Annotated in this window: 51 protein-coding genes and 2 pseudogenes (1 of these 53 running past the window's edge); 36 read left to right on the top strand and 17 right to left on the bottom strand. The window is 71.1% G+C overall.

From position 1 onward, the window contains the following. From BMX74_RS40040 to BMX74_RS40010, 6 genes are all read right to left on the bottom strand, one after another. On the bottom strand, positions 1-41 hold the beginning of the coding sequence (locus BMX74_RS40040) for an IS701 family transposase (RefSeq protein WP_420538162.1). Its footprint begins 1,216 nt before the window's first position; the window shows 41 of its 1,257 coding nt (coding positions 1-41); it begins with the start codon at positions 39-41; its stop codon lies off the left edge, out of view. A 161-nt stretch (positions 42-202) separates the two neighbouring features. Next, complete coding sequence (locus tag BMX74_RS40035; protein WP_055502014.1) at positions 203-643, bottom strand: hypothetical protein; 441 nt, start codon at positions 641-643, stop codon at positions 203-205. Between the two features lie 300 nt (positions 644-943). After that, positions 944-2,725 carry a DUF4132 domain-containing protein gene (locus BMX74_RS40030; protein WP_091105640.1) on the bottom strand — a complete coding sequence of 594 codons (1,782 nt, stop codon included), beginning with the start codon at positions 2,723-2,725 and terminating at the stop codon, positions 944-946. A gap of 268 nt (positions 2,726-2,993) precedes the next feature. Continuing rightward, the gene (locus BMX74_RS40025; protein WP_091105638.1) at positions 2,994-3,191 is read right to left on the bottom strand and encodes a hypothetical protein; all 198 of its coding nucleotides are present in this window, start codon (positions 3,189-3,191) and stop codon (positions 2,994-2,996) included. Positions 3,192-3,402: 211 nt separating this feature from the next. Beyond that, on the bottom strand, positions 3,403-4,143 hold the full coding sequence (locus tag BMX74_RS40020; protein WP_143078931.1) for an MFS transporter: 741 nt from the start codon (positions 4,141-4,143) through the stop codon (positions 3,403-3,405). A 464-nt stretch (positions 4,144-4,607) separates the two neighbouring features. Then, positions 4,608-5,201 (bottom strand): cation diffusion facilitator family transporter, encoded by a 594-nt coding sequence (locus BMX74_RS40010; protein ID WP_256257578.1) that lies wholly within the window; start codon positions 5,199-5,201, stop codon positions 4,608-4,610. Between the two features lie 111 nt (positions 5,202-5,312). On the opposite strand from BMX74_RS40010, the gene BMX74_RS40005 reads away from it, so the two are divergent. Further along, a complete protein-coding gene (locus BMX74_RS40005; protein WP_091105633.1) occupies positions 5,313-5,519 on the top strand; it encodes a hypothetical protein in 207 nt (68 codons plus the stop codon). A 29-nt stretch (positions 5,520-5,548) separates the two neighbouring features. Here BMX74_RS40005 and BMX74_RS40000 read toward each other — a convergent pair whose 3' ends face one another. Then, positions 5,549-6,160 carry a TetR/AcrR family transcriptional regulator gene (locus BMX74_RS40000; RefSeq protein WP_091105632.1) on the bottom strand — a complete coding sequence of 204 codons (612 nt, stop codon included), beginning with the start codon at positions 6,158-6,160 and terminating at the stop codon, positions 5,549-5,551. A 108-nt stretch (positions 6,161-6,268) separates the two neighbouring features. Here BMX74_RS40000 and BMX74_RS39995 point away from each other — a divergent pair, with 108 nt between their 5' ends. Beyond that, a complete protein-coding gene (locus BMX74_RS39995) occupies positions 6,269-7,009 on the top strand; it encodes a CPBP family glutamic-type intramembrane protease (RefSeq protein WP_177227694.1) in 741 nt (246 codons plus the stop codon). Between the two features lie 612 nt (positions 7,010-7,621). Here the strand turns inward: BMX74_RS39995 and BMX74_RS39990 are convergent. After that, positions 7,622-8,080 (bottom strand): DUF5990 family protein, encoded by a 459-nt coding sequence (locus BMX74_RS39990; protein ID WP_055502022.1) that lies wholly within the window; start codon positions 8,078-8,080, stop codon positions 7,622-7,624. A 53-nt stretch (positions 8,081-8,133) separates the two neighbouring features. Continuing rightward, on the bottom strand, positions 8,134-8,304 hold the full coding sequence (locus BMX74_RS44630) for a hypothetical protein (protein ID WP_177227693.1): 171 nt from the start codon (positions 8,302-8,304) through the stop codon (positions 8,134-8,136). A gap of 426 nt (positions 8,305-8,730) precedes the next feature. On the opposite strand from BMX74_RS44630, the pseudogene BMX74_RS43575 reads away from it, so the two are divergent. The 9 genes and pseudogenes from BMX74_RS43575 to BMX74_RS39945 form a co-directional block, all read left to right on the top strand. Next, a pseudogene (locus BMX74_RS43575) lies at positions 8,731-8,829 on the top strand (SDR family NAD(P)-dependent oxidoreductase); the annotation flags it as partial. A 28-nt stretch (positions 8,830-8,857) separates the two neighbouring features. Continuing rightward, the gene (locus tag BMX74_RS39980; protein WP_143078929.1) at positions 8,858-9,178 is read left to right on the top strand and encodes a hypothetical protein; all 321 of its coding nucleotides are present in this window, start codon (positions 8,858-8,860) and stop codon (positions 9,176-9,178) included. Positions 9,179-9,286: 108 nt separating this feature from the next. Further along, positions 9,287-10,372: an aminotransferase class V-fold PLP-dependent enzyme gene (locus BMX74_RS39975; RefSeq protein WP_256257577.1), complete on the top strand. Its 1,086-nt coding sequence runs from the start codon at positions 9,287-9,289 to the stop codon at positions 10,370-10,372. Continuing rightward, a complete protein-coding gene (locus BMX74_RS39970; RefSeq protein WP_091105625.1) occupies positions 10,369-11,676 on the top strand; it encodes an ABC transporter substrate-binding protein in 1,308 nt (435 codons plus the stop codon). Before BMX74_RS39975 ends, BMX74_RS39970 begins: the two co-directional genes overlap by 4 nt. Further along, a complete protein-coding gene (locus BMX74_RS39965; RefSeq protein WP_055502027.1) occupies positions 11,673-12,575 on the top strand; it encodes a carbohydrate ABC transporter permease in 903 nt (300 codons plus the stop codon). The genes BMX74_RS39970 and BMX74_RS39965 overlap by 4 nt, the downstream gene beginning before the upstream one ends. Continuing rightward, positions 12,572-13,381 carry a carbohydrate ABC transporter permease gene (locus BMX74_RS39960; protein ID WP_055502028.1) on the top strand — a complete coding sequence of 270 codons (810 nt, stop codon included), beginning with the start codon at positions 12,572-12,574 and terminating at the stop codon, positions 13,379-13,381. Before BMX74_RS39965 ends, BMX74_RS39960 begins: the two co-directional genes overlap by 4 nt. Positions 13,382-13,383: 2 nt before the next feature. Next, positions 13,384-15,093 (top strand): glycoside hydrolase family 36 protein, encoded by a 1,710-nt coding sequence (locus BMX74_RS39955; protein WP_091105624.1) that lies wholly within the window; start codon positions 13,384-13,386, stop codon positions 15,091-15,093. After that, entirely contained in the window at positions 15,094-16,122 is a 1,029-nt protein-coding gene (locus tag BMX74_RS39950; RefSeq protein ID WP_055502030.1) for a LacI family DNA-binding transcriptional regulator, read from the top strand. Beyond that, positions 16,123-17,418, top strand: a complete 1,296-nt coding sequence (locus BMX74_RS39945; protein ID WP_091105622.1) for a hypothetical protein — start codon at positions 16,123-16,125, stop codon at positions 17,416-17,418. 15 nt (positions 17,419-17,433) lie between these two features. On the opposite strand, the gene BMX74_RS39940 is transcribed toward BMX74_RS39945, so the two are convergent. Continuing rightward, positions 17,434-19,512 carry an alpha-galactosidase gene (locus BMX74_RS39940; RefSeq protein ID WP_091105621.1) on the bottom strand — a complete coding sequence of 693 codons (2,079 nt, stop codon included), beginning with the start codon at positions 19,510-19,512 and terminating at the stop codon, positions 17,434-17,436. 104 nt (positions 19,513-19,616) lie between these two features. On the opposite strand from BMX74_RS39940, the gene BMX74_RS39935 reads away from it, so the two are divergent. The 9 genes and pseudogenes from BMX74_RS39935 (at position 19,617) to BMX74_RS46150 (ending at position 31,012) form a co-directional block, all read left to right on the top strand. Next, positions 19,617-20,822, top strand: a complete 1,206-nt coding sequence (locus BMX74_RS39935) for an ROK family protein (protein WP_055502033.1) — start codon at positions 19,617-19,619, stop codon at positions 20,820-20,822. 105 nt (positions 20,823-20,927) lie between these two features. Continuing rightward, positions 20,928-22,196: an ABC transporter substrate-binding protein gene (locus BMX74_RS39930; protein ID WP_055502034.1), complete on the top strand. Its 1,269-nt coding sequence runs from the start codon at positions 20,928-20,930 to the stop codon at positions 22,194-22,196. Positions 22,197-22,198: 2 nt separating this feature from the next. Beyond that, entirely contained in the window at positions 22,199-23,167 is a 969-nt protein-coding gene (locus BMX74_RS39925; protein ID WP_091105619.1) for a carbohydrate ABC transporter permease, read from the top strand. Between the two features lie 2 nt (positions 23,168-23,169). Further along, positions 23,170-24,009 carry a carbohydrate ABC transporter permease gene (locus BMX74_RS39920; RefSeq protein ID WP_091105618.1) on the top strand — a complete coding sequence of 280 codons (840 nt, stop codon included), beginning with the start codon at positions 23,170-23,172 and terminating at the stop codon, positions 24,007-24,009. A 4-nt stretch (positions 24,010-24,013) separates the two neighbouring features. Continuing rightward, on the top strand, positions 24,014-26,014 hold the full coding sequence (locus BMX74_RS39915) for a beta-galactosidase (protein WP_091105616.1): 2,001 nt from the start codon (positions 24,014-24,016) through the stop codon (positions 26,012-26,014). Next, positions 26,014-27,885, top strand: a complete 1,872-nt coding sequence (locus BMX74_RS39910) for a glycoside hydrolase family 5 protein (RefSeq protein ID WP_091105615.1) — start codon at positions 26,014-26,016, stop codon at positions 27,883-27,885. Before BMX74_RS39915 ends, BMX74_RS39910 begins: the two co-directional genes overlap by 1 nt. A gap of 15 nt (positions 27,886-27,900) precedes the next feature. Beyond that, a complete protein-coding gene (locus BMX74_RS39905) occupies positions 27,901-29,916 on the top strand; it encodes a phosphocholine-specific phospholipase C (RefSeq protein WP_091105613.1) in 2,016 nt (671 codons plus the stop codon). Between the two features lie 272 nt (positions 29,917-30,188). After that, a pseudogene (locus BMX74_RS46815) lies at positions 30,189-30,278 on the top strand (hypothetical protein); the annotation flags it as partial. Positions 30,279-30,682: 404 nt separating this feature from the next. After that, the gene (locus tag BMX74_RS46150) at positions 30,683-31,012 is read left to right on the top strand and encodes a thioesterase II family protein (RefSeq protein ID WP_143078928.1); all 330 of its coding nucleotides are present in this window, start codon (positions 30,683-30,685) and stop codon (positions 31,010-31,012) included. A gap of 6 nt (positions 31,013-31,018) precedes the next feature. On the opposite strand, the gene BMX74_RS39895 is transcribed toward BMX74_RS46150, so the two are convergent. Next, positions 31,019-31,993, bottom strand: coding sequence for an Lrp/AsnC family transcriptional regulator (locus tag BMX74_RS39895; RefSeq protein ID WP_091105610.1), 975 nt, complete (start codon positions 31,991-31,993; stop codon positions 31,019-31,021). 17 nt (positions 31,994-32,010) lie between these two features. On the opposite strand from BMX74_RS39895, the gene BMX74_RS39890 reads away from it, so the two are divergent. Continuing rightward, positions 32,011-33,570 carry a DHA2 family efflux MFS transporter permease subunit gene (locus BMX74_RS39890; protein WP_091105609.1) on the top strand — a complete coding sequence of 520 codons (1,560 nt, stop codon included), beginning with the start codon at positions 32,011-32,013 and terminating at the stop codon, positions 33,568-33,570. A gap of 39 nt (positions 33,571-33,609) precedes the next feature. Here the strand turns inward: BMX74_RS39890 and BMX74_RS39885 are convergent, their stop codons facing one another. Next, complete coding sequence (locus tag BMX74_RS39885) at positions 33,610-33,816, bottom strand: hypothetical protein (RefSeq protein WP_055502043.1); 207 nt, start codon at positions 33,814-33,816, stop codon at positions 33,610-33,612. A 3-nt stretch (positions 33,817-33,819) separates the two neighbouring features. On the opposite strand from BMX74_RS39885, the gene BMX74_RS45240 reads away from it, so the two are divergent. The 3 genes from BMX74_RS45240 to BMX74_RS39875 all read left to right on the top strand — a co-directional run bounded on the left by BMX74_RS45240 (position 33,820) and on the right by BMX74_RS39875 (position 35,453). After that, positions 33,820-33,966, top strand: coding sequence for a hypothetical protein (locus BMX74_RS45240; protein ID WP_218154215.1), 147 nt, complete (start codon positions 33,820-33,822; stop codon positions 33,964-33,966). A gap of 135 nt (positions 33,967-34,101) precedes the next feature. Beyond that, entirely contained in the window at positions 34,102-34,575 is a 474-nt protein-coding gene (locus BMX74_RS39880; protein ID WP_091105607.1) for a MarR family winged helix-turn-helix transcriptional regulator, read from the top strand. Then, a complete protein-coding gene (locus BMX74_RS39875; protein WP_055502046.1) occupies positions 34,572-35,453 on the top strand; it encodes an SDR family NAD(P)-dependent oxidoreductase in 882 nt (293 codons plus the stop codon). Before BMX74_RS39880 ends, BMX74_RS39875 begins: the two co-directional genes overlap by 4 nt. 31 nt (positions 35,454-35,484) lie before the next feature. Here BMX74_RS39875 and BMX74_RS39870 read toward each other — a convergent pair whose 3' ends face one another. After that, positions 35,485-36,705: an ROK family protein gene (locus BMX74_RS39870; protein WP_091105606.1), complete on the bottom strand. Its 1,221-nt coding sequence runs from the start codon at positions 36,703-36,705 to the stop codon at positions 35,485-35,487. A 154-nt stretch (positions 36,706-36,859) separates the two neighbouring features. Here BMX74_RS39870 and BMX74_RS39865 point away from each other — a divergent pair, with 154 nt between their 5' ends. From BMX74_RS39865 to BMX74_RS39835, 7 genes are read left to right on the top strand one after another with little or no spacing between them, the layout of a single operon-like run. After that, positions 36,860-38,158 (top strand): ABC transporter substrate-binding protein, encoded by a 1,299-nt coding sequence (locus tag BMX74_RS39865; RefSeq protein ID WP_091105604.1) that lies wholly within the window; start codon positions 36,860-36,862, stop codon positions 38,156-38,158. Further along, positions 38,158-39,117 (top strand): carbohydrate ABC transporter permease, encoded by a 960-nt coding sequence (locus tag BMX74_RS39860; RefSeq protein ID WP_055502049.1) that lies wholly within the window; start codon positions 38,158-38,160, stop codon positions 39,115-39,117. The genes BMX74_RS39865 and BMX74_RS39860 overlap by 1 nt, the downstream gene beginning before the upstream one ends. After that, positions 39,114-40,001, top strand: a complete 888-nt coding sequence (locus BMX74_RS39855; RefSeq protein ID WP_055502050.1) for a carbohydrate ABC transporter permease — start codon at positions 39,114-39,116, stop codon at positions 39,999-40,001. The genes BMX74_RS39860 and BMX74_RS39855 overlap by 4 nt, the downstream gene beginning before the upstream one ends. A 32-nt stretch (positions 40,002-40,033) precedes the next feature. After that, positions 40,034-41,020 carry a Gfo/Idh/MocA family protein gene (locus tag BMX74_RS39850; RefSeq protein ID WP_177227692.1) on the top strand — a complete coding sequence of 329 codons (987 nt, stop codon included), beginning with the start codon at positions 40,034-40,036 and terminating at the stop codon, positions 41,018-41,020. Continuing rightward, complete coding sequence (locus BMX74_RS39845) at positions 41,017-42,045, top strand: Gfo/Idh/MocA family protein (RefSeq protein ID WP_091105600.1); 1,029 nt, start codon at positions 41,017-41,019, stop codon at positions 42,043-42,045. Before BMX74_RS39850 ends, BMX74_RS39845 begins: the two co-directional genes overlap by 4 nt. Further along, positions 42,042-45,785 carry a carbohydrate-binding protein gene (locus tag BMX74_RS39840; RefSeq protein WP_091105599.1) on the top strand — a complete coding sequence of 1,248 codons (3,744 nt, stop codon included), beginning with the start codon at positions 42,042-42,044 and terminating at the stop codon, positions 45,783-45,785. The genes BMX74_RS39845 and BMX74_RS39840 overlap by 4 nt, the downstream gene beginning before the upstream one ends. After that, complete coding sequence (locus BMX74_RS39835; protein ID WP_091105597.1) at positions 45,782-47,635, top strand: DUF5107 domain-containing protein; 1,854 nt, start codon at positions 45,782-45,784, stop codon at positions 47,633-47,635. Before BMX74_RS39840 ends, BMX74_RS39835 begins: the two co-directional genes overlap by 4 nt. 70 nt (positions 47,636-47,705) lie before the next feature. Here BMX74_RS39835 and BMX74_RS39830 read toward each other — a convergent pair whose 3' ends face one another. Beyond that, positions 47,706-48,284, bottom strand: a complete 579-nt coding sequence (locus BMX74_RS39830; protein WP_055502055.1) for a TetR family transcriptional regulator — start codon at positions 48,282-48,284, stop codon at positions 47,706-47,708. Positions 48,285-48,534: 250 nt separating this feature from the next. Between BMX74_RS39830 and BMX74_RS39825 the strand changes: the two genes are divergently transcribed. Then, positions 48,535-49,140, top strand: coding sequence for a VOC family protein (locus tag BMX74_RS39825; protein ID WP_091105596.1), 606 nt, complete (start codon positions 48,535-48,537; stop codon positions 49,138-49,140). Between the two features lie 105 nt (positions 49,141-49,245). Here the strand turns inward: BMX74_RS39825 and BMX74_RS39820 are convergent, their stop codons facing one another. Next, positions 49,246-50,208, bottom strand: a complete 963-nt coding sequence (locus BMX74_RS39820) for an RNA polymerase sigma-70 factor (protein WP_091105594.1) — start codon at positions 50,206-50,208, stop codon at positions 49,246-49,248. Positions 50,209-50,417: 209 nt separating this feature from the next. On the opposite strand from BMX74_RS39820, the gene BMX74_RS39815 reads away from it, so the two are divergent. The 4 genes from BMX74_RS39815 (at position 50,418) to BMX74_RS39800 (ending at position 53,507) form a co-directional block, all read left to right on the top strand. Continuing rightward, positions 50,418-50,915 carry a carboxymuconolactone decarboxylase family protein gene (locus BMX74_RS39815; RefSeq protein WP_091105592.1) on the top strand — a complete coding sequence of 166 codons (498 nt, stop codon included), beginning with the start codon at positions 50,418-50,420 and terminating at the stop codon, positions 50,913-50,915. Between the two features lie 15 nt (positions 50,916-50,930). Further along, entirely contained in the window at positions 50,931-51,689 is a 759-nt protein-coding gene (locus BMX74_RS39810) for an SDR family oxidoreductase (RefSeq protein WP_091105591.1), read from the top strand. 309 nt (positions 51,690-51,998) lie between these two features. Then, positions 51,999-52,685, top strand: coding sequence for a TetR/AcrR family transcriptional regulator (locus BMX74_RS39805; RefSeq protein ID WP_091105589.1), 687 nt, complete (start codon positions 51,999-52,001; stop codon positions 52,683-52,685). Beyond that, the gene (locus tag BMX74_RS39800) at positions 52,686-53,507 is read left to right on the top strand and encodes a class I SAM-dependent methyltransferase (protein ID WP_055502060.1); all 822 of its coding nucleotides are present in this window, start codon (positions 52,686-52,688) and stop codon (positions 53,505-53,507) included. A gap of 350 nt (positions 53,508-53,857) precedes the next feature. Here the strand turns inward: BMX74_RS39800 and BMX74_RS39795 are convergent, their stop codons facing one another. After that, positions 53,858-55,033 carry an MFS transporter gene (locus BMX74_RS39795; RefSeq protein WP_055502061.1) on the bottom strand — a complete coding sequence of 392 codons (1,176 nt, stop codon included), beginning with the start codon at positions 55,031-55,033 and terminating at the stop codon, positions 53,858-53,860. 315 nt (positions 55,034-55,348) lie between these two features. Further along, positions 55,349-56,905 (bottom strand): IS4 family transposase, encoded by a 1,557-nt coding sequence (locus BMX74_RS39790; RefSeq protein WP_177227506.1) that lies wholly within the window; start codon positions 56,903-56,905, stop codon positions 55,349-55,351. Positions 56,906-57,125: the final 220 nt, after the last annotated feature.

Below are 57,125 nucleotides of genomic sequence, written 5' to 3'. Positions count from 1 at the left end.
ACGAACCGGCCTGCAATGCGGCCCATCAGCTGGTCGAACATCGACCGCCACCGGGCAGGTACTACGCTGTGCCCCACGGCCACTGCCTGATCTTCGTTTGTCCACACAACACCCGATGGTCAACGGTGGCCGCGGCCTCAGCCTCCGATCGAGGGATGGCTACTGGGCACTGCGAGCGTCGGCCGACCGGGGAACAGCGCGGTTAGAGCACCATGTGGCAGTAGAGTCCGTGGTCGTGTGACCGAGCCCGCCGAGCCAGTGCCGCAAGCTCGTTGAGGAAGTCCGCAAGATCGCCGGGATCGGCACAGCCGTAGAACTCCTCCGCTTGCGACCACGGTATAGAGATCTCGGCCAGTCGCTCGCAGGGTGCGTCCGCCATGGCATCGCGCACCTCGTCGGGCAGAGTAACGATCCAGGTGCTCTCTGCCTCCGAGCTCGTCACCAGATGAACGAACCGGGGATGTCCGGTAACCCGTGACACAGGCTCACAAATCAGCAGCGCAACCGCCTGCCCGAGCAGGACAGCGGGGTCGATCGTCTTGACGCAGACCGTGTCGAAACCGGCGTCATCAGGTCCCTCCGCAAAGGCTGATGCCGCTGCTTGATCGTCGGGTGCGCTGAAGTAATCGTAGTAGATGCCCACGCCGAGAAGTCTGACAGTGCGCTCCGACAGTCGGCGAACGGTTCGGGCCCTCAGTGCAGGTCGATGGTGTGACCGCCAGCGACTCTGGTCGCCTCCACGCCGACCCCCAGCGGCAAGATCACGATCTACGGCTGGAGTACTAGTTGGCGGCTGGGGCCACCTCGGGGAGAAGGACGCCGTCGAGGAGTTCCGGCGACGGGGCGGCGACGTCGTCCCCAGACCACGCAACCCCGCCCGCGGCGACATCGACGGCGACGAGGCCGTCATCCTGGGCATCGTCGTGTCGGTGCTGCATAACTTCTAGTGCCAATATCCGTCGTAGTGGTCGACCAGGTGCTGGGCGTCTGGGCCGGCCGAAGCGGCGGCGACTGTGAGGTCGGCCTCTCTGAGGATCTCCGACCGCACCAGCGGCGGCACCGACGCCGCCGGCACCTCCTGGCCGTCGCGGTGGAAGGTCATCGGGTTGGTCGCGCACAGCGCGTCCAGGTCCCAGCCCTCGTCGGACATGCCCTCGACGACGCGCAGGAGCCAGCGGGCCTGCCAGCCCGCAAGGTCGCGCACCACCTCGCCCTGCCCCTCGTGACAGTCGTGCTCCCAGTAGCCGATCGACACGCCGGTCCAGCCGTGCCGGATCAGCTCCGTCCGGGCCAGGTCGTAGCGCACGACGTGACCGGCGACGCGGTCCGGCTCTTCCACGTACACCTCGCGGAGGACTTGTTCGAACGGCTGCGCCAGACCCCTCTCGCGCCACGCGCCCACCTCCTCGGCGCTTGCGTCGGCCGGGTGCCACAAGGCGACAGGGCCCTCGGGGCGGCGCCCGGCCAGTTCCCAGCCGTCGACGGTTCTGACTGGCAGGCCTGAGGGGCCGCCGGGGATCCGCCACACCAGGGTGCGTGCGTCAGGGCCAGTGACGGGGTGGTCGAGGAGGTGCTCGCCGACCTCACGCCAGGTCCATTCGCGCTGGTGGATGAGCGCCTGTTCCAGGCGGTAGCGCGCGGCCGTGCGCGCCTGCTCGACCTCTCTGGGCGTGGCGGCGGCGGGCAGAGTGCGGTCGAGGAACTGGTCGCGGGTCAGCGCGGCCGCGTCGGCGAGCGCATCGAGCGCGCGAGTGACATTCTCCTGTACGGACGCCGCCCGCACCCGCGCCTGAATGAGCGCCAGCGGGGCGACTGTCTCGGGTCCGCCCCGGCGGGCCAGCACGCCGACGGCCCCGTTGGCGACGGTCTCGCTGCGGCAGGTGGAGCCGGGGCCATCGTGGCCGGTGCCGCAGGTGACGGCGGCGTCGGCGAGCAGCGACGGGACCCAAGGTTCGTCGATGACCTCGCAGGTCCAGATCAGGCCGCGCACCACCGAGACGGTCCGGCCCTTCAGGAAGCGGTCCTCGCTCCAGCTGATGTCGGCGTGGTGGCAGACGAACGGGCCGCCCCGGTAGGCGGCCAGGCGGATGACCAGCTCGTGGACCAGGGCGATGGCCTCAGAAGTGAGCAGGTCGCAGACGACCGGCAACCAGCCGTCGCCTGGGGCCGGCGTGTCGGCGGTGGCCCAGTGACGCAGCAGCGGCAGCATTCCGGCCAGGCGGAGGCCGTACTCCTCGGCCAGCATCGTGGCGAAGGGGTCGGCCTCCCCGATCACGTTTCTGACCGCACCGGCTGGGCCCTCCTCGGTGAGCAGGCTCTCCAGGAGCGGCTGGAGCTCTCCGAGGTCCGTCAGGTGGCCGAACAGGTCGCGGCGCTGTTGCGGATGGAGCAGGTGGGCGGCCGACAGCGGAATCCGATAGAGCTCCTCGTGGCGGGTATGGCCCTGACGGGCCCAGTAGCCGGCGCGTTCGGCCAGGTTCCAGGCGTCGTCGGGCGTCCAGTCGATGGCGCGCCCGGCCACGGTGCGGACCAGGCGCAGGACGCGCTCGTCGTAGTCGTGGCCGCCCTGCGGGCCGAGCCAGAGCTTGGTGTGAGCGTAGGTGCCGTAGAGGCGCCAGTCGGTGCCAGGGCCGGGGTCGAGGCCCTGCTCCGTGAGGGCGTCGAAGCGCCGGTAGGCCTCCTTGGTAGCCGGTTCCAGATGATCCCAATTCCCCGCGAACGTCACCCGGTGATCGTAGTCGCATGATGTCCGAATGAAGATCGCCGTTCTGGACGACTACCAGCGGGTCACTCGAGACCTGGGTGTCCGGCGTCCTTCTCCCGGAGGTGGCCCCAGCCGCCAACTGGCGACATAGCCCTGTTCACAGAGGTGCCGAGCTGGGGTTTTGCCTCTCAGCTGCGCGTGTTCTCAAAAGTCGTGACCGTCTCCGCTCCCGAGAACACGATCTTCTCGGAAACCGGTTGACCTGCGCAGATCAGCTTAGTTGTGGGGGCTAGGGACACGCTCGGGAGGAGGAGGCCGAGGAGACGAAACGACCCGGCTCGGGATCGGGAAGGAACGAGGCGGGGATGCCCTGGCCGATCATGAAGTCGCGTTCCCGGTCGTAGGCCTCCCTTGTCCGGGAGAACCAGGTGAGGATGCCAAAGATCCGGCGCGCGGCGGCCTCGTCGATGCGCGCGCGTCGAACCATTCCTCCACCTCCCGCTGGGCGTCGGCCCACGACTGATGCATGGCCTCCCGTCCTGCCGTGCGCGCCCGCTCCGCCGTGCTGGGCCGGTCGCCCTCGTAGACAGGCTGGTACGGCTGGACGGTCAGCAGCGGGCCGAGGCTGCCGCGCGCGGCGATCTTCCCGGTCCGGATAGGGGCGAGACCCCGGAGCGCGCCGCCGGTCCTGATCGAGGTCAGGCAGCGATGCGGCGCAGCATGAAGGGCACCATCAGGAAAGCCACGCCGGCCGCCAGGAAGGCGCCCGCCCCCACGGCGCCGGCCGCGGTGCCGGCCAGCGCGGCCAGCGGCGGCACGGCCGGTTGCGCCACGCCCCATGAAGATCCTTGGAAGGCGAACCAGCGTGGTCGATCGGCTTCGGGCGCGGCGTCGGCCACGGCGGACTGCCAGCGGCCCAGCAGCACAGTGTTCAGTACCGTGCAGGCCAGGTAAGCGCCGATCGTCACGGCTGGACTGGCCGTGACCGCCATGATCAGCGCGAGCACCCCCAGCAGCACCGTGCCGACGCCGAGGATCACCGCATGCGAGCGCCCGGCCAGCAGCCGCCGGGACGGCCACAGGGCCACCGGCGCCAGCACGGCCGCGCCCGCGAGCGCCAGGCCCGGCAGCCACGCCGGCGCGCCCCGCTCCAGCAGCGCCAGCGGCAGGTACATCATCACGGCCAGGGAGCCGACCGCGAACGCGGTGCCCGCCACGGTCAGTCGCATCAGCGCCGCAGGTGGCCGCCACCGCCCACCTGCTCCCGCACGCTGTCTGCGGCCGCCGCCTCCGCCGAGCTCACGGGGCAGGAAGGTCACCGCGACGGCCGCCGCCACCAGGCAGGTGAGCGCGTCGGCGGCCACCAGCCAGCGCACTCCCAGCGGCAGCAGCACCGCCGCCAGCAGCCCCGCAGCCGCCCCGGCCGCCGACAGCGCCACTCCCATCACCGCGTACGCGTGATGCCGCCGGCTCTCCCGTACTCGCCCGGGCCAGCAACTCCTGCGACGCCGGCTCGTACACCTCGAAGGCCAGTCCCACCACCGCGATCGCCGCCAGCACCTGCACCTGGCCGTGCGCCAGCGCGAGCCCGGCCAGCGACAGGCCGGTCGCCACCAACCCGGCGGCCAGCACCGTGCGCGGCGAGAACCGATCGAGCAGGAACGCCCCCGCCCACCGCGAGATCAGCGCCGTGACCCCGAACAGAGCCAGCGCCACCGCGGCCAGTTCAGGCCCGGTCAGCACCGCCAGGAACGACAGGGCGTAGGCGCCGAGAGCGTTGAGGATGCGCACCCACACCAGCGTCCTGGCCGCCACGGGCAAAGATCTCAGCATGCGCCGTCCCCCTGAATCGCCGACGCGTCATCCTGGCACAAGCTACCGACAGAACAGCCCTTACCTGGCATTACCGGTGGGTGAGGAGAACGGCGTGATGATCGGTACCGGCCGGGCCGTCCGGGTCGGCGTGCACCGTCGCCGCACGAAGCCGCGGCAACTCGTGGATCAGCCGGTGCTCCGCCTCCACGGCGACGCCGTGCGCCTCGATGAGCGAGGCGTCATGACGTACGCCGATCTCGACCTCGGCCCGCAACGCGTGACCCACCCAGCGCAGCCGGACCGCCCCGACCCGCTCCACACCGGGCACCGCCGCCAGGGTCTCCTCCGCCTGGGCGATCAGCTCGGGGTCGACCGCGTCCATCAGCCGGTGGTAGATCTCGCGGGCGGCGTCGCGCAGAACGAAGCAGATGGCCACGGTGATCAGCAGGCCCACGATGGGGTCGGCCAGCGGGAACCCGAGCGCCGCCCCACCGGCTCCCAGCAGCACGGCCAGCGAGGTGAAGCCGTCGGTGCGGGCGTGCAGGCCGTCGGCCACCAGCGCCGCCGAGCCGATCTCCCTGCCCACCCTGATCCGGTAGCGGGCGACCCACTCGTTGCCGAGGAACCCGTCTACACCGGCGGAGCCGGTGTGGACGGAGTCGATGCGGAAGAGGTCTGCCAAGGCCCGGACAGGTGTCGGCTCCCGGCGTACCGTCGGGGCCTGGTGAGCCCGCTCGCTCCCCGCCGTCCCCTGACGAGCGCGACCTGGCCGACATCGCCGCCGACGCCTGGCATGCGCTTCGCCACGCATCTGGAACTGCTCACCCACCATCTCCAGGAAGCCGGCCTGAACCTGGCCGGCCGCGAGCGCCTGGCCGCGGCCCTGGAGCGGGCCGGGTGGTCGCTGACCGTCGCGGCCGCCGCCGTGGGGGGCGGCGCGGGATCACGGGGATGTCGCCACCACCCCGGAGGGGCGGAGGTGAGAAGGCGCCTGCGCTGACCTGGAGGAGCGGATCCCGTTCCCGGCCGTTACGGCGCTGCGGCAAGAGCTCGGTGCCAGAGACGGATCACGGCTTGCACGTGGCCGCTGGTGTCGCGGCCGTCTGGCTGATCGAGCAGGGCGCCGTGCAGTTGCGCCTCGATTCCTTGCACGGCCAGCAGCGCGCTCAATCCCGGATCGGGGCCACCGGCTCGAAGGCGGCGCAGTTCGCCGGCCAGGGCGCCGGCGATCTGCTGTTCGGCTTGCCGGAAGCGGGTGACCAGGCCAGGGGTGCGGGGGGCTTGGTCGAACAGCAGCCGGTGCAACTCCGGCCGATCGGTGTGCAGATCGGCCACGCATCCCACCAGGTCCGTGAGCAGATCGTGCAGGGACGGGCGATGCTCGGCGGCGCGGCTGAAGACCTGGGCGACCTGTTCGGCGCTCTGCGTGAGGTAGTGCTCGGCAAGCGCCACCAGCAGCGCGTCCTTGTTGGGGAAGTACTGATACAGCGATCCGATCGACACCCCCGCGCGTTCGGCGATCTTGTTGGTAGTGGTGCCGGCGTAGCCATGGCGCTGGAAAAGCTGAGCCGCCGCCTCCAGGATCACCGCGACCGTCTCGCGGGAGCGCTGCTGGCGGGGCTGTTTACGCGGCGTGAGCACGAGCCTCCAATGCGAGTACCGAAAACTGAGAATAGCTCGCATTATTGAACGGCGGGCCGATCGCCCGCCCCTCTCCTCGTCCCCTCGCCCTCGAACGGAGACGTCTTCGTGCTGCCCAGCCTCTTGGATTACAGCGCCTGGATCCTGCCCGGCCTGCTGCTGATCGGCGCGTCCTTCGCGCTGGCGCGCAACGAGCGGGACCCGCTGCTGCGCATCCTGATCCTCGTCTTCGGCTTCGTCCTGATCAGGGATGCGATGACGCCGCTCGGGTTCTGGCGGCTGGGCGCCGCGGGAGGGGTGCCATGGCTGCGCTTCACCGACCAGGCGGGCATCCTGCTGCTGTTCGGCCTCGGCACGGTGGCGCTGACCGCCGCCGTGCTGTGTGTGGACCGCGGGCTGCGCTCGCTGGTGCGCTGGGGCCGCTTCACCCCGGTCACCCTCGCCTTCGGCATTGGCGGCGGCGCGCTGGCCGCCGCCCCGGTGCTGCTGCTGTCGCTGCCGACGCCGCTGCCGGCGCGGGGCGGCTCGGTCGCCGTCACGCTGCTGCCGGTGCTGCTGGCATTCAGTCTGGCGGGCAACCTCGCCGAGGAAGTGCTCTTCCGCGGGTTCCTGCAGGGCCGGCTGGAGCAGCATGCCGGAGCCGTTCGCGCGGCGTTGCTGTCGGCCCTGCTGTTCGCCGCCTGCCACGCCTTCCTGGCCTCGACCGTGACCGACGTCGGCTGGCCGCTCCTGGCCTTCACCCTCTACGAAGGGCTGATCTGCGCCTTCCTGCGGCTGCGCTCCGGTGTCATCGCGGCCGCCCTCGCCCACGGAACCGCGATCTTTCTGCTGGCCGGCGCGCTGGTCTGAGCCGCTGACCGCGTCGTCCGGCAGGGCGGCCCCCACCCACGACCCGGGCGGCGCCGGGCTCCGCCCTACCACGGGGCAGCCCTGCCGCCCGCTGTGCCGCAGCGGCGCGCCCGGCTACGAGGCCGGCCCCTGACCCGCTCACCCGGCACGGGAGCACGGGCAGCCTGTGGTCCCGTGGGCGGTGAAGGGTGAGTTTCGCGAGGCATTCACGCGTACGCGCGCGAGGCCTGCGCCTCCGCCTTGCCTGGACCCGGTCTCGGCAGGGTTCAGTCAGCGCTGCGGCCGGGCTGCATGCGGTCCCGCCAGCGCTGCGGCCGGGCTGCATGCGGTCCCGCCAGCGCAGCGACGCGGCGTAGGCGAGTCCACCGCCGATGAGGATGGCCGGCAGCAGGCCCTCGCCGACGGTGTGGATCAGGTAGCGCTCCAGGTTCCTGTCGATGATCCAGCGGGCGTCGACAGCCGAATAGACGAGCTGGACGACGCCGATCGCCGCCACCCAGCGCACCCGGCAGGTGGCGGCCACCGTGAAGTACGCGACCGAGGCCGGCCGGATCCACCCGGTGGGAGACCAGTTGGACAGGTGATGACGAAGATCGCGGCGGCTGGCGACCCTCAGCCCGACGGAGCCGACCACTCCACCAGCGGGGGGCGGACCGCCGCGCACAACGGCTGCCCCTTGGCGTCGGTCAGCCCCAACCGTGCCACCAACACACCCCCCGCCACGGCGTCCTCCAGTACCTGGGCGGGGATCGCGTCCAGCCACAGCTTGGCCCGCCGGAACATCGCGAACGCCCCGTCCTCACCCACCGTCCCCCACGACAGGTAGACGAACCGGCCTCCCGGCCTGCCCTGCACGAACGGGCCACGCAGATCCCAACCGGGCTCCGTCCGGGTGGGCGTCACTTCCAGTTCCCAGGCCGCCGACGGGGCATCGCCCGGCGTCAGGCCGAGCAGCTCTTCGCGGCGCTCGCGCCGTTGCACCCCGACATGGATGTTGGCGTAGCCGGGGAAGTCCGGATCCCGCCCGCACTCGCGTCCCGGCAGCTCGGACGCCTCGATACGAATCAGCACCTGCCCATCATGCCCAAGCCGAGACAGCGGCGGCCGCAACCGGCCCGTCCTGGTCAGGGCTGGGCGGGCAGCCGGCCGAGGTTCAGCCGTGCGTTCAGGTTCAGCCGTACCTCGCCGCAGGAGCGTACGTGCTGCCAGAACAACAGGGTCAGGCCGCGCCGGTCGGCCGGGGTGAGCAGCTGAGCCGTCCCGCGACGCGGTCGCCCTGCGGTTGGCAGGGTCACCTGAGGACTTTCCTGGCACCGCAGGGGGCGGCGGCGAAAGCCTCGCCCGCCCAGGAGCTTCCCTGCCACGAGCGAGGCATGGGACCACGGGCGTCCCGTGTCCCCGTGGAGCGGGAGTTTCGGGAGCCGCTCGCGCGCACGCGCGTGCGGTCTGTCGGCGAAGTCGGGAAACGCAGGTACGCGCGGGGGCGAGCTCGGCCTAGCGTGGGCGGCATGACGACGGCGTCGGCGTGGGTGGGCCTGGACCCTCACCTGTTCGTCCACCAGCGCACCCACCACATGGTGCTGGCCAGCGACCGGGACGTGGCCGGCTGGCACGACGCGGTGTGCGGGTCGGCCTGTCGTCAACGAAGCTGTCACCAGGTACACGCGATTGCGTCATCCCTGCTCAGAGCAGCCTGAACCTGGAGAGGCCCAACTGTGGCCCGTGCGGGCTACTTCGCCGGAGCCGACCCCTTGCTGGCCGAACTCCTCGGCCGCGAGCCCCGCATCGCGGACCGGCTCGCAGCCCACATCGCCGCCTGAAGTCCGAGCGCAGCGGGTGCGGGCCGCGATGAAGACGCTGCCGCGCCTGCTGGACAGCCGTAAGAAGATGGTGACCGAGGACGACATCGACGTAGCGCTGGTGAGCGGGTCGTGGAAGCGCCTGGCGTTCCGGGCCGGACCGCACGGCAGCACGGTGGGCAAGAACGCCTACACCATGTGCGTGCTGACCCAGTTCCACCGCCACCTCAAGCGACGGGATGTCCACGCCGAGGCCTCGCCTCGCCGGCGGGCCTCCCCCCGTCCGCGGGCGTCGCGCGTTCAGCCTCCGTCATCTCCTGATCCCCCGCTCCGTCGCCTCGCGGCGAACTTCCTCTTGCGCGGGATATGAACGCTCAAATACGGTTTTCCCCGGTAGTTGGGCTTCTCTCCCCCCTCTACCTCCTCTCGCGCTGTCATTTACCTGGTCGGAGCTGGTTTGAACGTTCAATTTGCGTACTTGAGCCAGTTCCAGGAACCGGCCGGGTATCTTGACTTCGCCAGGATCGGGCCGCCCTCGCTGGCCGTCGCGCGGACCGTCGCGCAGGCCACGGAGTCGCTCGCCCGTGATCCGTCCACGGCGCTCACCAGACTGGAGCTCCAGGCGAGCGGCGCACGCGCCGCCGCTGCCCGCCTGCTGAGCTGCGCCCCGCACGAGGTGGCCTTCGTCTCCTCCACCAGCCACGCGCTGTTCGCCGCCGCGGCGGGGCTGGACGGCGGCGTGGTGCTCGTCCCGCGCGGCGAGTTCCCCGCGAACGTCTACCCCTGGCTGCGGTTCCAGGAACGCGGCGGCCCGCGGCCACGCTGGATCGACTCCGGCGCGATCACCGCCGACGTCCTGCGCGAGCACCTCGACGACGACGTCAAGGCGCTCGCGGTCAGCGCGGTGGACGCCACGACCGGGTACCGCGCCCCGCTGGGTGCGCTGAAGGAGGTGCTGGGCAAGGACCGCCTGCTGGTGGTGGACGCCGTCCAGGGTCTCGGCGCGGTGCCGCTGGAGGTGGCGGCGGCGGACGTGCTCGCCTGCGGCGGGCAGAAGTGGCTGCGGGCGGGCTGGGGCGCGGCGCTGATGCTCGTCCGCGACCGGGTGGCCGACCGCCTCGCCCCAGGTCTCGGCGGCTGGTCGGGCGTGCGGGCTCCGTTCGGAGTCCGGCACCCCGCGCCGCCGCTGGCGGGAGCCGCCGCGCACACGGCCACCAATCCCGACCTGACCGCCGTCGCCGCGCTGGGAGCCGCCATGGACCTGGTGCTCTCCGCCGGAGAAACGAACATCGCCCGGCAGATCGCCCGAACCCTGGCGAGTCTGCTGGACGCCGCCAGGGCCGCAGGCGCCGAAGTCCTGGTCCCCGGCGAGCCGGCCGGGATCGCGCGCGTGCGACTGCCCGGCCGCGACCCCGTGAGCACGCACGCGGCGCTCGGCGCCGCCGGGCTCACCACCACGCTGCGCGGCGGCTGGATCCGGCTCTCCCCGCACGCCACCACTCCCGTCGACACCGCCGACCGGCTGCGCGCAGCACTCACCCCCCGAAGGGAAACACACACATGATCAACCGTCGTGGAGCCCTGGCGCTCGCCCTCACCGGCACGCTCGCCCTCGCCGCCTGTGGCGGCAAGACCCCCGAGAAGGGCAGCGGGCCCGTCAAGATCACCGTCTGGAGCTGGAAGCCCGCCTCCGACGGTCTGGCCGCCGTCGCCAAGGACTTCGAGCAGACCCATCCCGGCATCAAGGTCGATGTCCAGGCGGTCGGCAACCCTGCCATCTGGGACAAGATCACCATCGGTATGGCGGCAGGAGGCAAGGGCCTCGCCGACGTGCTGCACATCGGCGTCGACTACCTGCCCGGGTACATGGACAAGTTCCCCGGCGGGCTTGCGGACCTGCGCAAGCTCGGCGCCGACAAGTACAAGGATGCCTTCGCCAAGGGCCTGTGGCCCACGGTGACCGGCAAGGACGGCGGCGTCTACGCGATGCCCTGGGAGGTCAACCCGGTCGGCTTCTTCTACCGGGCGGACCTGTTCGAGAAGGCGGGCATCGATCCGGAGAAGATCCAGACCTGGGACGACGCCATCGAGGCGGGCAAGACGCTCAAGGAGAAGACGGGCGCCTTCCTCATCGGGCTGAACAAGCCCGCCGCGGGCAGCGCGGACATGGACTTCTTCCAGTCGCTCCTCCAGCAGCAGGGCGCCTTCTACTTCAACCAGCAGGGCGAGGTCACGCTCTCCTCCCCGCCGGCCGTCCAGGCGATGACCCTCATCAAGAAGATGAACGACGCGGGCATCGTCGCCGACACCTCCGGCGAGAACACCGCCAAGCAGCTCATCAGCGGCGGCAAGCTGGCCGTGCTGCCCTGGGCGGCCTGGGCCGTCAGCTACATCCCCGAGATGCGTCCGGAGCAGAAGGGCCTGTGGCGGGTCATGCAGCCCCCCACGGTCACGGCCGGCGGCAAGCGCACCGCGATCGTCAACTCGACGCATCTGTCGATCTCGGGGACCAGCCCGCACCAGGCGGAGGCGTTCGCGTTCGTCGAGTACGCGCTGACCAAGCCGGAGGTCGTCACCAAGGCCTTCAAGGAGGGCGGCGTCTTCCCCGCGCTGACCGAGGCCTACTCCGACCCGGCCTTCGCCGCCCCCCAGCCCTACTTCGGCGACCAGCCCGCGCTCAAGACCTTCGTGGACGCGCTCGCCGAAGGCGCCGACGCCACCTACTACTCGGGCGACTACGCCAGGGCGCTGAAGATCGCCAGTGACGCGCAGACGAGTGTCCTGCTCAAGGGCGCCGACCCGGCCGCGGCGCTGACCGAGGCCGCCACGCTGCTGACCCAGCAGACGAACAGGAAGCTCGCGGGATGACGCTCACCCTGTCGCGGCCGGGGCGGACGACGGTGCCGAGGCGCCCGTTCGTCACCAGGCGGACCGTCCCCTACCTGCTGGTCCTGCCCGCGCTGCTCGGCTTCATGGTGTTCAAGGCCTATCCGATCCTGGCCGCCATGTACATCAGCCTGACCACCGGCGCCGGCGCGGCACGCAGCTTCGTCGGGCTGGACAACTACGTGCGGCTGGTCAACGACCCGCTGTTCTGGACCTCCCTGTGGAACACGGGACTGATCCTGGTCGTCCAGGTCCCGATCATGCTGCTGCTCGCGCTGCTGCTGGCCCTCGGCCTCAACTCCTCCCTCGTGCGGCTGCGGGGCCTGTGGCGGCTGGGCGTCTTCATGCCGTCGCTGACCGGCCTGGTCGCCTACGGCGTGATGTTCTCGGTGATCCTGCGCAAGGACGCGGGACTGCTCAACTGGCTGCTCAGCCTCTTCGGCGTCGAGCCGATCGACTGGCTGGGCAGCCCGTTCTGGGCCCGCATCGCCATCGTCATCGCGCTCACCTGGCACTACACCGGATACAACGCGGTGATCTACCTGGCCGGCCTGCAGAGCATCCCGAAGGATCTCTACGAGGCCGCGATGGTGGACGGCGCCGGCCCGGCCCGCAGGTTCTGGTCGATCACGGTGCCCCAGTTGCGGCCGATCCTGCTGTTGACCGTCGTGCTCTCCACGATCGGCACCCTGCAGCTGTTCGACGAGCCGTTCGTGCTGACCGGCGGCGGCCCGGACAACTCGACGCTGACGATCTCGCTGTACCTGTACCAGAACGGCTTCCGCTACTTCGACTTCGGCTACGCCGCGGCGATCGCCTACGCGCTCACACTGATCGTGGCCGGATTCGGGATCGCGCAGATGAGGATGCAGAAACGATGAAGGGCTGGACGCTCACCTTCGTGCTCGCCGCGGTGTTCGGGCTGTGCGTCGGGCCGTTCTACTGGCTGGCCATGGCGGCCACGCACGCCAACTCCGACATCTTCTCCTGGCCCCCGAAGTTCTATCCCGGCGACCAGCTCGCGGCCAACACGGCGAAGCTGGAGGAGTCGATCGGGCTGGTCAACGTGCTGGGCAACACGCTCTTCGTCGCAGTCGCGCAGACCGCGGGCGCGATCGTGGTCTCGCTGCTGGCCGGGTACGCCTTCGCCAAGTTCCGGTTCGCCGGGCGCGACCTGTTCTTCGTGCTGCTGCTGTCGACGCTGGTCATCCCCGGCGGCGTGACCATCATCCCGATCTTCGAGATGATGAACGACATCGGGCTGATCGACAGCTTCCCGGCGCTGATCCTGCCGAGCCTGTCGGTGCCGTTCGGCATCTTCCTGATGCGTCAGTCGCTGCTGGCCGTCCCCGACGAGTTGCTCGACGCGGCGAGGGTCGACGGCGCGGGCGAGCTGCGGGTGCTGTGGCGGGTGGTGATCCCTGTCATGCGCCCGGTGCTGGCGGCGCTGGCCGTCTTCCTCTTCCTCGGCGCGTGGAACGACTTCCTGTGGCCGCTGATCGCGTTGCGCACGCCGGAGATGTACACCCTGCCCGTCGCGCTGGCCTCCCTGCAGGGGCTGGCCAGGACGGACTTCGGCCAGGTCATGGTGGGCACCGCCATCTCCTCGCTGCCGATGATGGTGCTCTTCCTCATCCTCCAGAAACAGTTCATCTCCGGCCTGCTGGCCGGTGCCACGAAAGGATAAGCATGCAGGTCTGGGAGCCCTACGCGCTCGGCGAGACGACGCGGGTACGGGCCGGAGCGCTCGAACTGGCCCTGGCCGGGGCGGCCGACGCGACGGTGACGCAGGTCTCCGACGGCGTCTGGCTGATCGACGCGCCAGGGGCCACGGCCGCGCAGTGGCGGGTGCCGTGCGTGAGCGTCAGTGCGTTCTGGACGCCGGTGGGCGGCACCCACTGGGTGCCGCCGATCTGGAGCGCGCCGCTGGTGTCCAGGCTGACCGCGGGCTCGCCGGTGGTCTCCCTCGTGGGGACGGCCGGGGCCAACGTCTGCACGGTCGGTCTGGCCGAGCCGCTGGCCCAGGTGAGCTTCACCGGCGGGGTGATGGAGGAGACCGGCGAGTTCGTCTTCACGCTGCACGGCGAGGGGCTGCGGATCCGGCTGGACCTTTCCGACCGGCCCTTCTCCGCGGCCGTGGCGGGCGTGGCGGCCTGGTGGCAGGAGGAGGCGGGCGACCTGCCTCCTACGCCGGACCGTGCCCGGCTTCCAGTCTACTCGACGTGGTACAGCATGCACCAGGACGTCTCCGCCGAGTCCGTGGAGACCCAGGCGAGGCTGGCCAGGGAACTGGGCTGCGAGACGATCATCGTGGACGACGGCTGGCAGACCGCCGACCGGGCGCGCGGGTACGCGTTCTGCGGCGATTGGGAGCCGAGCCTGGCCACCTTCCCTGATATCTCGGGACATGTGGCTCGGGTGCGCGAACTCGGCATGGCCTACCTGCTCTGGTACGCGCTGCCGTTCGTCGGCAAGCACAACGCCGCCTTCGAGCGCTTCGAGGGCAGGTTCCTGCGCTACCTCGACCACATGGACGCCGCCGTGCTTGATCCTCGCTATCCTGAGGTGCGCAACTTCCTCATCGATCGGCTCGCCCAGGCCGTCGAGACCTGGGGTATGGACGGCTTGAAGATCGACTTCGTGGACCGCTTCGCGACCCCCGGCGGCGACCCGGCGCCCGGCGCCGGGACCGACTGCGCGGATGTGGACGAAGGGGTCAGGCGGCTGCTGCACGACCTCGACGCGCGGCTCCGCCGCACCAGGCCGCAGGTGCTGATCGAGCACCGCCAGCCTTACACCAGCCCTGGCCTGTGGCCGTACGCGAACATGATCAGAGCGGTCGACTGCCCGCTCAGCTCTCAGGAGAACCGGCAGCGCACCATCGACCTGCGGCTCACCGCCGGTCCCGTGGCGGTGCACTCCGACATGATCCTCTGGCATCCCGACGAGCCGGCGGAGCAGGTGGCCGTGCACCTGATCAACGCGCTGTTCTCGGTGCCGCAGATCTCGGTCGACCTGACGGCGCAGCGCCCCGACCAGCTCGCCGCCATCCGGTTCTGGCTGGGGATCTTCCGCCGGCACCTGAGCACCCTCCAACGGGGGACCCTGGAGCCGGAGCAGCCCGAGCACGGCTACCCGCTCGTCCGGGCACGCGACGAACGCACCACGATCGTCGCCCGGTACGCACCCCTGCCCGTCGAGGTGCCGGACTCCGGCGAACTCATCGTCGCCAACGCCGCCCCTGACCGGCGGGTCGTCCTGTACGGCACCGGCTCGGCACACGCGGAGGTCCACGACTGCGGCGGCGCCGTGGTCCGTACCTCCACGCTCGTGCTGGAGCCCGGGGCCTGCGTCGTCGAGGTCCCCATGGGCGGCCTGCTCACGCTGAGGAGAGACTGAGTGATCGCACGCCGGCCGCGCGAGCGCGGGGTCACCATCGAGGACGTCGCGAGAGCGGCCGGCGTGTCCCGCCAGACGATCTCCAACGCCCTCAACGCCCCGCACCGGCTGAAGGCCGAGACGCTGGAGCGGGTCTCCGCGGTCATCGAAGAGCTCGGCTACCGGCCCGACCAGTCGGCACGCAGCCTGAAGTCGGGCACCCGCCGGATCATCGCCTACCCGACACCGGTGGACGACCCGGCCAACCCCAACCCCTTGATGGGCGGTTTCCTCGAAGCCGTCGTGGCGGCGTCAGGCGAGGCGGGCTACCGCATCCTGCTGGTGCGCCCCCGGCCGGGCCAGAGCCAGGAGCAGGCGCTCGACGAGCTGATCGCCGCCCGCACCGTGGACGGATTCCTGCTGTCCGACATACTGCGCGACGACTCTCGCGTGGCCCATCTGACCAGCACGGGTTTCCCGTTCGCCGCCTTCGGCAGAACCCTGCCCGATCAGCCCCAGTCCTGGGTGGACGTCGACAGCGTGCAGGCGGTGATCGACCTGGTCGGTCTGCTCGCGGCCAGGGGGCACCGGCGGGTGGCCTTCCTGGCCTCCACGTCCGGGCAGCCGTGGATGGACGACCGGCGCGACGGGTTCCTGGCGGGCGTGCGGCGCCATGGCCTGGCCGGGCAGGTGTACTCCGTGCCGGGCGACGATCCGGGCGAGATCGTCACGGCCACCCGCGATCTGCTGGCCGGGCGCAACCGGCCCACCGCGATCGTGGCCGGCGGCGACTGGCTCGCGCTCGGCGTCTACACGGCGGCGCGCGCCCACGGGCTGGAGATCGGCAAGGACCTGGCCGTGGCCGCCTTCGACGACCTGCCGATCACCGCGTTCCTCCAGCCGGCGCTGACCACGGTACGGCTGCCGCTACGCCGCATCGCCGAGGCGCTGATCAGCCGCCTCCTCCAGATCATCGAAGACGGCGTCACCCCGCAGGCGGGGCTCATGCTCCCCGGCGAGCTGGTGATCCGCCCGAGCCTAGGACCATGAATGCAGCTTGACTCAGGCCACGACGAACTCGTGGCGATGTTCGCGTGGGCGCGCGACCGCGCGCTGCGCTGGGCCCATCCCGGCGGGACGCGCGGGCCGGTGAACGTCGACGAGCGGCACCCGCACGGCACCGGTGAGGGCGTCTACCTGCCCTCCTACTGGGCCGGGTACGCGCACCGCAGCGGGTTCTACGCCCGCGACTTCGTCCACCAGGCGGCGGGCGCGCACCTGCTCGGCCTGGCCGAGGCCAATCTGGCGATGCTGCGCTGCTTCGCCGCCTCCGCCACGGAGGAGCACGGCCACCGTCCGGTGTGGGCGTTCAACTTCGACGGCTCCTACCTGTCGATCGACTACCGCGGCCCTGACGAGTTCGTCAGGGAGGTGCCCGCGGTCTTCGAGCTGGTGGAGTGCGTGGCCGCGCTCCACCGCTGGACCGGCGAGCCCGCCTACGTCCACGACGCCGTGCTGCGCGACTACTGCGCGAACGCGATCGCGCTGCCCGCGACCGGCCAGGGCACGGGCATCTTCGAGGGCACCGCCAGCTACAACGAGCTGAGCGGCGAGCCGCTCGCGGTGGCCGGTGACGGCATCGCCGCACAGTACGCGGCCCACCTGGCGATGGCCGAGCTGGCCAGGGCACGCGGCGAGGACGGCGAGAGGTTCGAGGCCCTGGCCGCGCAGTTACGTCACCACTACGAGCAGGAGTGGAACGGCGCTCGCGGCTTCACCTTCGACGGGCGGCCCGTGACCGGGTGGGGCGCGGAGAACAGCTGGTTCATGCCGTTGAAGGGCCTGCGCGACGACCCGGCCTACCTCGACTACATCGACGCGCGGGCGAGCGGCCCCGAGCGGCCGGAGAACATCGAGGCGTGGACCTACCTGCCCGACGTCTTCTTCCGCCACGGCAGGCCGCGCACCGCCTGGCGGTGGATGCGGGAGATCTTCCACGCCCGCACCGCCCCGCACGTGGCCGGCGGGCTCAACGGCGACTACCCGGAGGTCTCCTTCACCCTGGTGAGTCAGGTGGTGGAGGGTCTGCTCGGGGTCCGGCCGAACGCGCCGGAGAACGCGCTGACCACCCTCGCGAGGCTGCCCGCGGAGATCGGCTGGGTCGCCGTCTCCGGCATCCCGATCGGGCGGGGCAGCGTCGCCGTGCGGCACGACGGCGAGCACGCCAGCACGCTCACCAACCTGTCCCAGCAGGTGACGTACCGCTGGACCGCCCGCTTCCCCGGCGGTTCCGCCATCACGCGGGACGTCCCGCCCGGCGCCACGGTCACCGTGGAACGCGGCTGAACGGGCGAATCCGTTTCACTCGACCCGGGTCAGGCGGACGAGGGCGCTGGCGTGGCCGCGGCCCGGCAGCTCAAGCGGGAGGCCATGGGCCAGCAGGACGGCCCCGTGATGAACGGCGCCGGTGTCGTCGTCGCGATAGCGGGCGTCCGGGTCCAGGGCGCGCAACCGCAGGGGCGCGGGCGGGGCCCCGAAGGAGGACGACAGCCGCCAGGCGAGCACGACGACCCGGCCGTCCGCGACGTACTGGACACCTGTCAGCGGCGGCTCCCCCAGCCGGTAGTGGACGCCGTGCTGCACGACCGGGCGGATCTCCTTGTAGAGCGCGACGAGCTCGGCCGCCTCCTCGCGCTCGGCGGCGCTCCAGCGCGACAGGTCGCCTCCGACGCCCAGCACTCCGGCCATGGCCACGTGGAATCGGAACCGGAGCGGCAGATCGCGGCCGGTCAGGAAGTTCGGGCTGTCGGTCACCCAGGCCGCCATCGTCCGGGCGGGATAGATCTGCCCGAACCCGTGCTGGATCCCGATCCGGTCGGCGGCGTCGGTGTTGTCGGAGGTCCACGCCTCGTCGGCGCGGCGCAGCACGCCGAGGTCCACCCGGCCGCCGCCGCCCGCGCACGTCTCGATCCGCAGCCGGGGATGGTCGGCGCGCAGCCGGTCCATCACCTCGTACACACCGCGCACGTGGTCGATCCACGGCCGGCCCGGATCGCCCGCCCCTGGCCGTCCCACCTCGGTGAGAGCCCGGTTCATGTCCCATTTGAGGAAGTCGATCCGGTGTGTGCCCACCAGCCGGTCCAGCCAGTCGTGCGCCCATGAGACCACCTCGGGCCGCCCGAAGTCGAGCACGAGCTGGTTGCGCAGCAGCGTGCGGCTTCGGCCGGGTTCGTGCAGCACCCAGTCGGGATGCGCGCGGTAGAGGTCGCTGTCGGGGTTGACCATCTCCGGCTCCACCCAGATCCCGAACCGCATGCCGAGCCGGCGCACCTCGGCGATCAGCCCGTCCAGCCCCGTGGGGAACTTGCCGGGGTTCGGCACCCAGTCGCCGAGCCCGGCCTCGTCGCTGTCGCGCGCGCCGAACCAGCCGTCGTCCATGACGAACATCTCCGCGCCGATCTCGGCCGCCAGCGCCGCGAGCCTCTTCTGCCCCTCCTCCGTCACCGCCCAGCCGGTCGCCTCCCACGAGTTGTAGACCACCGGGCGCGACTCCGAGCCCGCGGGCAGCACATGCCGCGCGATGTACGCGTGCCATGACCGGCTCGTCCCGCCGAACCCGTCGGGGCGGTACAGGCCCGCGAAGACCGGTGTCTCCAGCGACGCCCCCGGCTCCAGCCGCCAGGTGACGCCGTCGTGGCCGAACCCGCCGCTCCAGCCCAGGCGCTCGGCCGGTGAACGGTGCAGCGTGATCCGCCAGCTCCCGCTCCAGGCCAGCGCGGTGCTCCACACCTCCCCGTGCTCCTCGCCGGCCCCACCATCGTCGATCATGAGCCATGGATTGGCGTGATGCCCCGACACGCCTCGCCTGCTCGTCAGCACGGTCTCCCCTCCGGGGAGGGCCTCACGGCGCAGCCGGAACTCGCTGCCCCACGCCCCGGTCACATGGCTCAGCCGATAGCCCGCCAGGTGGGGAACGCTCCACGCGGCCGAGTCCACGCGCAGCACTTCCAACGGCGCGTCACCCCCCGTGTGCCGCAGCACGGTCCACCGCTCCAGGACGTCGCTGTCCTCGTGCACCCGGTAGTGCAGCTCGGCCGCGAGCGGACGGCGCCGGTCGTGCAGCCGGATCGTCAGATGGCCGCCCTCGACGGTGTGGCCGTCACAGCGCCACTCGATCTCCCGTCCCCCGCCGGGGAAGCGGATCTGGAGAGCGGGTGGCCCGAACCCGGCGACGGGAAGCTCCGCCCCGTCCGACCGAGGGTGCTCGAAGCTGCTGTCGGCTGGGTCGCGGAAGGGCGGTACGGCCGCTGCCTGCTCCAACGTCAGGGGACGCCCCCAGTGCACGTGCCGGGGGGTGCCGTCCTCGTCCAGCCGCAGCGCGTACGCGGTGGTGGGCGTGCTGAGCAGCCAGATGCGTCGGCGGGCGTCGAACTCGATCACTGTGGGGCGCTCCTCGCGTGGGTCGGCACGGTCCGGAAGTGTAGAGCCCGACGACCAAGAATTAAATTCTTGACGAAGTTAATTAGCGTGGCTACCGTTCCCCCATGCCGAGAAGCCAGGGCTCCGGGGCGCCCATCGCCAGCCCCGCCGCCGCGGCGGTCTTCACCACGGTCCTCACCCGGGGCCCGGCGAGCCGGGTCGACGTCTGCAGGCTCACCGGCCTCTCGTCCGCGGCCGTGACCAAAGCCGCCCGCCCCCTCATCGAGGCGGGCTACCTGCGGGAGCTCGCACCGACCGGGCGGACGGCGCCTGGCGCGGGCAGGCCAGCCAGCCCGCTGGCGATCGCGCCGGAACGTGAGTACTTCGTCGGCATCAAGATCACCGGTGATGACCTCATCGGCGTGGTGACCGATCTCGGATCCCGGATCGTGACCTCCCGGCACCGCCCCGTGCCCGGGTTCGACGTGCGGACCGATGCCTCCACCACCTCCATGGAGCCCGCCGACGTGGTCGCGGCCATCGCCGCGCTCACCACGGAGCTCCTGGACGAGCACCCCGGCTTCCGGGAGCGGACCCATCGGCTCGGCGTCGCCATCTCCGGCGACGTCGACCGCGGCACCGGCACCGTGCGCTACTCGCCCTTCCTCGGCTGGCGGGACGTCCCGCTCGCCGCGCTGCTGGATGAGGCCACCGGGCTCACCACGACGCTGGAGAACGACGTCAAGGCCCTCGCCGTCGCCGAGCACTGGTTCGGCGAAGGCGTCGGCACGTCCTCCTTCGCCCTGGTCACCGTCGGCACAGGCATAGGAAGCGCGTTCGTCGTCAACGGCGGTCTCGTCTCCGGCGCGTTCGGCGTGTCCGGCGAGATCGGCCATGTGCCGATCGGCGTCGACGGACCGCGCTGCCACTGCGGCGCGACCGGCTGCCTCGAAGCCGTGGCCTCCACCCAGGCGCTGCTCACCGAGGCGCGCCGCGCCACCGGCGTGGACGACCTCACCATCGACCAGGCGGTCGATCTGGCCCGCTCGGGCGACCAGGTTCTCCGCAAGGTCTTCGCCATCGCAGGCCGGGCCATCGGCCTCGGCCTGGCCGTGGTGGCGAACCTCCTCGGCCCGGAACGCCTCGTGGTGTCCGGCGAAGGACTCGACGCCTACGACCTGTTCGAGGAGTCGATCCGCGAGGCGTTCTCCGCCCAGGCCTACGGCAGCGCGGGGCGGTGCGGCCTGACCATCCGCCCACTGCCGTTCGAGGAATGGGCGCGCGGGGCGGCGACCGTCGCCGTCCAGTGCATGGTCAGCGCGTCCGGCTGACAGACCCGGGAACGCCGGGCGGAGGCTCTGCACGCCGTCTCCGACGACACGGGCCCGTGTCCTGGACCCGCGGGCGGCTCGGCCCCTGAGAAAGGAACCCCCCACATGAGCACTTCCCTGACATCCCGCCGCGCCTTCCTGGGCGGATCGCTCCTCTTCGTCGGCGGCATGGCACTCTCCGCGTGCGGCAAGGGCGACGCCGTCAAGGCCGGCGCCAAGGTCACGCTGGAGCAGTGGTACCACGCCTACGGCGAGGCCGGCACCCAGCAGGCGGTGATCCGGTACGCCAAGGAGTACACCAAGGCCAACCCGGACGTCGCCATCAAGGTCAACTGGATCGCGGGCGACTACTCGGCGAAGCTCCACTCGACGCTGCTCACCCCGCAGGCGCCCGACCTGTTCGAGATCGGCGACTTCCAGTACGTCGACGTCAAGAACGGCCTGCTGGCTCCGCTCGACGACATCGTCAAGGGGCAGGAGGCCGAGTACTCCAAGGCGTCGCTGGAGTCCGCCACGGCCGACGGCAAGCTCCACGGCCTGAAGATGATGGACGACGCGATGGTCCTCTACTACCGCAAGAGCGTCCTGGAGAAGGCCGCCGTCGCACCGCCCCAGACCTTCGCCGAGCTGGCCGCCGCCGCCATGAAGCTCACCAGCCGGGAGCAGAAGGGCCTGTTCGTCGGCTCCGACGGCATCGGCAACGCCGCGTACCTGTTGCTGTGGTCCAACGGCGGCGACCTGCTCGACCCCGAGGGCAGGAAGGTCGTCTTCAACTCGCCCGAGGGCGTCGCCGCGATATCCGGGCTCAAGCAGTTGCATGACGGCAAGTCGCTGCTGCTGGACTTCACCACCGACTGGTACGACCCGGGCGCCTTCATCCAGGGCGCCGCCGCCATGCAGTGGTGCGGTCTGTGGGCCATGCCCGCCATCAAGAAGGCGCTCGGTGACGACTTCGGCGTCCTCGCGTGGCCGAAGTTCGGCGACTCGGGCCGGGCGGTCTCCCGCATCGGCGGCTGGTTCGCGGCCGTGAACGCCAAGGGCGAGCATGTCGAAGAGGCCAAGAAGTTCGTCGAGTGGCTCTGGATCAAGCAGGCGGAGCTGCAGAAGGACTGGTGCGTCAGCTACGGGTTCCACGTGCCGTCGCGCAAGAGTGTCGCGGCGCGGACCACCGAGTTCACCTCCGGCCCGGCGAAGGACGCCGCCGACATCCTGGCGAACACCGGCAAGGCCTACCCGAACCTGTGGAACACCGCCATGGACTCCGCGTTCGCGCAGGCCGTCCTGAAGATCGCCAAGAGCGGGGGCGACGCCAAGTCACTGCTCGACGAGGCCGCGGCCAAGGCCCAGGCCGAGCTCGACAAGCAGCTGGCCTGAGCATGGCGGACACCGTCACGGCCAGGCAGGCGACGGCCACCCGCCCGGCCGGGGTGCGGCCCGGCCGGCGCGGACGACGGACCGACTGGAAGGCCGTGGGCGCGTTCACCCTGCTGACCGCGCCCATGGTCGTCGGCCTCGGCCTGTTCAAGTACACCGCCATCGGCTGGAGCTTCCTGCTCAGTTTCAGCGAGGCGCGCGGCACCGTCGACCTCGGATCCTGGGTCGGCTTCGACAACTACGCGTTCCTGCTGGAGGACGAGGCGTTCCGGTCCTCGATGACCGGGATCGTCCTGTTCACGATCTTCATCGTGCCGGTGACGTTCGGCATGTCGCTCGGGCTCGCGGTGCTGCTGCACGGCGTACGCCGGGGCCGGGCCTTCTTCCGCACCGGCTTCCTCCTCCCGGCCGCCGTCTCCTACGTCGTCGCCGCGCTGGTCTGGAAGATGAGCCTGTTCAACGGCCTGCCGTCCGGCGTCGCCAACACCATCGGCGGGCTGTTCGGCTGGGACGTCCAGTCCTGGATCGCCGGCACCGACCCGCCCCTGTACTGGATCGTGATCATCACCTTGCGCCTGTGGCTTCAGGTCGGCCTCTACATGATCCTGTTCCTGGCGGGCCTCCAGGCCATCCCGGTCCACTTGTACGAGGCGGCCTCCCTGGACGGTGCGTCCCGACGGGCACAGTTCCGGCACATCACCCTGCCGATGCTCCGCAACACGTCGGTGGCGATCCTGATGCTGATCCTCATCGCCGCGTTCCAGGCCTTCGACGAGTTCTACAACGTGTTCATGACCACCACCGGCAACGCCACCGCACCCGTACGGCCGCCGCTGGTGTTCCTGTACGACACCGCGCTCAAGGGCCAGGACTACGGCGTGGGCTCGGCGGGCGCGTTCATGCTGACGCTGCTCATCGTCCTGGTGACCCTCCTGCAGGGACGCCTCGTCGGATTCGGGCGGAAGGACTGACCATGCGCGAGACCACGCGCGGGACTCCCGCGACGATCCTGACCTACCTGGTCGTCGGCGTCGCCGCCCTGCTGTTCCTCGCGCCCTTCTACGTCATGCTGCGCGCCGCGCTGATGACCGGGACGCAGGTCACCGACCCGGACTGGCGCTGGCTGCCCGACCCGTTCACCCTGCAGGGCTTCACGGACCTGTTCGACGACCCGTCGGTGCCGATGGCGGGCGCGCTCGGGAACTCCTTCGTCATCGCGATCGTCACCGCGCCCGTCTCCACCCTGCTCGGCTCGATGGCCGGCTACGCCCTGGCCCGCATCTCGGTGCCCGGCCGCGGCGTGGTCATGTCCTTCATCGTCGTCACGCTGATGATCCCCGCCTCGGCCACGTTCGTGCCCACGTTCGTGCTGGTCAGCGCGATGGGCGGGGTCGACACCCTCTGGGGCGTCATCGTCCCCGGCCTGTTCAACGCGTTCTCGGTGCTGCTGTTCCGCAACTTCTACCTGAAGTTCCCGCAGGAGATCGAGGAGGCGGGCCGCCTGGACGGCCTCGGCCACCTGGGCGTGTACTGGCGGCTCGCGCTGCCCAACTCGGGGGCCCTGCTCGCCTCGCTGGGCGCACTCGCGTTCATCGAGAGCTGGAACGCCTTCCTCTGGCCCCTCGTCATCGGCCAGGACCCGGAGTCGTGGACCGCCCAGATCGCGCTGTCCACGTTCCTGACCTCGCAGTCGATCAACCTCCCCGCGCTCTTCGCCGGCGCCGTCGTCACGGTACTCCCGCTGGTCGCGGTCTTCCTGTTCGCGCAGCGCTACATCGTCCAGGGCATCGCCGCCACCGGAATGAAGGACTGAGCACATGAGTTTCACCGACCGCCTGGGCGGCCTCGGCTTCGGCGGCGACTACAACCCCGAGCAGTGGCCGGACGAGGTCCGGGCCGAGGACGTGCGCCTCATGACCGAGGCCGGCGTCAACCTGGTCACCGTCGGCGTCTTCGGATGGGCGCGGGTCGAGCCCGCGCCCGACAAATACGACTTCTCGTACTTCGACGCGGTGATGGATGAACTGGCGGCTGCCGGGGTGACCGTGGACCTCGCCACCATGACCGCCTCCCCGCCACCCTGGCTGGCCACGGAACACCCGGAGATCCTGCCGGTCACCCAGTCGGGCACCGTCCTCGCGCCCGGCGGCCGCCAGCACTACTGCCCGTCCAGCCCCGTCTACCGCGACCGGGCCGCCAAGCTGGTCGAGGCGCTCGCGACGCACTACCAGGGCCACCCCGCCCTCGGCTTCTGGCACGTCGGCAACGAGTACGGCTGCCACGTCGCCGAGTGCTTCTGCGAGGAGTCCGCCCGCGACTTCCGCCGCTGGCTGCGCCGGCGATACGGCGACGTCGAAGCGCTGAACGCGGCCTGGTGCACCGACTTCTGGTCCCAGCGCTACACCTCGTTCGACCAGATCCTGCCCCCCAGGCTCGCGCCCACGTACGCCAACCCGGCCCAGCAACTCGACTTCAAGAGCTTCAGCAACGAGGCGCTGCGCGCCTGCTTCGAGATCGAAGCGGCGATCCTGCGACGGGTCACCCCGGATGTGCCCGTTTTGACCAACTTCCTCGCCCACCACAAACCGGTGGACCTGCACTCCTGGGCCGACCGGATGGACATCGTGGGGCTCGACAGCTACCCCGACCCGTTCTGTCCGCGCTCGCACGTGGCGGCGGGCCTCGCCTACGATCTCGCGCGCGGCGCGCACGGCGGCGACCCCTGGTACCTGGTCGAACAGGCGCCGTCGGCGGTCAACTGGCGGCGGCGCAACGGCGTCAAGGAGCCCGGCCTGATGCGCCTGTGGAGCTGGCAGGCCATCGCGCACGGCGCCGACGCCGTCCTCTTCTTCCAGTGGCGGCAGTCACGCGGCGGCGCGGAGAAGTTCCACTCCGCGATGGTGCCGCACGCGGGTCCGGACACCCGGGTGCACCGGGAGGTCGCCGCCCTGGGCGCCGAACTGGCCGCCGTGCCGGAACTGGCCGGGACGCGCGTCGCCAACGACGTGGCCGTGCTGTTCGACTGGAACAGCTGGTGGGCGCTCGAACTGGACTCCCGGCCGTCCGACGGGCTGAAGGCCGTCGACCGGGCGCTGGACCACTACGGCCCGCTGTTCGACCTCGGCGTGGGCGTGGACGTGCTGCCGCCCGGCGCCGACCTCACCCCGTACAGACTGGTCGTGGTCCCCAACCTCTACCTCCTCACCGACGAGCACGCGCACGGACTGGCCGGTTACGTCTCGGCCGGAGGCCACCTGCTGGTGTCGTTCTTCACCTCCGTGGTGGACGGCAACGACCGGGTCCACCCCGGCGGCTGCCCGGGGCCGCTCCGCGAGGCGCTCGGCCTGCGCGTCGAGGAGTTCCGGCCCGCCGCCGAGGGCGAGGTGTTCCTCCTCGGGGACGGCACCGCCGACCTGTGGCGAGAGGACGTACGCGTCGAGGGCGCGGACGTCCTGCTGGCCTTCCCCGACGGCACGCCCGCGGTGACCAGGAACAGGTTCGGCACGGGCACGGCCCGTTACGTCACCACCCGCCCCGACGAGAAGATCATGCGCGCGGTCCTCGCCGAGGCGCTCGCCGAGGCCGGCGCCGAGCCGGTGCTCCGCGGGCTGCCCGACGGCGTGCAGGCCGCGGCGCGCACCGGAGGGGGCGCGGAGTTCCTGCTGCTGCTCAACCACACCGACGAGGCCCGCACGGTCGATCTGCCCCACCCGCTCCACCACCTGCTCGCCCCCGGGCGTCCCGAGGTCGAGCAGGTCACCCTCCACCCCCGCGACGTCGCGGTTCTCGCGCGTCACTCCCGATCTGAGGTGTCTTGATGCGATCAGGAGCGCTCCTGACGGTTCTCGCCACCGCCCTGGGCGGCCTGGCCGTGGTCTCCCCTCCCGCGGCCGCCGGCGAGCCGACCCCCTTGGCGGCGTCCTGGGAAGGACCGCTCAGCACCCGCGGCCGCTACATCGTGGACTCCACCGGCAAGCGGTTCAAACTGCAGTCGGGCAACTGGCACGGCGCCAGCGGCACCTGGACCGGCAGCGGCGACGACGAGGACCCGGCGAACAACTACGCCTCGGAGACCTCTCACCGCGTCCCGCTCGGCCTGGACCGGGCGCCGATGAGCAAGCTGATCGCGGACTTCCACACGCTCGGCGTCAACAGCATCCGCCTGCCGTTCTCCAACGAGATGCTCACCGACGCGCGGCCCGTCACCGACGCGGGCGTGGCCGCCAACCCGCAGCTGCGCGGCCTCACTCCTCTTCAGGTCTACGACAAGGTCGTCGAGGCGCTCACCGCCGACGGGTTCGCCGTCATACTCAACAACCACACGACCACCACCCGCTGGTGCTGCGGCCTCGACGGCAACGAACGGTGGAACAGCAGCCAGACCACCCAGAAATGGCTCGACGACTGGGTCTTCATGGCGCGGCGGTACCGGGCCAACAAGCGGGTCGTCGGCGCCGACCTGCGCAACGAGGTACGCCGCGACACCTGGGACAACCCCAACTGGGGCTGGGGCGACGACCACGACTGGGCCGCCGCCGCGCAGCGGGCCGGTGACCGCATCCTCACCGAGGCCAACCCCGACATGCTCGTCATGATCGAGGGCATCAACTGGTCAGGCATCCCGGCCGACGGCATCTGGCATGACAGGCCGCTGCTCAAACCGGTCGCGACGCTCTCGCAGACGCTCGTCCGCTCGCACAAGCTCGTCTACGCCGCGCACTTCTACGGCTACACCGGCCCCCGGCACACCGGCGCGGACGGACCGGGCGAGACCCACGACGCCAGATACCGGGACCTGAGCCGCGCCGACCTCTTCACCGCCATGCGCGACACCGCCACCTACGTGGCGACCACCCCGGACCGGCACTTCACCGCCCCCGTCTGGATCAGCGAGTTCGGCGTCGGCAAGGTCGCCACCGACAAGGACAAGGCCTGGTTCGCCAACATGGTCGACTTCCTCATCGAGGACGACGTCGACTTCGCGTACTGGCCGGTGGTCGGCTTCCAGGAGAACGACCAGGGCAACACCTGGGGCCTCGTCCGCTACGCCGCCGACGGCGGCCTGCGCGCCGTGTCCGACGCCGACGACTGGCGGGGGGCGCACTGGCGCCGCCTGATCGCCGCCACCGGGCACACCGGGCAGGTGGCGCCCGTCCGTACCTGGTCCATGCTGCAGGCCGTCCACACCGACGCGAACCAGTCCGCGCGGATGCGCGCCCGTGGCGACTGGGACTCCGGCGCCCGCAAGCTGTCCTGCCCGGACGACCAGCGCCTGATCGGCATCAGTCAGAAGGGCCGGGGCGGCCTGTGCACGGACGCCGGAGCGGCGAGCCTGTGGCAGTCAGGCGACCCCAAGGTGGTGAAGAGTGAGAACGTCACGACCGACTGGGCGACCGGCTTCACCAAGTACCAGTGCCCCACCGGCCAGTTCATGATCGGCTACAGCCTGCGCGGGGACAAGGTGTCGGCGATCCTCTGCGCGCCCGGCAGGAGCCCGCTGGCCGGCGCCGGCCGGACCCTGTGGGACGACAGAGGCGACAGCCGCCCCGCGTCCGGCGAGGGCGGCGACTACGCCTCCGGCTACTACAAGGCGCAGTGCGCCTCCGACGAGTACGCCGCCGGAATCGCCTTCTCCAACGCGATCGGCCGCTACGGCACCCCCGACGCCCTGTACTGCCGCACGCTCTGAAAGGCCTCCACCTCCTTGTCCGTTCTTCCCCCGTCCCTGCGGGCGGCGCTGGCCCGGCCGGCGCCGCCCGGGGGGCTCGACTCGATCCGGCACGTCGTGTTCTTCATGCAGGAGAACCGCTCCTTCGACCACTACTTCGGGACGCTGCGCGGAGTACGCGGATTCGGCGACCGCAACGCCGTCACGCTGCGAAACGGCCGGCCGGTGTTCGAGCAGTCCGGCGTCCTCCCCTACCCCGTACGCGCGGGCACGGGTGACCGGGACCTGACCGAAGGCGACCTCCAATACGTCGAGGGCGTCGACCACGAGTGGGACACGGGGCAGCGGACCCGGGGCGACGGCTGGCACGACGGCTGGATCGCGGGCAAGGGAGCGGGCGCGATGGTCCACTTCGACCGTCGTGACCTGCCGTTCCAGTTCGAGCTGGCCGACGCCTTCACCCTGTGCGACGCCTATCACTGCTCGATGTTCGGGCCGACGACCCCCAACCGCCTCTACCACTGGTCAGGAACCGCCGGGCACGAGCCGTCCGGGCGGCGCACCACGGCGAACGACGCCTGCGCGGAGGACACCCACCCCGGCTACACCCACACCTCCTACCCCGAGCGGCTGACGGCGGCGGGCAAGACCTGGCGGGTCTACCAGGAGTGGGACAACTACCAGTGCAACGCGCTGGACTTCTTCGCGTCCTTCAAGAGGGTCGCGCGTCAGGCCCTGGCCCACACGCCCTTCCGCAGCCTGCACTCCTTCTACGCATCGATCGCCACGCTGCCCGAACCGGAGCGTGAGGAGATGCTCGCGGCGCTGGAGAAGGGAGTCGCGCGACTCGCCCCGGCGGACCTGGACGCCTACCGGCGCGGACTGTCCAGGGTCGCGCCCGGACGGCTCGCCGCGTCCTTCCGCGCCGACGTGGCGCGGGGAAGGCTTCCGCAGGTCTCCTACATCGTCGCGCCGGAGGCGTACTCCGAGCACCCCGACCCGTCCAGCCCCGCGCACGGCGCCGGGCTCGTCCGCGAGATCCTGGACGCCCTCGCCTCCCACCCGGCGGTCTGGGAACGGACGGCGCTGTTCCTCACCTTCGACGAGAACGACGGGTTCTACGACCACGTTCCGCCGCCGCTGCCGCCGGAAGGCACCGAGCACGAGTTCATCGACGGGCTCCCCATCGGGCTCGGCTACCGGGTGCCGATGACGGTCGTGTCGCCGTGGACCGCCGGAGGACACGTCTGCTCCGAGGTGTTCGACCACACGTCCACGATCCGGTTCGTGGAACGCTGGCTGGGGGTCGCCGAACCCAACATCAGCTCGTGGCGACGGCGCGTGGCCGGCGACCTCACCTCGGCGTTCGACTTCCGCCCCACCGCTCCCTCCGTGCCGACGGCCGTGCCGGGGCCGGACAGCGGCACAGCCCCGGCTGTCCCCCCGTTCCGGGTGCGCTGGCCGGCGACTCCCCCCGCGCGAGGACGGCTCGCCGCGCAAGAACACGGAACGCGGCCCGCCCGGCCGCTGCCCTACCGGCCGGAGGCGTCCGCCGTCCTGGCGGACGACGCCATCATCGTCACCATGAGCGACGTCGGGGATCGAGGCAGCCATCTCGCGCTCTACCCGTACGCCGGGGAATTCGCGTCCCCCCGCCATTTCGACGTGCTCGGCACGGAATCCGTCACCGTGCCCGCCGGGGCGGACGGATACCGGCTGACCCTCACCGGCCCGAACGGGTTCCGGCGCGAATTCGCCGGCTCCCGCACCGGCTCCGCCGCCCGGGTGGCGGTCTCCTCCAGCGGTGCGGGCCACCGGCTCTCGGTGACGATCGCCAACCCCGGACCGGCGCCGTTGACGTTCGCACTCGAAGCGCTCGCCTACGGCTCCGGCCGGCGCGAGGTGCTCGTCGCGGCCGGGGAGCGGACGGTCCTCGACTGGGACACCGCGTCCGGCTGGTACGACCTGCGGCTGACCGTCGCCGAGGACCCGTCCTTCCACCGGCGCGTGATGGGCCACCTCGAGAACGGCCGTGCCGGCGTCTCCGGCTGACGTCCTCGTTCCGGGGTTCATCAAGTTCTCCGCCGCGCGTGGTGCTGCTCGCGGGCGCGCTCCACGCCGTGTGGACGCGCTCGCCGAGGCGGTGCCCGACCGGCACGCCGCCTTCGGCGTCATCGGGATCACCAGGTCGCTGACCTGCCTCCCCCTGCTGCCCTTCGTGGCCCTCCGGCGTTCGCGGTGACGGCGGCCGTACTGACCGGGACCACCATCGCGGCGTACACGTCGAGTTCCAGATCCTCGCCGACCACCACGGCACGGCCTCGGTGCGGCGCAGGCACCAGAAGCTCATCGAGGAAGCGTCCTCTCCCGCGCTCGACGCGACGCTGCGGGACCAGATGGGCGAAACGGCGCTGCGCGGCGCCAAGGCCATGGGGCACGTCGGGGCGGGCACGATGGAGTTCCTGCTGGACGACGGCGGGACGCTTCTGGTTCATGGAGGTGCACGCGCGCATCCAGGTCGAGCACCCGGTCACCGAGACGGTCACCGGCGGACTTCGCGCCGACGCCCGGCAGGCTGACCGTGTGCGACCTGCCCGGCGGGCCCGGGGTTCGGGTGGACTCGCACTGCTCGGCGGGCACCGACATCCCGCCGTACGACGACTCGGCTACCTGCGCTGGCGCCGGCATCTGCCGGACGGGTCGCGGGTGCAGCCGATCCAGCTTCCCGGCAGGGAGAACAGGATCGCCGAGCCGCCCGCCTTCGATCCGGCGCCGCTCGCCGCCGCGCTGACCACCGGCGACCGCGCGGTGGAGCGCGATGCCGGACGCCCGGTTGTTCGGGACGGCCGTCGAGCTGGGCGGCGTGCCCGCGGCGGTGGCCGATCACGAGGCGCTGCGCGCGCGGGTCACCAGGGTGCCGCGCGCCGGCCTGGAGTGGCCGGCCCGGTACCGGCTGCCACGTCCCGAGCCGCTGCCGGTGGTGGCGCTCGCGGGCAGCCGCGACCCGCTGGCGGGCCCGGAGGTCGTGCGGCGCTGGGCTCGCCTGTCGTCCGAGGCGTCGCGGCCGCACGTCGTGGACGGCGGCCACCTGTTCCACCTGGACAACCCCTCGGCAGTGACGTCCCTGATCGCGGACCGGCTGGGGTGAACCAGGTCAGATCGGCAGGAAGGCTCCGCTGCGCTTCACCGTACGCATCACCGGGGCCGTCTCCAGCGAGGTGATCGCGTCGAGGACGCCGATCCGCTCGACCAGGTACCGGTAGAAGGCGCGGTTGTCGCGGCAGGTCACGGCGGCGACGAGATTCGTGGGGCCGGTCGTGACCGCCACGAAGCCGGCTTCGGGGTGCTGGGCCAGCGTCTCGGCCACGGGCACGAGCTGGGACGGGCGCACCGACATCCACAGCCGCGCCTCCGCCTTGTGGCCGAGCGCGGCCGGAGCGATGTCCACGGTGTAGGCCAGGACGCCCGCCCGGCTGAGACGGGCCAGGCGACGGCGCACCGCGGGCTCCTGCAGCCCGCTCGCCGCCGCCAGTTCGACCAGACCGGTGCGCCCGTCCACGGACAGCGCCGCGAGCAGGCGCTCGTCGGCGGGCCCCAGCGTGACACCGTCGGGTTCGGGGGCCGGCTCGGGGGCGGGCGGGCGGAGCTGCTCGACCTGGTCCGGGGACAGGCGGTCGCCGCCGGACCAGTTTCCCGGCCGCATGAACCCGTGCAGCATCGCGTGCGCGCTCACGCCGAGCACCCAGTGGGTGCGCGGCAGCTTCTCCAGCAGGAGCGTGTCACGTTCACCCTCCGTGCGCAGCTGGACGAAGCAGGAGATCTCCGTGCCGCCGGACATCACGTGCACCCAGTAGGTGTCGGGGCGGCGGGCCAGCGCGGTCGCGATGGACGTGGCCGCGTCGGGCGTGCAGCGCAGGCGGATGGTCCACGACATGTAGCCGAGTGCCACGCCGTTGACGGCACCCACCACCCGAAGCACCCCGGACGAGCGCAGGCGCCGGTACCGGCGGGCGACCGTCGTCTCGGACACGCCGAGCACCTGGCCGATCCGGCTGAACGAGGCCCTGCCGTCGATCTCCAGGGCATGCGCGAGCTTGCGGTCGAGCTCGTCGAGGATGATGGATTCCATGCGGGAACCCTAGCCCGATGCAGGATAACGACGATATCTCTCCGGTGACTGACGGGAGTGAGCGGCCCGCCCCGAGGATCGTGACGGCACCGACTCACGAGATCTGGGAGGCATCGGCAATGCGCAGGTGGTGGCCACTCACGGCGGTCTGCCTCGGTTCGTTCATGTTGATCGTCGACACGACGGTGGTCACCGTGGCACTGCCCGACATAGCGGGCGACGTCCACGCCTCGCTCGGCGCGATGCAGTGGGTCATGAACATCTACACGCTCGCGCTCGGCGTGCTGACCCTGAGCGCGGGCTCCATCGGCGACCTGTTCGGGCACCGCGCCGTCTACGCCGGCTCGGTCGCGCTGTTCGCCCTCGCCTCGCTGGCCTGCGGACTGGCCGCGAACGAGAGCGTGCTCATCGCCGCGCGAGGCGTGCAGGGGATCGGCGGCGCGGCCATGTTCGTCACCAGCGTCGCGCTGCTGGGCACCCATTACAGCGACAAGGCGCGCGGCGTGGCGATCGGCGTGTGGAGCGCCGTCGTCGGCGCGGCGGCGGCCGTCGGCCCCGTCTTCGGCGGACTCCTCATCCAGTACCTGGGCTGGCGCGCGATCTTCTTCATCAACCTGCCGCTCAGCCTCGTCACGCTGGCACTGACGCTCGCGTTCGTGACCGCCACGCCGCGCCGGGCGGGCGCCACCGTCGACGGGCCGGGAATCCTGGCCTTCGGAGTCTGCTCGGGGCTGCTCACGTACGCGCTGATCTCGGCCGGGGACGAGGGCTTCGCCCGGGCACAGGTGATCGTCCTGCTCGCGGCGTCGGCCGTCGCGCTGGTGGCCTTCGTCCTCATCGAACGCCGCCGCCGGCAGCCCATGCTGGACCTCGGCCTGTTCCGCAGCCGGTCCTTCAGCAGCCTGATGTTCTGCGTCACTGCGTCGGCCTGGGCCTTCGCCTGCCTGGTGTTCACCTCGGTCTGGCTGCAGTCGCTGCTCGGCCTGTCACCGCTGCAGTCGGGCGCGGTGCTGCTGCCGCTGGCGGTCACGTCGTTCCTGGTCTCGACGTTCGTGGGCCGGGTGCTGCACAAGGTCTCGCCCCGGGTGACGATCGGGCTCAGCCTGTTCCTCCTCGCCGTGGGCTCCGCCCTGGTGTCGCTCATGCTGCGGCCCGACTCCGGCTGGCAGGCGCTGCTGCCCGGCCTGGCGATCATCGGCGCGGGCGTGGGCATCGGCATCCCCGCCGGCGGCGCGGCCGTGCTCGCCTCGGTGCCGCCCGAGCGGGCCGGGATGGGCTCGGGGACCATGGCCTCCTTCCGCCAGCTCGGGCAGTCTCTCGGCGTGGCGGTGCTCGGCCTGGTCTTCCAGGCGGGCTCCGGGGCCTGGGGCGGGGGCGGGATCGGCGCGAGCGTGGAGAGCGTCGCGAAGGGCGTGCGCCCTATCGAGCTGGTCCAGGCCGGGGCGAGCGGCCTGAGCCGGGTGTACGTGGTCTCCGCGGTGGTCGCGGCCGTGGGCTTCGTGCTGGCGGTGTCGTTCATCCGCAAGCCGCCGGCCGTCGCCCCGGCCGAGCCGGTTCCCGCGGCTTCGGCCAAGTGACGTCATGCGGCGTCGTACGGTACCGCTGCCCGGCCGCCGTCAGCCGGCCGGCCCGTACTCCTGCGACTGTTCCAGGACGAACTGCCGCACCAGTTCGAGCAGCTTGACGTGCGACCTGATCGGGGCCCGCGTCCCCACCGGCAGCAGAAGGCCCATGTCGGACAGCCGTGAGAGAGCCTCATGCGCCATGTCGAGGTCCACGCCGATCAGAGCGGCCGCGCTCGCGACGGAGAACAGCGAGGTCACGCCATGGCTGAGGGTCGTCCCGCGCGGCCGGGCAGCAGCGGCCTGATCTGCCGCCCGCTGTCGACGTTGTCGGCGACGATCAGGGCCTGGCGGTCGGCGCTGGGCGACGACGTGGATCGGACGACGCGCGCTGGATCATGGGCCGCGTGATCGACGCCACCGGCGGCATGAACCTGGGGCTGTCCATCTGATCAGCCGCCCAGACGAGAGGCCGCCCGCCCGCCACCCGCCGCCGGAGAATGTTGGATTTTCCAATGACTGGAAGTTCCACGTATATTGGCGGCCATGGATGATCAGCAGCTGAACGAGCAGCTCCACGACTGCCTGTTCGCGATCCGTGCCCAGGTGCACGCCGAGCTCAAGGAGCTGGCCCGGGAAGCGGGGCTGACCGACACTCAGACGGATGCGCTGTGGAGGCTGAGCCGCGGGCCGGAGATGACCGCGCGCCGGCTGGCCGACCGCCTGCAGTGCGACGCCTCGACCGCCACCTCGATGATCGACCGGCTGGAGAGACGCGGCCTGGTCCGCCGGGTGCCCCACCCCACCGACCGCCGCGTGAAAGTCATCCAGCTCACCCCCGAGGGATGCGCGCTGCGTGATCGCGTCATCCAGCACACCACCGAGCGCTCGCCCTTCGCCCGCCTCGACCACGAGAGCAGGCTGCGCCTGCACGAGCTTCTCCGTCAGGCGATCGACGGCACCCACTCGGCAGACGAGGCCGCCGACGTCGTGGCCATCCCGGAAGGGGAACGGCGATGAGCAGCAAGACCGTGGTCATCACGGGCGGAGCCTCCGGCCTGGGCCTGGTGATGGCACGCCACCTGGTCGAGGCGGGGCACGGCGTCGTCCTCGTCGGCCGGGACGCGACGCGCACCCGGCACGCCGCGGAACGCCTGCGCGGCCCGCGCTCCTCGGACCGTGAAGCAGTGCCGCCGAGGACGTTCACCGCCGATCTGGAACAGTGGTCGCAGGTGCGGGCACTGGCCGCGGAACTGGCCGCCGGCAGCCGCCCCGTGGACGTCCTCGTCAACAACGCAGGGGCAGCCTTCCCCCGCTACGAGCAGACGGCGGACGGCGCGGAACGCACCTACGCGCTCAACCACCACGCTCCGTTCCTGCTCACTCACGCCTTGCTGGCCGAAGGAGCGCTCGCACCCCAGGCGCGGATCATCAACATGTCGTCGTTCGTGGAGAAGCGCGGCAGGCTCGACGCCGCCGATCCGGACGTCGCCGGGACATCGTGGGGCGACCGTTTCTACAACCAGATCAACGTCTACGCGACGAGCAAGCTCGTCAGCCTCCTGGCGGCGCGAGAGCTCGCACACCGCCTGCCCGACGGCATGAGCGTTTACAACGCCAATCCCGGCATGGTGAAGGGCACCGCGATGAACAGCAACGCCGGCGGGCTGATGCGGCTGACCGCCCCGCTGTTCCGACCGTTCGCCGTCACCCCGGACGAAGGGGTGCGGACCCCTGTCTGGCTCGCCACCGCCTCGCCGGCGCCACGCCCCAGTGGCGGCTTCTTCAGCGAGTCCCAGCCGGACACCCCTTCGCGCCTGGCTCTGAACGACACCCTCGCCGGCGCCGTCTACACCAGGACCGCGGCCCTCCTCGGGGTGGCGCCCCTCACGAGGTGAGACCGTCCGGCCCTCCGGCACACCCCGCGAACTACGAGCGCGCCCCGCTCGCCGCCGCGTTCCAGCGCCACGGCGGGACGTCGGTGCTGGAGAGGGTCTGCCCGCCGGAGGCCGCCGCGTACAGCTGTTCCAGGACGGTGTTGGCGGCGAGCCCGGCCGCGCCGGTGATCGACCCGCGTTCCTTCAGCGTCGAGGGCACGATCGGTGGCGCCGGCCGTACCGTGCACAGGGCTTCGACGTGCCGGCGGAGCGGCTCCAGGAAGGTGTCGCCGGCGCGCGCGTTGCCGCCTCCGACCACCACGATCTCGGGGTCGATCGCGAGCACGAGCGCGGCGATGCCGATCGCGATCTCCCTGCTGAACCGGTCGACCGCCTGCACGGCCGGCGCCTCGCCGTCGGCCGCGGCGGCGAACACCTCCTCGCGGTTGAGCCGCCGCCCGTCGGCGAGCCGCACGTCGTGCAGGAACTCCTGGGCGTGCTCCCACCCGAGGTGGGGCAGCGCGCCGATCTCGCCGGCGGCGCCGTTCGCGCCGCGCACGACCATGCCGTTCAGGACGAGCCCCGCTCCCGTGCGGTTGCCCGAGTGCACGTAGACCACCGAGGTCGCGTCGGTGGCGCTGCCCTTCCACGCCTCGGCGAACGCGGCGAGGTTCGAGTCGTTCTCCACCGCGATCGGGCACTCGAAGTGCGGTTCCAGCGCGGCACGCACGCTGAAGCCGGCCCAGCCTTCCGCCCCCTTGGTGATGACGTCCTGGTAGACCACGGCGGGCACGGCCACGCCCGCCGCCCACACCTCGGCCCGCTTCCTGCCCTGCTCGGCGAGCAGCCCATCGACGACCTTCACCGCGGCGGCGACGAGGTCGCCGGGGGTCTCGGAGACGGACGAGGCGACCGACCCCGCGGTCAGCACCTCGCCGTTCAGGTCGGCGATCTCGGCCCTGGTGGTGTGCAGGCCGATGTCGATGCCGATGACGACCGCGGCCTCGGCGCGGAAGCGGTAGCGGCTGGCGGGCCGGCCGGCGCCGGTCGGGGCCAGCGGCTCGACCGGGGCGGCCCAGCCGAGCGTGACGAGGTTGGCGACGACGGAGTCGGCGGCGGTCTTGGAGAGCCCCGTGGCCTGGGCGATCATCGGAATGGTGAGCGGCTCCTGCCGGATCGCCTCGATCACGGCCAGGGAGTTCAGACGCCGTAGCCGCGACTGGTCTCCTGCGCGGCGCAGCGGGCTCTTTTCACGTCCGATCAGCACACTCATCCACAACCCTCTCGTTGCCGCCGGCGTCGGGTGACGCGCGGAGTGCCGTCACATCTCTTCCATTAATACAGAAACTGGCTTTATTATTGCGCATCGCAGCCCCCCTCGCGTCTCACGGCCCTCCGTGGACGCCTGCCCCAAGAACGGAACAGCAATGCGCAAGAGCATCCGCGTGACGGCCGTCGTGAGCGCGCTCCTCGTCCTCAGCGCGTGCGGCACGAGGATCCAAGGTGGCCAGTCCTCCGACGCCTCGTCCGGCCCGAACGCGAAACCCCTGGTCTACTGGGGGAAGTGGGCCAAGGGCACCCCGCAGGCCACCCTCTTCGAGAGCATCATCGCCGACTACGCCAAGCAGACCGGGGTCAAGGTCGACGTGCAGTGGCTCGGCAAGGCCCAGGAAGAGCAGATCAAGAACGCCATCGCGACCGGCGAGGGGCCCGACTTCTTCGACACGGCGATCGACCACACCGCCGAGTTCCGCGCCGCGGGCGCGCTCGGCGACATGTCCGCCGTCTTCAAGGCCAAGATCCCCGGCGAGAACGCCACGATCGAGGAGGTCCTGCCCAAGAGCGTGCTGAAGGCGATCAGCGACGACAAGGGGTACGGGTTCGTGCCCCACAGCGTCTTCTCCGTGGGGCTCTGGTACGACGCCGCCCGCTACCCCGACTTCGCCACCACCCCGCCCAAGACCTTCGAGGACTTCCTGGCCGTCGCGGGCAAGGAGAAGGCCGCGGGCCGCCGGCCGATCGCGCTCGACGGCACCGTCAACTCCTACAACGCCTTCTGGCTCTACCAACTGCTGCTCTCGACGGCGGGCCCCGGCGCGCTGCGTCAGCTCGCCGAGGACCCCGCCGCCTGGGACCGTCCCGAGGTGAAGCGGGCCGTGACCGCGCTCGAGACGCTCGTCAAGGCCGGGCTCTTCCAGCCCGACTACATGGCCACGAAGTTCCCCGACGCGCAGAACGCGTGGGCGGCCGGCGACCACACCTTCAACCTGAACGGCACCTGGCTCGGCAGCGAGACCGCCTCGCTCCGCACTCCGGCGGTCAAGGCGCGCATCATCGCGCTGCCGCCGGTGGACGCCTCGAAGGGCTCGGCGGTCACGATCGGCGCGCTCGGCTGGGGCGTGAACCCGAAGTCGAAGAGCCAGCAGGCGGTCACCTCGTTCCTGGCGTTCGCGATGCAGAAGAAGTACATCGACCGGATCGCGACCGACGCCGACAACATCCCCTCGCGCACCGACTCCCCGGCCCCCGAGGCGCTCACCTCGATCCAGGAGTCGATCCGCACCGCGACGGCGGTCAGCCTCGACTTCGACGGCGTCGCCACCGTGGCGCCCAAGTGGTTCAACGACGTCTTCCTCCCGCTCGACGACAAGCTCGTCGGCGGGTCGATCGACGCCGGGAAGTTCCTGGCCGAGGGCAAGGCGCAGACCGCCGAGCTGGGCGAGTAGTGGTCGCGGACACCGTGGCGCGGCCCGCGGCACGCCGAGGTCGGGCGACGGCCGACGGCGGCGCGCTGCACGTCGAGCGCCGCCGGCTGTACCTCCCGCTGCTGCTGCCGGCACTGATCGCCTACCTGCTCTTCTTCGTCGTGCCGTCGATCTTCGGCGTCGTCCTCAGTTTCGCCGAGTGGTCGGGGCTGGGCACCGAGTTCTCCTGGGTCGGCGTCGCCAACTACGCCGAACTCCTGTCGAGCCGCATGTTCCTGTCGTCGTTCCTGAACACCGTCCTGCTGACGCTGGTCGTCGGGGTGGCGCTCTTCCTCATCGCGGTCGCCGCGATGGTCGCGCTGCGCACCGCTCGCGCCGGCGCCTTCATCCGGTCGGCCGTCTTCCTGCCGTTCATGATCTCACCGATCGCCGTCGGTCTCGCGGTCTCGTTCCTGTTCAACCCGAAGGGCATGGTGAACACCGTCCTCGGGCTGGCCGGCCTGGACGCGCTGCGCCAGCCCTGGCTCGGGCCCGAGCTCATCTTCCGGGTGATCATGGCCGGGGTCGTGTGGAGCGCCGCCGGCTTCTACGTCGTCCTGGTGATGTCCGCGGTCGACGGGATCCCCCCGAGCCTGTACGAGGTGGCCCGCATCGAAGGCGCCGGCCTGATCCAGCAGTTCAGGTACGTCACCCTCCCGCTGACCCGAGACATGATCGCGACCGCCGCGGCCCTGTGGGCCATCGCCGGGATCAAGACCTTCGAGATCGTCATCGCCTTCGTCGGCACGGCGGGCACCCCTCCCCCTGAGGCCAGGACCCTCGCCGTCGAGCAGTACCTGCGGGTCACGGGCGGACGCATCGGCGGCATGGCCCAGCTCGGCCAGGCGGCCGCCATCGGAGTGGTCATGACGGCCATCACCGTCGTGCTGATCGTGCTGTCCCGCCGCATCCAGCGGCGCGACCGGCTGGAGTGGTCATGACCGGCTCCGCCCGCCACCGCCCGGCCGAGGTCTTCGGCGCCTCACTGATCGTCCTCATCAGGGCCGGTCTCTGGCTCTGGGTGCTCTTCAACCTCGCCATGGTCCTCTGGGTCATGCTCAACTCGGTCAAGACCTCGCGGTCGATCTTCGCCAACCCCGTGGGACTGCCCGACACCTGGATGTGGGAGAACTTCGCCACCGCCTGGTCGACCTCGGGCCTCGGGGCCGCCACCCTCAACTCGGTGATCCTGGTGACCGTCTCGGTCGCGCTCATCATGGGCCTCAGCGTCCCGGCCGCGTACGCGGTGGCCAGGCTGGGCGGACGGTCGAGCGGGCCGGTCGCGACCTTCTTCGCCGTCGGCATGAGCATCCCGTTCCAGGCGTTCGCCGTGCCGATGGTGCTCATCAGCGTCGGCCTGTCGAGGTTCATGATCGACTGGATCACGGGGGCCTGGGACCCGCGCGTCACCGTCGCGCTCTTCTACGTCGTGCTGAGCCTGCCGTTCAGCGTCTTCGTGCTCATCGGCTACTTCCGGTCGCTGCCCGGCGAGCTGGAAGAGGCCGCGGCCCTGGACGGCGCGACGCCGTTCAGGACGTTCTGGCAGATCATGGCCCCGCTCGCCAGGCCCGGCATCACGACCGTGGCCGTGCTGAACGTGCTGACCCTGTGGAACGAGACCGTGATCGTGCTGATGCTGGTGCCGAACCAGCGCATGCAGACACTGAACGTCGCGCTGCTCAACTTCTACTCCAACATGCAATACACCTCGAACTGGGGCGGGCTCTTCGCCGGCGTCGTCATCGTCGTGCTCCCGATGATCGTGATCTACCTCTGGTTCGGCCGCCGCATCGTCAACGGCATGACGCAAGGCATCGGCAAATGACTGACAATCACGCGGAAACGGATGGTCACCACATGCACGGAACGGTCGGACTCATCGGCGCGGGCGGCATCGCCAACGCGCATCTACCGGCCTGGCTCGACCTCGGCTACGACGTCGTGGTCTTCTCCGTCGCCGACGACGCGGAGCAACTCATCGCCCGGCACGGCGGCGGGCGGCCCGTGGCCGGCCTGGAGGCGCTGTTCGGCGCGGCCGACGTCGTCGACATCTGCACGCCCACGCACACCCACCGCGAACTGGCGCTCGCCGCCCTTGAGCACGGCCTCCCGACCGTGTGCGAGAAACCCCTGACCCGCACCCTCGGGGAGGCGGAGGATCTCGTCGCGCGGTTCGCCGCGGCCGGGGTGCCGCTCTTCCCCGCCCACGTCGTACGGTACTTCGCCGAGTACGAGGAACTGTGGCGCGCGGTGGCGCGCGGCGACGTGGGCCGGGTCGGCGTGCAACGCCACACCCGGCAGGGACGCAGCCCGCAGAGCGGCTGGTACCTCGACGAGCACCGCTCGGGCGGCGTGCTCCTCGATCTCATGATCCACGACATCGACGTCGCCCGCTGGATCGGCGGCGACGTCGAGCGGGTGTTCGCCCGCACGAACGTCGTGGGCGGCAGCCAGAGCACGCAGGCGTTCCTGACGCACGCCGGGGGCGCGATCTCGGTGCTCACCGCGACCTGGACCACCGCCCCGATCGAGTTCCGGACGCAGTTCGAGGTCGCGGGCTCCGACGGCGTCCTGCACGGCGACTCCGCCGAGCGCCGCGCCTTCCGCTACCAAGGCCACGCCGAGCCCGGCGCGGACCTCCTGCCCGACTTCTCCCCTCTCACCAGCCCCTACCGCGCCGAGCTGGCGGATTTCGTCCACTCCATCGCGACCGGCGCCGCGCCCAGGGTCACCGCCCTCGACGGCCTCGAGGCCATGCGCATCGCCGACGCCGTGGCCCGCTCGGCCGCCACCGGCCTGCCCGTCGACCTTCAGCCCGCCAAGGAAGAGGTTTCTGCCGCATGAGGATCGGAATCCTCTCGTTCGCCCACCTGCACGCGACCGAGTACGCCGCCGCGCTGCGCCGTGCCGGCGACGTCGAGATCATGGCGTGCGACGCCGGCCATGCCGACCGCCCCGCCGGGGAGCTCGGCGGCCCCGAGCTCGCCCGCACGCTCGGCGTCGGCTACGTCGAGACCGAGGAAGACCTCTGGGCGTGGCGGCCGGACGGTGTGGTGATCTGCGCCGAGAACGTCAGGCACCGCGAGCTCGCGTCACGCGCCGCGGCCGAGGGCGTGCACGTGCTGTGCGAGAAGCCGCTGGCGACGTCGCTCGCCGACGCGGCCCAGATGCTCGCCGCCGCCCGCGCCGCGGGCACCGTGCTGATGACGGCGTTCCCCGTCAGGTTCGCCCCCGCCTACGCCGAACTGCGCACGGCGGTACGGCGCGGCGACCTCGGCCGGATCATCTCCATCGCGGCCACGAACTGCGGCGGCGTGCCCACCACCCGGGACTGGTTCGTCGATCCGGCACGCAGCGGCGGAGGCGCGCTGACCGACCACGTCGTGCACGTGGCCGACCTGCTCGCCGACCTCCTGGACGAGGACCCCGTCGAGGTGTACGCCATCGCCAACGCGATCCCGAACCCCGGCCAGAACGGCGCCGCCGTGCCGGTCGAGACGGCCGGGCTCGTCTCGCTGCGTTACCGCGACGGCGCCATCGCCTCGATCGACTGCTCCTGGTCGCGCCCGCCCGGCCGGCCCAACGCCGGCGACCTGGTCACGCTGACCGTCGTCGGCACCGAGGGCGTGGCCGAGATCGCGCCCTTCGCCGGCGTCCTCACCGGCTGGAACAGCCGCGGCGCGGTCGCGTCCGGCTACGGCGCGCCGCTCGACGACCTGCTGATCCGCGCCTTCCTCGACGCGGTGCGCACCGGGGAGGCCCGCCAGCCTGACGCTGTCGCGGGCTACCGCACCGTCGCGCTCGTCGAGGCCGCGTACCGATCGGTGACCGAGACGGCGCCCGTGCGCCTTGAGATGGAGAGCCGATGAGCCGCCGCCTGCTCGGCATGGCCCTGTCCGTCGCGGTCACCGCGGCCCTGACCGTCCTGCCCGGTCACGCCGCCGCCCAGGCCTCCACCCAGACCGCCGCCCAGGCCTCCACCCGGGCCGCCGCCGGGGCCGTCGCCGAGACCGCGAGCCCCCGCACGACGGTGACCTTCACCGACACCCACGAGGTGCTGCACGGCAACCCGTACACCGGCACCGCCTTCGACATCAACTCGCCCAAGCCCGCGGGCGAACGCGGCTGGGTCTTCACCGACGACCCCGCGATCACGGCGTTCATCGAGGGCAAGGAGAAGATCCCGGACGAGGCGGACATCGTGCGGCTGCAGATCGCGTGGGCCGACTTCGAGCCCGACGACGACGCCTTCACCTGGGACCGCCTGGACGCGTTCATGAAGCGCATCGTCGAGCAGGGCAAGACCGTCGAGTTCCAGCTCCTCATGTCGGAGGCGCCCGACATCGAGAACGACCCGAGCGTCTTCGCCTACGAGTACCCGCCCGCCTGGCTCTTCGACAAGCTCGGCGCGAAATTCCGGCTCGCGCCGTACAACACCGTCTACAAGTCGCGGCAGCCGATCTACCACGACCCGATCTACCTCGCCGAGCTCAAGGAGGCGGTCGGCGCCTTCGCGGCCCGCTACGACAAGAACCCGGGGATGGCCTGGGTCGACCTGCGCGCCTTCGCGCTGTTCGGCGAGTGGTCCGGCTGGAACGACGCGATGAACTTCCCGTGGCCCGACAACGCCACCCGCTCGGCGACGCTACGCGCGATCATCGACATCTACGCCGACGCCTTCACCCAGACGATGGTCATGATGCCGAACCCCGGCGCGGACGTGGTCGCGTCCGACCCCGACGCCGACACCCAGGCCAAGCGGTACGTCGCCTTCGGCTACGACCAGGCCGCCCGCAACGAGAACTGGGGCCTGCGGTCCGACACCGTGAACAGCGCGTTCCCGTGGATGCACTACGGGACCGGCAGCGAGAACGTGTGGATCAACCGCAAGCTCCGCCGTGACCTCATCCAGGTCTCGGAGGGGGCGGGCTGGGACAGCGGGATCATGCTGAACAACCCGCGGCTCGTGGTCAAGAACGCGCTGGAGGCCTACCACTCGAACCTGCAGGGCATCAACAACACGAGTTTCGCGCACTGGCAGGCGATGAAAGACGCCTACGGCGAGTGGTTCACGACGCTCGGGCGCTACTCCGGCTACCGCTTCCTCATGCCGAGGGCGAGCTACGACTCCGAGGTCGCGGCCGGTGGCCGGTTCACGCTCGCCCACACCTGGACCAACAACGGCGTCGGGTTCAGCCCCCGGAAGTACCCGCTGGAGGTGCGCTTCACCGACCGCGCCACGGGCGAGGTGGTGTGGCGCGGCACCGACGACTCGCTCGACCAGACGAAGTGGTTCAAGGGAGACGTGCGCGAGCTGCGGTCGACGTTCACGCTGCCCGCCGGCGTCCCCGCCGGGACCTACGACGTCGGAGTGGCCATGCTCGGGGCCGACGGCAAGCCGCGCATCGAGCTGGCCATGCCGGACGGCGCCGGCAAGGTCTACCCGATCGGCACGATCAAGGTCGTGCCCGAGGTCACGCCTCCGCCGGCGCTCGCGGCGCCGCTCACCCAGTTCAAGATCGAGAACGAGGACTACACCGAGGCCAAGGGCGCCTACGGCGTCGAGGCGCCGCCCGAGGGCGGCTTCGGCTCGCTCTACCTGGACGAGGCCGGCGAGTGGGCCGAGTACGACAACGTCGTCGTGCCCGCGAGCGGGACCTACCGGGCGGAGTTCCGCGTGTCGTCGGAGCAGGGCAACCGCTTCCGGGTCGAGGTCGACGGCCGGGACGCGCTGGGGCCGATCACCGTGCCTGACTCCGGCGGCTACAACGTCTACCGGACCATCGAGCGCGACCTCGCACTCACCGAGGGCCGCCACACGATCCGGATCGTCCGCGAGGACGGCCGCTGGTTCTTCATGAACTGGATGCGGTTCACCCACGAGCGGCCCGAGTCGATCACTATCCAGGCCGAGAAGCCCACGGCGCAGGAGGGGGTCTGGCTCGCCGCGCAGGACACGACGAGCGACGACGGCACCCCCGGCGTCTCCATCGTCGACACCGGCGACTGGCTGCGCTACGACGACGTCGAGATCCCCGCGAGCGGCGACTACCTCCTGCAGTTCCAGTACTCCACCGTCAACGCCGACCCGCTGACGTTCCGGGTCGAGGTCGACGGGGCCGACGTCTCGGGCGCGCTGAGCCTGCGCGACACCGGCGGGGTCAACCGGATCAGGACCGAGGACTTCGTCATCCCGCTGACCGCCGGCACCCGTTCGATCAAGGTGGTGTGGACCGAGGCCCACTCGAACATCGTGTGGAACCGGATGCGTCTCGACCTGCAGGGCGCCGCCAAGCAGGCGATCGAGGCGGAGAACTACACCATGCAGTGGAACCTGGGCCAGGAATGGGCCTGGAAGGGGGCCGACACCGGGGTCGTCGTCGGCACGTACCAGGGCTCCGACGGCCCCGTGCGGGCGGTCGGCAAGGTCGACGAGGGCGACTACCTGCGTTACGACAACGTCCTCGCACCGCACACCGGGCTCTACCGGGTCGGGTTCGCCGCCGCGTCCGGCCAGGCGACCTCCTTCCGCTTCGAGGTCGACGGCGACCGGTACCCGGTGCACGTGCCGGACACCGGCGGCGACGGCCACTTCACGACCGTCGGCACCTGGGTGAAGCTCACCGCGGGCGTGCACACCTTCCGGATCGTCGCCGAGGGCTCGGGCCTGCTGCTCGACGCGTTCACCGTCACCGCGGGCACCGCCGCGACCAAGGCGATCGTCGCGACCGGCGCCACCGCGCTCAAGGCGGGCGAGACCTCCACGATCACCACCGAGGCCGTGAACGCCGACGGCAGCCGCACCCCCGTCTCCGACGGCGTCACCTACCTCAGCTCGGACCCGTCGGTGGCCACGGTCGACGCGAACGGCGTGGTCAAGGCGGTCGCCTGGGGATCGGCGACCATCACGGCGATCTACGACGGCCTGTCGGACGGCTACGCGCTGACCGTCACCGACCCCACGCTGGTCCTCACCTACGTCAACGACGACGACAAGCAGGTGAAGTACTCGGGCGCGTTCGGCGTGGACCAGAACCGCGGACTCGGCGACTACGGCGACGACGTGCACTACTCCACCCAGAAGGGCGACTACGCCGAGCTCACCTTCACCGGAACCGGCATCAGCTTCCTCACCGAGCGCTACACCGACATGGGCGTCGTCGACCTCTACGTCGACGGCGAGCTGCGGGCCTCGGTGGACTGCTACGGCCCGGTACGCCAGGGGCAGCAGCGGGTGTTCCGGGCGAGCGGCCTGCCACTGGGCGAGCACACGATCCGCGTCGTGAACAGGCAGAGCTACGCCGACACCGGCCGTATCGCCATCGTGGACGCCTTCGTCGTCGAGGTGGCGCGCGCGTGGGCCGACGGCGCCGAGCTCACCGTCAAGAAGAAGGCGACGTCGGTGCAGCTCACCTGGCCCAAGTCCGAGATCGCGACCGGCTACGCCGTCTTCGACGGCGACACCGAGGTCGCCCGCGTCGAGGCGAACAAGACCAAGGCGGAGGTCGGCTCGCTCGTGCCCGGCTCGACGCACACGTTCACGGTGCGGCCCGTCCTGCCGGGCGGCGCGGTGCTGTCGTTCGGGCTGACGGCGCAGGTGACGCTGTGACCTCCTTGCGCAAGGGAAGGCTCAGGATCGAAGGAGCCGCCGACCCGGTCTCCGGGATGCTGCCGATCCTGCCCGGCGTGCCCGCCACCACCGGGGACGGCGCCGGCGTCGACGACGAGATGCGCCGGAACCTGGCCTACGGCCGGCCCCGCTCGCTCGTCCCGTACACCCGCCAGTGGGGGTACGGCCGCGAGCGCACCGAGCGGGAACTGCCCACGGTGGTCCTGGAGAACGACCAGCTCACCGCGACGTTCCTGCCCGGGTACGGCGGGCGCCTGTGGTCCCTCGTCCACCGGCCAGGCGGCAGGGAACTGCTGCACCGCAACCCGATCCTGCAGCCCGCGAACCTCGCGCTGCGGGACGCCTGGGTCGCCGGCGGCGTGGAGTGGAACCTCGGCACGACCGGGCACTGGCCGCTGACCTGCGAGCCGCTGCACGCGGTACGGGTGACCGCGGCCGACGGGACACCGGTGCTGCGCATGTTCGAGTTCGAGCGGCTCCGGCGGCTGATCGTGCGGATCGACGCCTGGTTGCCCGCCGGGTCGCCGGTGCTCTACGTGCACGTCTCCCTCCACAACCCCTCCGACCAGGTCACACCGGTCTACTGGTGGTCCAACATCGCCGTGCCGGAGAGCGCGGGGGTCCGGGTGCTCTGCCCGGCCGAGCGCGCCTTCCACTTCGACTACGTGAGCGATCTGCGGCACGTGCCCTTCCCCGGGACGGACGGCGCCGACCGCAGCTACCCGGCGCGGGCCCTCCAGGCGGCCGACTACTTCCTGGACCTGCCCGAGGGGGAACGCCGCTGGATCGCGGCCCTGGACGAGACCGGGTCGGGGCTCGTCCAGACCTCCACCGGCAGGCTGCGCGGCCGCAAGCTGTTCTGCTGGGGGACCACGACGGGCGGCCGGCACTGGCAGGAGTGGCTGTCCGGCCCCGGCGCGCCGTACCTGGAGATCCAGGCGGGGCTCGCCAGGACCCAGCTGGAGCACCTGCCGATGCCCGGCGGCGCCACCTGGTCCTGGGTCGAGGCGTACGGCCGGCTCGACGTCGACGCGCCCGTCGTGCACGGGAGCTGGCGGGAAGCCTGCGAGGCGACCGGCGAGGCCCTGGACCGGCTCGTCCCTCCCGTACGGCTGGACGAGGCGCTCAGGGAGGCGGCGGCTTTCGGGCCGCCCGAGGAGTGGCTCGCCGAAGGCTCCGGCTGGGGCGGCCTGGAAGGGCTCGCCGGCTTCCCGCCGCCGGGCCCCGAACAGGCGCCCTGGCAGGAGTTGCGCGCCACGGGCCGCCTGCCGGTCTGCGACCCGCCCGCGCCCCCCGTCACCGGCCGGCGCTGGCGGGAGGCGCTGGAGAACAGCGCGGACGACTGGCACGCGTACTACCACCTGGGCCTGATGCGCCTGGCCGACGGTGAGGACGACGCGGCCCGCGAGGCCTGCGAGCTGTCCGCCGGCGCGCGGAGGACCCCGTGGGCGCTGCGCGTCCTGGCCTTCCTCGCCTCGTCGCCGCAGGAGGCGGCCGACCTCATGCTCGAAGCGCACCGGCTGCGCCCGGACCTGCGGGAACTGGCCGTCGAGACACTCGACGCGCTGCTCGCGGCCGGGAGGGGCGAAGCGGCACTGGCCCTGACCGAGGCGCTGCCGTACCGCGACCACGGCCGGATCCGGCTGGCCGAGGCCAGGGCGGCGCACGCGACCGGCGACGACGACCGCCTCCGCCGCCTGCTGGCGGAGGGGATCCGCGTCGACGACCTGCGCGAAGGAGAGGTCTCCCTCGACCGGCTCTGGCTGGCCGTCCACCCGGGCGAGCCCGTCCCGCCCCGGTACGACTTCCGCATGTCCGCATCCGCATGACCGCAGGCTGCAGGGCTCCGCGCGGCGCAGCCCTGCAGCCTCCGGGCCGGTCCGGGGGCGTCGACCCCCTTCACAAGGTCAGGCCCGCCTCCAGGTGTGCCAGCGCCTCGTCGATCTCGGCCGGGCCGTCCAGGGCGGCATCCTGTGCCCACTGCGCCCAGACCATGGCCACCACGCCGAAGGCGGCGCCGACCGCGTTGCGGATCCGCGGGTCGTCCCCGGCGCATCCAGCCCGGTCCGCCACGATGGCGCAGACCTCGGCGATCAGGGCCGGGCTTCTCCTCAGGTTGGCCACCAGCAGCTCGGGGACGGTGGCAGCGAACACTTCCCGCGCGTGCCCCGCGGCGATCTCCTCGGCGGACAGGGCGGCGAACGCCGCGCGGAACGCGCCGCGCAGCACGGTGACCGGGGCGCCCGGAGGCTGGGAGGCCAGCGCCTCGACGAGCGGCGGGAAGCGGTCGAGGGTGACCAGGTCCTCCTTCGTCGGGAAGTAGCGGAAGAAGGTGGCCGGGGAGATCTCGGCCGCTTCGGCTATCTGCTCGACGGTGGTGACGTTGTAGCCGCGTTCGCGGAAGAGCCTGAACGCCTCCCTCAGGATCGTCTCCCTGGTGCGGGCCTTCTTGCGTTCGCGCAGTCCGATGTCAGCCACGCAGCGAATTGTACTCGCCCATCAAATGAGAGGGTACTCTCAGAAGAGAGTCAGCTCTCATTTTCTCGGCTTCACCGTGGCCGCCCCCGCCTGCCCCGTCATGCCGGCCACACCGGCCGCATGCCCGGCAACGCCCGCCCCATCCCCGTGCAGGTGCCCCACGACCAGGTGCCGGGGCTGAGGGCCGCCATCCGCGCCACCCGCGGCCAACATCACGTCCTTCCTGCGGCGCTTCCAAGGCGTGCACATCATGATCGCCGACACGTCCGACATCGACCGCGTGGCCGCGCGGCTGATGGCCGGCGGCGTCGGCCACGGCGGCGTCCACGACATCCGGCGGCCCGTCGAGACGGCCACGGGAACCAGGATGGAACCTGCCCGCTACCTGGAGATCTCCGACCCCCGCCTGTCACCGGGACGCGTACCGGAAGGCAGGATCGGGTTCGCCGAGAACACACCGGTCGACGCGGCCCAGGAGCCGCAGCACACCGACCACCCCAACGGCGCGACCAGGCTGGCCGGATGCGTGCTGTGCGTGGCCGACACGGCGTTGCCCGAGGTGGAACGCCGCTACGAGAGCTACTTCGGCCCGGCGCGACACGGCCGGGCGACGCGTTTCGACCGGGCGGACGTCACCGTCGTGGCCGCGTCGGCGCTCACCGGCCTGCTGCCCGGCGAGCGCCCGGCGGCCCTGCCGGCGTTCGTCGCCCACGCGGTGGCCGTACGCGACCTCTCCGCCACCGAAGAGCTCCTGCGCGGCAACGACGTCCCGACCGTCAGAACCGGCCCCGAGGAGATGTTCGTGCCCGCCGGCGCCGCGCTGGGTGCCGCGATCATCTTCCGCCAGGACGGCTGAGGGCGTTCCGGGAGCAGGACCTCCGCTACCGCCACACCGCCCGCAACCGCGACCCCTCGAGCTTCCCGGAGGGCGTACTTGAACACCTGGGAGCCGGCCGGGCCGTCAGCGGGTCACCATGGTCTCCCGCTTCACGTGCGAGAGCTTGTCGGGATTGCGCACGTGGTAGGCGCCGGTGACGTAGCCGTTCTCCACGCGCACCGCCACCACTCCGTCGATCTCCCCGTCCACTCGCACGAGCAGCCCGGGCGCGCCGTTGATCTGCACCAGCTCGACCGACCTTTCCGCGTCGCGCGTCCACCAGCCGACGGCCAGCAGGCGAGCCACGTCGTCGATCCCCACCACGGGCCGCAGCAGGGCGTGCCTGACTCCGCCGCCGTCGCTCAGGGCGACGACGTCCGGCGCGAGGACGTCGAGCAGGCTCTGCAGCTCACCGGTTTCGACCGCTCGCTGGAACGCTTGGAGTGCGGCGCGGGTCTCGGCCGGGGAGGCGACGCCGCGTGGTCGGCGGGCGGCGACGTGTGCCCGCGCCCGGTAGGCGATCTGGCGGACCGCGTTCGGGCTCTTGCCGACGGCTTCGGCGATCTCGTCGTAGTCGAGATCGAACACCTCGCGCAGCACGAACACCGCCCGCTCGGTCGGCTGGAGCGTCTCCAGCACCAGCAGCATCGCCATCGAGACGCTCTCGGCGAGCTCGACGTCCTCGGCCACATCAGGCGCGGTCAGCAACGGCTCGGGCAACCACGGCCCGACGTAGGACTCCTTGCGCCGGCCGAGCGCGCGCAGCCGGTCCAGCGCCTGCCGGGTGACGATCCGCACCAGGTAGGCCCGCTGCTCCCGCACGGTGTCGAGATCGACGTCCACCCATCGCAGCCACGTCTCCTGCAGGACGTCCTCGGCGTCGGCGGCCGAGCCGAGCATCTCGTAGGCGACGGTGAACAGCAGGTTGCGGTGGGCGACGAACGCCCCGGTGGCGGAGTCCACGATGGCGGAGTCCACGGCGGCGGTGCGGCCGGGACGGTCGTGCGGCTCGGCCGGGTCCGCACGTCGTTCGCTGCGCTCGCTCATGCCCGGCTCCTGCCTGTTCGTTCTCAGCACTGCCACACGCACAAGACGCCGGCCCCCAACGCTTTGTAACACCCACGGCGGGTGGCCCATGTCACAGGGCCGCGCTGTTACGGGGCTCGGGGCGCCGGCGTCTCGTGGTCGTCAGGACGCCGCGCGAACGATCCGCACGGCACCACGACCAGTCCGGAGCGAGAAGGGAAGTCCTCCCCATGTCCACGCCCATGACGACCGACCAGCGGTCGCGCATGCCCAACCCCCTCCCCTACCTCCCCGAGATGGCGGAGGTCGGCGAAGGCCTGCACAAGGCCCTCCGCAACAGCGCGATCCCGCAGACCACCATCGCCCTGCTGCAGCTGCGCGCCGGGCAGATCCTCGGCAGCACGTACTTCGTCATCCGGGAGACCGGCAACCTCCGCCGGTTGGGGGAATCGGAGGAGCGCATCACCGCCGTAGCCACCTGGCGGGACGCCACCTCCTTCACCGACGCCGAACGGGTCGCGCTGGAGCTGGTGGAGGCGGTCCTCACGCCGAACCCGTCCGGGGAGCGCGTCCCCGACGAGCTGTACGCCAAGGCGTCCGCGCACTACGACGACCAGGCGATGTGGTCGCTCATCATGGCGATCGCCCACATCGGCTTCTTCACCCCCGCCGCTCTCATCGCCAAGCCGATCCCCGGCATGCCCCCCGGCCAGAACTACAACGCGTAAGAAGGGCACCACAGCATGAGCATCACCAAGTTCGCGGTAGCGGGAGCGACCGGGCGGCTGGGACGCCACGTCGTCGATATCCTGACCGAGCGGGGGCACCGGGTCGTGCCGATGTCCCGAGCCACCGGCGTGGACGTCATCACCGGTGAGGGCCTCGCCGAGGCCCTCACTGGGGCCGAGGTCATTATCGACGTCGCCTCTTGGCACTCCTCCGACCAGGACGCCGCGACGGAGTTCTTCCGCACGTCGGCCCGCAATCTGCAAGAGTACGGTCAGAAGGCCGAGGTCGCCCAGATCACCATGGCGTCCATCATCGGCGTCGACAAGGCCACCGCCGGTTTCCTCGCCGCCAAGAAAGTGCACGAGGAACTCCTCCTGTCCGGCCCGATCCCCGTCCGCATCCTGCGGGCCGCGCAGTTCCACGAGTTCGTCGGCCAGCTCCTGGAGTGGCAGCAGGGCGACGTCGCCTACATCCCGGCCCTGCCCACCCAACTCGTGGCCTGCCGCACCGTGGCCGAAGAACTGGTCGACCTGGCCCTCGACTCCGCGGCGCCCGCTCCGGGCACGCCGGTCCCCGAGATCGCCGGGCCTCGTCAGGAGACCATGGCGGAGGCGGCCCGGCTCCTCGGCGCCCGCCGGGGCATCGAGGTCGTAGGCGTCGACGGCTCCGGCATGCCCGATGCCGAGATCGCCGCCGCCGGCGGGTTCCTGCCCGGCCCGCACGCCAAGCTCGCCGGCCCCACCTTCGAGGAGTGGCTCGACACCCGGCCCTGAGCCGTACGGCATGACCCTGCCCGTGTCCACAGCAGGAGCGCGGCGATGACCGTGGCGATGACCGTGGCGATGGCGCGGTGTGGCGCTGTTTCGCTCGTCACCCCGCCCGCGTCGCCGGCCGAACTCTGAGCCCCGCTCACCCACCTCCGGTGAGCCGGCCGCCGGGCACGGGCAGGGCCGCGCCCGGGGTCGGCGGGGTGGGAGAACCTGCCGCCCCGCCCGCGGTGCCGGGCCTCGGCGGCGCCGTCGCACGACGGACGTTCTGGAAGGAATTGCCGTCAAGCTGAACATGTGTTTAAGATACTGAACATGAGTTCAACTCGCCGGGAGGGCGGTGCGGCCTCGGCCGACCTGACCGCGCAAGCCAAGATCCGTAACGCGGCCATCGCGCACTTCGCCCGCGACGGCTTCCAGAAGACGAACGTACGGACCATCGCGGCCACCGCGGGGGTGAGCCCCGGCCTGGTCATCCACCACTTCGGCAGCAAGGAGAACCTGCGTGCCGTGTGCGACGACCACGTCCTGCGCATCCTGACGGAGCGGGCTCACGGCACCAGCCCGGCCGGCATGCAGGCGCTGTTCGGTCAGTACCAGTCGGACCCGGAGGAGTACCACCTGTACGTGCGGTACATGATGCGGGCGATCGAGGAGGACACCCCCGCGGCCACCACGTTCGTCAACACCCTGGTGGACGGGTCCGAGCAGATCCTGCGGGACGGGATCGCCGAAGGCTCGCTGCGGCCCTCCTCCGACGTGCGGGCATTGGCGGTGCTGTCTGTGCTGATCAGCCTCGCCACGCTGACCGCGCCGCCGCCGCTGGCCCGCACGCTCGGCTTCGAGCAGGCCGGGCCCGGGCTCCTGCAGCGCCTCGGCCTGCCCGTGCTGGAGATCTTCACCCACGGCATGTACGCCGACGACTCGATCCTGAAAGCCGCCCAGGCCGTCTGGCACGGCGCGCAGGAATCACCACAGTCTCCGAAAGGGATGAATGACTAGATGGCACCTACCGTTCCGGCCTTCACACCGTTGCAGGCCAGCCTCTGGCTGACGCTGTGCGGCAGAGCGCTCGACAACCGCCTGCCCCTCCCCATCCTGGGCGACAAGATGGCCGACGAGATCGTGCGCAAGGTCGACTACGACTACAAGAAGCTGCGCATCCCGTCGGGCAGCGTCATCAGCATCGCCCACCGGGCCAAGAAGCTCGACGAGGTCGCGCAGCGTTTCCTCGCCCGCAACCCCGACGGGGTCGGCCTCGACCTCGGGGCGGGGCTGGACAGCCGGGTGCTGCGCATCACCCCGCCGCCCACGGCCGACTGGTACGACATCGACCTCCCTGAGGTCATGGCAGCCAGGCAGGACCTTCTGCCGGCCGAGGCGACTCCCCACGGCATCAGCGCGGACCTGACCGGCGGCGCCTGGCTGGACTCCCTGCCCACCGACCGGCCGGTGGTGGCCGTCGCGGACGGCCTGATCGCGTTCCTCTCGGAACAGGAGATGATCTCCCTGGTGGGACGCATCATCGACCACTTCCCCAGCGGCGAGATCGCCTTCAACGGCTACAGCACCTTCGCCGTCCGGATGCAGAAGATCGTTCCCGTCGCCAAGGTGATCAGGGAGGTCACCAAGTTCCCCGGCTTCAACGATCCGAAGACGCCCGAACGCTGGCATCCCAAGCTGAAACTGGCCAGGGAGATCCTGTGCACGCGCGAGCCGGAGGTCGACCGGTTCCCACCGTTCCTCCGCCTGATGAACCGCATGTCCGCCCCCAGCGCGGCCGTGTCCCGCTTGGGCAACACCATTCTGGTCTACCGCTTCTAGCCTCCGTCTTCCAGCCTCCGTCCCAGCGGGTCTCCCTCTGCACCGCCGAGCCAGGCGTCACCTCCGAAGAGCGGCCGGGGGCGTCCGCGCCGCCACCGGCATTCGGGGTCGGATGTCTGCTTGGCGGCGTATCGTCGCCGCGCGGGGCCACGTTGGTGGGGTGGCAGAGCATGGTGAAGGCCGCGAGTCCCGCGACGACGGCCGCTACCGGGACGAGCGGCGCTCGCGCCGTCAACGGAAGCAAGACCTGAAGATCGCTTCCCCCATCCAGGTTGATCGTTTCCCAGGGTTGGGCTGCTGGGACGGCTTACCTGCGGCTCCTGTCGGCTGCGCGGATGCAAGGCGCCGGCTCAGCGGGGCTTGGTGAGCGACCATAGGGATACCGCCATGAGCAGAGCGGTCAGCCCGCCGCAGATCATCACGGTGGAGACCGAGAAGTCGTCGACGACGCGGCCGCCGAGGAAAGCGCCGAGGGCGAAGGTCGCCTGGAAGGAGGAGGTGAAGACGACCGTGGCGCCTTCGGTCGTGTGAGGGGCGGCGGTGATGAACGATGCCTGTGAGCAGACGGGCACGCCTCCGTAGGCCAGGCCCCAGACCATGAGCAACACCACGGCTCCGACGGTTGTGCCGCCGACCGAGGGCAGCAGCAGGGTGCTGACCGCGATCAGGCAGCCGGAGGTCGCGAAAGCGACTCGCAGGCGTGTGGCGGCGGCCTTGCCTGCCAGGAAGTTGCCGGCGATTCCGGCGATTCCGTACGCCAGCAGGACGGCGCTGACGGCTGCGGGAGGCAGGCCGGTGACGTCCTGGAGGAAGGGCGTGACGTAGGTGTACGTGCCGAAGTGCGCCAAGACGATGAGGAAGGTGGCCGACAGGGCGATGGCGGCACCCCTGGTGCGCAGCAGGTCGAGCAGGACGCGAGGGCTGGTGACCTGGTGGGCGGGCAGCGGCGGCAGCAGCATCAGCAGGGCGGCCAGGACCAGGACGGCCAGCACGGCCAGGACCAGGAAGGCGGTTCGCCAGCCGGCGAGGTCGCCGATGAAGGTGCCGGCCGGTACGCCGAGCACGGAGCCCAGCGGCACGGCGGAGAAGATCACAGCGGTGGCGGTGCCGACGGCGTGCGGCGGCATCAGGCGGCCGGCCAGCCCGGCCCCGATCGACCAGAAGCCGCCGATGGTGAGGCCGACGAGCACCCGGGAGATCAGCATGACCCAGTAGGAGGTCGCCACTGCCGCCAGCACGTCGGCCACGGCGAGCACCGCCATGAGGACGCACAGCATCAGGCGGCGGTCCAGGCGCGCAGTGGTCAGTGTGACCGTGGGTGCGGCGACCGCGGCGACGATGCCGGGCAGCGTCATGGTCAGCCCTGTGACGCCGTCGGAGATGCCGAAGTCGGCGCCGATGGCGGTCAGCAGGCCGATAGGCAGGATTTCGCTGGTGACGATGGCGAAGATGCCCAGCATGAGCGAGGTGACCGCGAGCCAGCTGATGAAGGGCGAGCGCGGCCGGGCGAGCGTGGTGGTGGACATGATTCCCGTTCAGGCAGGTGCGCGTGGCGTGAAGGCACCCAGCCAAGCAGTGAAGAAGTAGCGGGCACCGGCACGTTTCGGACGCAACCGTCGCCATGACTCGCGCACCGTCAGTGCTCGTGCGGCCGTCGCCACCGACAGATCGACTCTGGCCGGATCTTCTCGGTCCTTCGGCCTGCGAAGCGCCGGCTCCCGCGACCTCGCCGAAGAGGCCGGCCGAGCTGCGTGAGCAGATGGTGGCGCTGGAAGGGCGGCTGAGCGAGTTGGCCGTGACCAGCGCGGGCCAAGGAGGGGCCCTGCCCCAAGGCCAGGTAGTTAAGGTTTCTGAGCTGCTGGCAAGAGTGCCGGGGGGATCGGCCCGGCGGTGTAGACGCCTGGCCCGATTTTGCGGATGAGTTGGCCGGCGGCCCAGCGCGAGAGTTGCCGATACATGGTGTTCAGGGTGACCTCGCCGAGGTGTTGGGCGATGTCACGGGCCTTCCAGGGGCGGTTGGGATCTTGGTGAAGGAGGGCCAGGACCTGTTGTTGTCTGCGGCGGTCGGTGGGGGTCATGGGTCGCTCGTCCCGGGACGCGGCGGGCAGCGTGGGCGGGGGTGGCAGGAGAGTGATGTCGAGGTCAGTGATGGTGCGGCTGTGGTCGGGCCGGCCGTCGTCGAGCCGTTCGTTGTAGCGGGAGGTGGGTGATTTGACCTTGCGGGTGCTGACGCGCGGGCGGCGGGATGGCAGCAGCGCCGCTAGGACACGGCGTCCGATGGTTGCGACCAAGCCGGTGGCCATGCCGGGGTTGTCGCCCGGCTGAATGACCAGGTCGCGGGCGGTATGCAGGGCGATGGAGAAGCTGCAGCGGTCGGGATCGGTGCCGGGTCGGGACTCGGCGGCGTCGACCATCACGGTGCGCAGCAGCTGATAGAGCGTGAGCACCGACCACATCTCCTGCTCCAGTCCGGCCGGGTCGCCCGAGCGCAGGATTCGTCCTTGCATGATGGTGTGGCGGAGGGCGTAGTAGGCGGACTCGTGTTCCCAGCGCTGGTGGTAGAGCCTGACCAGGGTGGCGGCGGGGTAGCGGCGGGCATCGGTCAAGGTGGTGACCAGGCGGTAGATGCCGGTGAAGGTGGTGCCGTCGGCGCAGGTCACCGTGATGCGGGCCTCGATAACGCGGATCTGCAAGCTACCGATCATCGACAGATAGGAGCCGTCGGTGAGGGTGGCCAGTATAGGGGTGCGCCGGTTGCTGCGCAGCCGGCCGAGCACCTGGGCGCCGGTGGCGCTGACCTGGGCGAGGAAAGCGTTGCCGTCGAAGCCCTTGTCCCATAACACCAGCATGTCCGGCGTCAGCAGGTGCAGCAGGCGCCGGGCATAGCCGCTCTCGCCCTCGCTGGTGGGACCGAAGACCGCGCCGATCAGGGCCCGCGTTCCGGTCTCCACCAGCGTCATCAGCTCCAGCAGCGGGTAACCGCCGTGACCGGGGCTGCCCAGCCAGGCCCGGTTACGGATGGTGTCGGGCGCCTTGAGCGAGCTGCAGCCGTCGAAGGAGACGATGCGGTAGGCCCCGAACCGTACTCCGGGCGTCGTGGGCTGGGCCAGCGGTCCGCTCAGCACCTCGAACAGGCGCCGCATCGGCGCGCAGCCGACCCTGCGGCGCAGGTCACGCAGCGCTTTGGCGGTGGGCGTCACGACCGGCAGGGCAGCCAGCGAGGCCGTCAGCTTCTGCCAGACCAGCAGGTAGCCGACCTCGGGAAACAGACACATCGCCAGCAGGAAGTAGACCCCGACACGCGAGGGCAGAGCGCGCAGACGACGCTGCACGCCGCGAGCCTCCTCCAGCACAGCATCGACGAGCTCGACCGGCACGAGCGCGGTCAGCTCACCCAAATGCCCGGGAGCGAACAATCTCCCGGCTGCCGAGCGGGACGAAGAGCCCGTCTCGACAGCGCGGGGAACAGCAGAGCTGGCATACTCGGCAAGCAACGGAGATCCAGTTCTTCGACGGCTGGTTGTGGAAGATCACCGTTCTACTGGATCTCCGTTCCCACGTCCTGAGAACTCGCGTGCTTGACAGCACCACGACGACCTTAACTACCTGGCCTTGGGC

The sequence above is a fragment of the Nonomuraea pusilla genome, from assembly GCF_900109355.1.
GTDB lineage: Bacteria > Actinomycetota > Actinomycetes > Streptosporangiales > Streptosporangiaceae > Nonomuraea > Nonomuraea pusilla.
This window is presented reverse-complemented; position numbering and strand designations above follow the sequence as displayed.

Excerpts from the sequence above, each read along its gene's own strand:
- BMX74_RS40025 (WP_091105638.1), bottom strand. The coding sequence starts at position 3,191 with ATGGTTCGACGCGCGCGCATCGACGAGGCCGCCGCGCGCCGGATCTTT.
- BMX74_RS40005 (WP_091105633.1), top strand. The coding sequence starts at position 5,313 with ATGCGCTTCGCCACGCATCTGGAACTGCTCACCCACCATCTCCAGGAA.
- BMX74_RS39980 (WP_143078929.1), top strand. The coding sequence starts at position 8,858 with ATGAAGACGCTGCCGCGCCTGCTGGACAGCCGTAAGAAGATGGTGACC.
- BMX74_RS39970 (WP_091105625.1), top strand. The coding sequence starts at position 10,369 with ATGATCAACCGTCGTGGAGCCCTGGCGCTCGCCCTCACCGGCACGCTC.
- BMX74_RS39965 (WP_055502027.1), top strand. The coding sequence starts at position 11,673 with ATGACGCTCACCCTGTCGCGGCCGGGGCGGACGACGGTGCCGAGGCGC.
- BMX74_RS39960 (WP_055502028.1), top strand. The coding sequence starts at position 12,572 with ATGAAGGGCTGGACGCTCACCTTCGTGCTCGCCGCGGTGTTCGGGCTG.
- BMX74_RS39955 (WP_091105624.1), top strand. The coding sequence starts at position 13,384 with ATGCAGGTCTGGGAGCCCTACGCGCTCGGCGAGACGACGCGGGTACGG.
- BMX74_RS39945 (WP_091105622.1), top strand. The coding sequence starts at position 16,123 with ATGCAGCTTGACTCAGGCCACGACGAACTCGTGGCGATGTTCGCGTGG.
- BMX74_RS39935 (WP_055502033.1), top strand. The coding sequence starts at position 19,617 with ATGCCGAGAAGCCAGGGCTCCGGGGCGCCCATCGCCAGCCCCGCCGCC.
- BMX74_RS39930 (WP_055502034.1), top strand. The coding sequence starts at position 20,928 with ATGAGCACTTCCCTGACATCCCGCCGCGCCTTCCTGGGCGGATCGCTC.
- BMX74_RS39925 (WP_091105619.1), top strand. The coding sequence starts at position 22,199 with ATGGCGGACACCGTCACGGCCAGGCAGGCGACGGCCACCCGCCCGGCC.
- BMX74_RS39920 (WP_091105618.1), top strand. The coding sequence starts at position 23,170 with ATGCGCGAGACCACGCGCGGGACTCCCGCGACGATCCTGACCTACCTG.
- BMX74_RS39915 (WP_091105616.1), top strand. The coding sequence starts at position 24,014 with ATGAGTTTCACCGACCGCCTGGGCGGCCTCGGCTTCGGCGGCGACTAC.
- BMX74_RS39910 (WP_091105615.1), top strand. The coding sequence starts at position 26,014 with ATGCGATCAGGAGCGCTCCTGACGGTTCTCGCCACCGCCCTGGGCGGC.
- BMX74_RS46150 (WP_143078928.1), top strand. The coding sequence starts at position 30,683 with ATGCCGGACGCCCGGTTGTTCGGGACGGCCGTCGAGCTGGGCGGCGTG.
- BMX74_RS39895 (WP_091105610.1), bottom strand. The coding sequence starts at position 31,993 with ATGGAATCCATCATCCTCGACGAGCTCGACCGCAAGCTCGCGCATGCC.
- BMX74_RS39890 (WP_091105609.1), top strand. The coding sequence starts at position 32,011 with ATGCAGGATAACGACGATATCTCTCCGGTGACTGACGGGAGTGAGCGG.
- BMX74_RS45240 (WP_218154215.1), top strand. The coding sequence starts at position 33,820 with ATGGCTGAGGGTCGTCCCGCGCGGCCGGGCAGCAGCGGCCTGATCTGC.
- BMX74_RS39880 (WP_091105607.1), top strand. The coding sequence starts at position 34,102 with ATGGATGATCAGCAGCTGAACGAGCAGCTCCACGACTGCCTGTTCGCG.
- BMX74_RS39875 (WP_055502046.1), top strand. The coding sequence starts at position 34,572 with ATGAGCAGCAAGACCGTGGTCATCACGGGCGGAGCCTCCGGCCTGGGC.
- BMX74_RS39870 (WP_091105606.1), bottom strand. The coding sequence starts at position 36,705 with ATGAGTGTGCTGATCGGACGTGAAAAGAGCCCGCTGCGCCGCGCAGGA.
- BMX74_RS39865 (WP_091105604.1), top strand. The coding sequence starts at position 36,860 with ATGCGCAAGAGCATCCGCGTGACGGCCGTCGTGAGCGCGCTCCTCGTC.
- BMX74_RS39855 (WP_055502050.1), top strand. The coding sequence starts at position 39,114 with ATGACCGGCTCCGCCCGCCACCGCCCGGCCGAGGTCTTCGGCGCCTCA.
- BMX74_RS39850 (WP_177227692.1), top strand. The coding sequence starts at position 40,034 with ATGCACGGAACGGTCGGACTCATCGGCGCGGGCGGCATCGCCAACGCG.
- BMX74_RS39845 (WP_091105600.1), top strand. The coding sequence starts at position 41,017 with ATGAGGATCGGAATCCTCTCGTTCGCCCACCTGCACGCGACCGAGTAC.
- BMX74_RS39840 (WP_091105599.1), top strand. The coding sequence starts at position 42,042 with ATGAGCCGCCGCCTGCTCGGCATGGCCCTGTCCGTCGCGGTCACCGCG.
- BMX74_RS39825 (WP_091105596.1), top strand. The coding sequence starts at position 48,535 with ATGATCGCCGACACGTCCGACATCGACCGCGTGGCCGCGCGGCTGATG.
- BMX74_RS39820 (WP_091105594.1), bottom strand. The coding sequence starts at position 50,208 with ATGAGCGAGCGCAGCGAACGACGTGCGGACCCGGCCGAGCCGCACGAC.
- BMX74_RS39815 (WP_091105592.1), top strand. The coding sequence starts at position 50,418 with ATGTCCACGCCCATGACGACCGACCAGCGGTCGCGCATGCCCAACCCC.
- BMX74_RS39810 (WP_091105591.1), top strand. The coding sequence starts at position 50,931 with ATGAGCATCACCAAGTTCGCGGTAGCGGGAGCGACCGGGCGGCTGGGA.
- BMX74_RS39805 (WP_091105589.1), top strand. The coding sequence starts at position 51,999 with ATGAGTTCAACTCGCCGGGAGGGCGGTGCGGCCTCGGCCGACCTGACC.
- BMX74_RS39800 (WP_055502060.1), top strand. The coding sequence starts at position 52,686 with ATGGCACCTACCGTTCCGGCCTTCACACCGTTGCAGGCCAGCCTCTGG.
- BMX74_RS39795 (WP_055502061.1), bottom strand. The coding sequence starts at position 55,033 with ATGTCCACCACCACGCTCGCCCGGCCGCGCTCGCCCTTCATCAGCTGG.